Origin of the sequence: Plantactinospora sonchi (genome assembly GCF_036422035.1) — a bacterium.
In the GTDB taxonomy this organism is placed as follows: domain Bacteria; phylum Actinomycetota; class Actinomycetes; order Mycobacteriales; family Micromonosporaceae; genus Plantactinospora; species Plantactinospora sonchi.
In genome coordinates this window covers 1-57671 of the sequence record NZ_JAZGQK010000043.1, presented here as the reverse complement: position 1 = coordinate 57671, position 57671 = coordinate 1, and the positions used below count along the sequence as shown (strand labels likewise).

The window sequence follows — 57671 nt, the reverse complement described above, 5'->3', positions numbered from 1 at the left end:
ACCCCGACGGGCCCCGGCCGCCCCGGATCGACGCCGCGCACTGGCGACGGCGGCTGGCCGTGCTGGCCGAGCGGTACCGGGTGCCCGGCGCCACGCTCGGCATCCTGCGGGTGCGCCCCGGCGGCGACGACGAACTGGTCGAGGTGGCGTACGGGGTGCTGAACCGGGACACCGGCGTACCGGTCACCACCGACTCGGTCTTCCAGATCGGCTCGATCTCCAAGGTCTGGACGGCTGCGGTGATCATGCAGCTCGTCGACGAGGGCCGGCTGGACCTGGACGCCCCGGTGGTCGACGTACTGCCGGAACTGCGGCTCGCCGACCCGGCGGTGACCAAGCAGGTGACGGTACGGCACCTGCTCACCCACACCAGCGGCATCGACGGCGACGTCTTCACCGACACCGGCCGGGGAGACGACTGCCTGGAGCGGTACGTCGCCGGACTGGCCGAGGTGGCGCAGAACCACGGACTGGGTGCGACCTGGTCGTACTGCAACTCCGGCTTCTCGCTCGCCGGTCGGGTCATCGAGAAGCTGACCGGCGGCACCTGGGACGCGGCGGTACGGGAACGGATCTTCACACCACTCGGCCTGGCCCGTACCGGCACGCTGCCGGAGGAGGCGCTGCTGCACCGGGCCGCGGTCGGGCACGTCGGCGAGGGAGAGGACGAGCCCACCCGGGCCCCGGTCTGGGGACTGCCCCGGGCACTGGGGCCGGCCGGCCTGATCCACTCGACCGTCGCGGACGTACTCGGTTTCGCCCGCGCGCACCTGACCGGCGGACTCGCGCCGGACGGCGACCGGTGGCTCAGCGAGGCGAGCGTCGCGGCGATGGCGGACAAACACGCCGACCTGCCGGACCGGCACACCCTGGGCGACTCGTGGGGACTGGGTTGGATCCGGATGTCCTGGGACGGTCACCGGCTGATCGGACACGACGGCAACACCATCGGGCAGGCCGCCTTCCTGCGGATCCTGCCCGGGGCGGGGCTGGCGGTCACCCTGCTGACCAACGGCGGGCACGGCCGGGACCTGTACGACGAGTTGTACCGGGAGATCTTCGCCGAGCTGGCCGGGGTGGCCATGCCCCGGTCGCTGGCTCCGCCGGCCGAGCCGGTGATCGTGGACGTCCGTCCGCACCTCGGCCGGTACGAGCGGGCCGGCGCCCGGCTGGAGGTGCTGACCGGCGACGACGGGCCGGTGCTGCGGACCACGGTGACCGGGCCACTGGCCGAGCTGGTCGACGAGCCGACCCACGACCTCCGGATGGTGCCGGTCAACCCGGACCTGTACGTCGTCCGCCAGCCCGGAACCCGTACCTGGATCCCGGTGACCTTCTACCGGCTCGATTCCGGCGAGCGCTACCTGCACTTCGGCGCGCGGGCGACGCCGAGGGTGGACTGAGGTGCCCGGCGACGACGTCGCTGCCCTTGGTGAGCCCGCTGACGTCGGTGGTGTCCGAAGAGGTGCCGACGCCGGTTCCGGGCCGGGCGGCGACCCGGGCAACGGGCTGGTGGCGCGGATGCGGGCCGCGCTGCCGGCGATGCTGGCCGACATCGGGACGCTGGTCAGCTGCGAGTCGCCGTCGGCCGACCAGGCCGCGGTCGCGGCCAGTGCCGAGGTGGTCGCCCGGGTCGGCACCCGGCTGCTCGGGTCGGCACCGGAGCGGATCGTCCTGGCCGGCTGGACGCACCTGCGCTGGCGGTTCGGCGACCAGCCGTCCCGGGTGCTGCTGCTCGGCCACCACGACACGGTCTGGCCCCTGGGCTCGCTCGACACCCACCCGTACGAGGTGCGTGACGGCGTACTGCGGGGACCCGGCTGCTTCGACATGAAGGCCGGCCTGGTGCTGGCCCTGTACGCGGTGGCGGCGCTGCCCGACCGGTCCGGAGTCACCATCCTGGTCACCGGCGACGAGGAACTCGGTTCGCCGAGTTCCCGGGCACTGGTCGAGGCCGAGGCGGTCGGCCGGGCCGGCGCCCTGGTGCTGGAGGCGTCGGCCGCCGGCGGCGCGCTGAAGACCGCGCGCAAGGGGGTCTCCCGGTACCGGGTCGAGGCCGCCGGCCGGGCCGCGCACGCCGGGCTGGAGCCGGAACGCGGGATCAACACCACGGTGGAGCTGGCGCACCAGGTGCTCGCGGTCGGCGCGCTCGCCGACCCGGGTCGGGGCACCACCGTCACGCCGACCGTGCTGTCGGCGGGGACCACCTCGAACACGGTGCCGGACAGCGGCGGCTTCGCGGTGGACGTACGGGTCTGGGACGTCTCGGAGCAGGAGCGGGTCGACCGGGCGATCCGGGCTCTGGCCCCGGCGCTGCCCGGGGCGCGGCTGACGGTGACCGGTGGACCGAACCGGCCGCCGCTGGCCGCCGCCGCCTCGGCCGAGCTGTTCGGACAGGCGAGTGTCCTCGCCGCGCGGTTGGGACTGCCGCCGCCGGGCGGTGTGGCCGTGGGCGGCGCCTCGGACGGCAACTTCACCGCCGGGGTCGGCACCCCGACGCTGGACGGTCTCGGCGCGGTGGGTGGTGGCGCACACGCCGACGACGAGCACGTGACCGTGGCCGAACTGCCCGGCCGGGCCGCGCTGGTCGCGGCACTCACCGACCGACTGCGCCGGCCCGCCGGCCACGCCGACGGCGGACCGCCGTGACCCGTCCGGATCCGGCCGTCAGCACGGCGCGGGTCCCCGGACCGCCGTCCCGTCGTACCGGCACCTCCTCCCGTGCCGACCTGGTCGACCCGGTCGTCCGGGCGGCCGGCAGCGCGGCCGACGCCGCCGGCCGGGCCGCCGGTGTCGAGGTACGGGAGGTCTCCGACCTCGCCGGGCTGCGCGAGGTGTGCCAGCTCGTCGACGGGATCTGGCGCCCGGACCCGACCGACCCGCCGATCACCGTCAACCTGCTGCGGGCACTGACGAAGGCCGGCAACTACGTCGCCGGAGCGTACGACGGCGGCCGGCTGGTCGGCACGTGTATGGCCTTCTTCGGCCCGCCGGAGCGGCGGACGATGCACAGCCACATCGCCGGCGTCTCCGGGGCGGTGCAGGGGCGCCGCGTCGGCTTCGCGCTGAAGCTGCACCAGCGGGCCTGGGCGCTGCACCGGGGCGTGTCCACGATCGCCTGGACCTTCGATCCGCTGGTCTGCCGTAACGCGTACTTCAACCTGGTGAAACTGGCCGCGGTGCCGGCACAGTACCTGCCGAACGTCTACGGCCCGATGAACGACGGCATCAACGGCGACGACGACACCGACCGGCTGCTGCTCCGCTGGGATCTCGCCGCCCCGGCCGTCGTGGCGGCGTGCGCCGGGTCGGTGGCCGCCGCCGATGCCGAGGCGGAGCGGAACCGGGGCGCCGTCGTCGCGCTGGACCGGTCGCCGCGGGACCAGCCGCTGACCCGAGCGGTCGACGGTGACGTACTGCTGGTGGCCGTTCCGCCGGACATCACGGCACTGCGCCGGGCCGATCCGGCGACCGCGCGGCGGTGGCGGGTGGCACTCCGGGACGTGCTGGCGCCGCTGCTGACCCAGGGTGCGCGGGTGACGGGGTTCGACCGGTCCGGCTGGTACGTGGTGAACCGGACCGCCGCGAGAGAGTCGTGAACCGTGGCCGTTGCGAGGAAGGGAAGTCGATGAAGCTCACCGGAGTGGAACTGCGCCGGATCCGGATGCCGCTGGTGGCGCCGTTCCGGACCTCGTTCGGCACCGAGACCTACCGGGACATCCTGCTGGTGCGGGTGGTGACCGACGCGGCCGAGGGCTGGGGCGAGTGCGTGGCGCTGTCCGGACCGCTGTACTCGTCGGAGTACGTGGCGGCGGCCGGGGAGGTGCTGCGCCGGTTCCTCGTACCGGCGCTCGCGGCGGCGCCCCGGCTCGACGCGTACCAGGTGGGCCCGGCGTTGGCCGCGATCAAGGGCCACCGGATGGCGAAGGCGGCGCTGGAGACCGCGGTGCTCGACGCCGAGTTGCGTGCCGAGGGCCGGACGCTCGCCCGTGAGCTGGGCGCGACCCGGGAAGCCGTCCCCTGTGGAGTCTCGGTTGGCATCATGGACTCCGTCGACGAACTGCTGGACGCGGTCGACGGCTACCTCTCCGCCGGGTACGTCCGGATCAAGTTGAAGATCGAACCGGGCTGGGACGTCGAGCCGGTGCGCGCGGTACGGGAGCGGTTCGGCGGCGAGGTGCTGCTGCAGGTGGACGCGAACACCGCGTACACCCGGGCGGATGCCCGGCACCTGGCCCGGCTGGACCCGTTCGACCTGCTGCTGATCGAGCAGCCGCTGGACGAGGAGGACCTGCTCGGGCACGTCGAACTCGCCCGGGTCATCCGTACGCCGGTCTGCCTGGACGAGTCGATCACCTCGGCCCGGACCGCCGCCGATGCCATCCGGCTGGGGGCGTGCGCGATCGTCAACGTCAAGCCGGGCCGGGTCGGCGGTTACCTCGAGGCACGCCGGATCCACGACCTGTGTGCGGCGCACGGCGTACCGGTCTGGTGCGGCGGCATGCTGGAGAGCGGGATCGGCCGGGCCGCGAACGTGGCACTGGCCGCGCTGCCCGGGTTCACCCTGCCCGGCGACACCTCGGCCTCCGACCGTTACTACCGCACCGACATCACCCCGCCGTTCGTGCTGGCCGACGGGCACCTCGCGGTGCCGACCGGCCCGGGGATCGGCGTCGAACCGGTGCCCGAGCTGCTGGCCGAGGTCACCACCGACACCGAGTGGCTGCCGCGGTGACGTCCGCCGGCGCGGTGCCGCCCGCCCGCTGCCGCGGTGACGCGCCCGTGCTGGTCGCTGTCCGGGTGACGCGGCGTCGTCGCCGGGGACGAGTCCGCCGGGCATTCTTGTACGCCGGAACGAACTAGGCTGAACCCCCGGAACCTAGCTTCGGACGGTGCTCGTTCCCGTGACCCGGCGCCCCCACGCCAGCCTCGGCCGTGTCCTCGACGACCTCGGCACGACACTGCTGGAGGTGGTGCACGGCGTAGCGGACCAGGGAACCGACATCGGCGGCGTCGCCATCCACGACCCGCTCGACGAGCCGGTGCCGCCCCGGCACGCGCTGGTGCTGGGCATCGGCGTACGGGAGCCGGACGAGATCACCCGACTGCTGCGTACGCTGGGCCGCCAACAGGCCGTCGGCCTGGTGCTGCGGGCACCGGTGGTGGTGACCGCCGAGGTGTCGGCCGCTGTCGCGGAGTCCGGGGTGGCGCTGCTGGCGCTGACCCGGGGAGCGTCCTGGACCCAGTTGGCGGCCCTGCTGCGGTCGCTGCTCGCCGAGGGGGACGTCGGCGACGTGGGCCGGCAGACCCTCGGCGGCATACCGTCCGGTGACCTCTTTGCCCTGGCCAACGCGGTCGCCGCACTGTTGGACGCGCCGGTCACCATCGAGGACCGGAACCTGCGGGTGCTGGCGTTCTCCGGCCGGCAGGACGAGGCGGACCGGTCCCGGGTGGAGACGATCCTCGGCCGGCAGGTGCCGGAGCGGTACTCGCGGATGCTCACCGAACGCGGCGTCTTCCGCGAGCTGTACCGCAGCGACCAGCCGGTGTTCGTGGCGCCGCCGCGTACCTGGCCGGACGAGTTCGCCGTACCCCGGGTGGCGGTCGCGGTCCGGGCCGGCGACGAGGTGCTCGGCTCGATCTGGGCGGCGGTCCGCGAACCGCTCAGCGAGGAACGGACCCGGGCGTTCCGCGACGCGGCCCGGCTGGTCGCCCTGCACCTGCTGCGGATCCGTGCCGGTGCGGACGTCGAACGGCGGCTCCGCGCCGACCTGGTCAGTACGGCGTTGGAGGGCGGCACCGGAGCGCGGGAGGCGCTGAACCGGCTGGGCCTGGCCGATCAGCCGGTGGTGCTGCTCGCGCTGGCCGTGCTCGACCCCGGCGACGGCCCGGACACCGCCCCGGCGAGCACCGACCCGGGCATCGCCACAGAACGACAGCGACTCGGCGACGGCCTGGCGATGCATCTCAGCGCGCTGCATCCGCGCTGTGCGGCGGCCCTGGTCGGCGATGTCGCCTACGGCCTGGTACCGGTGGCCGACGGGGTGGACGGTGAGCAGCGGGCGGTGCGGATCGCCACCGACTTTCTCGACCGGGTCGGTGACCGGGTACGCGCCGTGGTCGGCATCGGCCCGGTCGCGCGGGACGTGGTCGGGCTCGCCGCCGCCCGGGACAGCGCCGACCGGGCACTGCGGGTGCTCCGCTCCGGCGGCGCGGAGAGCCGCCGGGTGGTCCGGCTCGCCGACGTGTACGTCGAGGCGTTGCTGCTCGAACTCCGCGACCTGGTCGCGGCGCGCGGCGACCGCCCGACCGGCCCGGTCGCCCGGCTGTACGCCTACGACGCGCAGCACAACACCAGCCTGGTCCGGACCCTGCAGGCCTGGCTGGACGCGTTCGGCGACGTGGTCGCCGCCTCCGCCGCGCTCTACGTGCACCCGAACACCTTCCGCTACCGGTTGCGCCGGCTCACCGAGGTGGGCGGGTTGGACCTGAACGATCCGCAGGCCCGGTTCGCCGCGATGCTGCAACTCCGGGTGGTGCCACCACCGACGGACCCACCCACCGGTCCGACGTGCTGACCACCGCCGACCCTGAGGCGCCGGCCGCTTCCGGCCGTCCTCGTGCGCGGCCTGATCTCCCGGCCGGTGGCCTGGCGAGCGCCCCGGCGTCGTCCGTGTCACACCGCCGGGCGGCGTCGGCCGCGTCACACCGGCATCGCCACAACCCGGGCCCGGCGGTGTTTCCGCTGTTCAGGACGGCTGTGCCGGAGTGTCGGGGTGGTGTTCTGGGCCGCGGGCGTACTCGGGGTCGAGTCGCAGGCGGCCAGCACTGCCGTGCCGACGGCCAGCAGGGCGGCGAGAGGCAGCAAACGCTTGCGCAGCATCGTCTTCTCCATGGTCTACCTGGTTCCAGTACGTCCGGAGCCGTTCGGCATCCACACGGAGGTGATCCGCAAACGGTTCACCGCCTGTCGTCCCGTCGCCGCCGAGGTCATCTCCTCGGTGACCGGACCGCCGGGTCGCCGCCGTCAGCGGGTGACGGAGATCGTCTGCTTCGCCAACTGGTACGCCGGGAGCATCGCCTCGAACTCCTCGGTGTCGAGGCCGGCGAGCGTGAGTAGCATCGTGCCGAACCGGGTCGCCACCACCAGGGCGCGTTCCCGCCTGAACTCCCCGGTCAGCTCGCTCTTCTGCAGGTACGTCGCCTCGGTCGCGCGCAGCGGTCCGGCCAGCGTGTCCCGGTACTGCAGTTCGGTGATCTCGCCGTTGGCGGCGAGGAACTCCTCAAGCCCCTTGCGGGCCCCGATGACGGCGCCGCGGTCGACGACCCAGATCCGCAGGAATCCGATGTTGCCGGTCGGCTTCGCGTCGATCTCACAGGTGGCGGTGGAACCGCCCTGCTGCATCAGTTCGGCGAACTCCGGGTTGAACTCGATGTCCTTCGGCTTCCAACTCGCGGGTACGTCGAAGGTGATCGGCATCTCGCAGTCCGTGCCCTCGGGACCGACCTTGACCGCTGCGGCGGCCGGGGCGACGTCGTCGTACCAGGGTGGTCCGGGTGCCGGCGGTGTCGCGCTCGGGCTCGCCGAGGTCGACCCGCCGCCGTTCGTCGACTCCGGATCGCCGGCGCAGCCCGCCGCCAGCGCGATGGTGAGCGCGGCCAGTACGGCCACACGAAGTTTGCTCGGCACGCTTTTCGCTCCTTGCTGATGTTGGGCCGGGCAAGCAAACCCGAGCGCCCGGCGCCACGTCAATCGGGTTGCCCGTCGGTGTGGGGGCGACCGGGCGGGGCGGCTCGCCGTGGTCGGGCGACCGGTGCCCGACCCAGGCTCCCCGGCGGCGCCTACCGGTCGTCGGCCCGGTGCGACGACGCGGTGGACCGGGGGCCGCCGGGACGGTTGTCGCCGGTCGGCCAGGCGGCCCGGGCCAGCGCCGGCAGTTCCCGGCGGCGGTACGCCAGCATCGCCAGGGCCAGCGCGGCGTACACGATCGCGACCCCGTACCGGACGGTCTGGGTCGGTATCGCGAACTGCACCGCGAAGAGCACGAACAGCAGCGCCGCCTCCAGGCGGGAGATCCGCAGGTTCATCAGGATCGCCACCCCGAGCAGGGTCTGCGCGGTGGTGAGGTACAGCTCCTCGACCTGCCGGGAGTCCAGCGGCAGACCGTCGAACTCGCCGCCGCCGAGGTAGAAGGCGAGCGGCAGGCAGGCGATCAGCAGCGTCCACTGGTTGAGCTTCGCGGCCAGCAGCGCGCCGAGCCCGTCGTCGGCCCGGCCGCGCAGCGCGAACGCCACCGCCACGATCACCTCCGGCGCCTCGGAGGCGACCGGAGCCAACCACTGCACCAGGAGGAACTCGTCGATCCCGAGGGACTTGCCGGCCTCGACGAGGGACTTGCCGAACGGCTCGGCCGCGCTGAGCACCACCACGGCGGCCGCGACGAAGAGTACGGCCACCGTCGTCCGGCGCCGTACGGTCGGCTGGCCGGCCAGGGTGGCGGCCACCCCGACCAGTGCCTCCTCGGTGTGTGCGGTCCGGCCGATCCGGGACAGGTAGAGCGCGAACAGGCCGCCGAGCACGATGCTGTCGTACCACGCCAACCGTCCGGTCAAGGGGATGACCAGGGCGTACACGGTCGCGATCAGCAGGTAGACGGTCTCGGTCCGGCGGTGTGGCGCCAGGCTCACACCGTTGCGGTCGCCCGGCTGCCCCCGCCGCCGTACCGCCCAGATGGCGAAGAAGACCAGCAGCGGCCAGGCCACGCCGATCAGCAGCCGGTTGGCGCCGGTCATGTTCGCCAGGGCGAAGGCGGAGAAACCCGGGTCGGAGCCGGCCACGTAGGCGAAGTAGATGTCGATCGCGTACTCCGGAAGCACCGCCACCAGTGCGAGCAGGGCGAGTGCGAGACTGCCCGGCAGGTCGACCCGGGCGACCTCGGAGGCCCACATCAGCAGCGCCACCGCCGCCAGCACCGCGATTCCGAAGACCGCCATGGCGGCCACCGGCGGGAGGTGCCGGCCGGAGAGCCGGATGGCGACGGCGGGTACGGCCACGACGACCGCGATGCCGACCCGGAGCAACGCCGCCCGGTTCGACATCGTGACATCGAGCCTCACCCGCACCGCCGCCACCCCCGTCACATCGAGCCTGCCGGACCGGGACGCCGGAAGAGGGCGGAATCGGCCAGATCAACGACCGGTGGGACCGGCCGGCGGAGGGAACGCCGACCGGTGGTGCGTGCGGCCGTGCCGTCCGCGCCGGCCGTGCGGTAGGTTGTCCGGGTTCAGTCGCTGCGACCCGAGGAGGTGGGACCGATTTTCGCCATTACCGGCGCGGTGCTCCCACCACGCGGGCCCCTGCCCTCCTCGGGGTGGACCGGGCCTCGGTGACCACAGGAGCGCCGCCAGGCTCTCGAAGGATCACCCATGTTCCCATCCGGTTTCTCCACCACACGCGGTTGTCGTACCACCACGTCCGCCGCTGAGCCGACCGAGTCCGATCCGGCCGCCGCCGTCGGGCAGGCCGCCGATCCCGGCCCCGCCATCGCCGTCGAGGCCGGCGCCGCGACGGCGGCGGACACCGCGGCCATTGTCGAGCGGCTGCGGGCCGCCGGTTGCGTCTTCGCCGAGGACGAGGCCCAGCTCCTGATCGACTCCGCACCGAGCCCGGTGGTGCTCCGGCAGATGGTCGAACGCCGGGTCGCCGGCCTGCCGCTGGAGCACATCGTCGGCTGGGTCGACTTCTGCGGACTGCGGATCGCGGTCGACCCCGGGGTCTTCGTACCGCGTCGCCGTACCGAACTGCTCGCCCGGCAGGCGGCGACGCTGGCCGTGCGGGGTGCCACCGTACTGGATCTGGGCTGCGGGTCGGGGGCGATCGGGGTGGCGGTGGCGAACCTGGTCGCCGGCGTCGAGTTGCACGCGTCGGACGTCGACCCGGCCGCCGTACGCTGCGCGTTGCGCAACCTCGCCCCGCTCGGTGGACAGGTGTACGCCGGCGACCTGTACGACGCGCTGCCCGCCGGGCTCCGGGGCCGGATCGACGTACTCGTGGCGAACGTGCCGTACGTCCCCACCGGTGCCGTCGAGCTGCTTCCGCCGGAGGCACGGCTCCACGAGCCGCTGGTCGCGCTCGACGGTGGGCCGGACGGCCTCGACGTACTGCGTCGGGTGGCCACCGGGGCCCGGGAATGGCTCGCTCCCGGCGGGCATCTGTTGCTGGAGACGAGCCGGGCGCAGGTGGCCGACGCGCTCGACGCGCTGACCGGGGCCGGGCTCACCCCGACCGTGGTCAGCGACGAGGAACTCCTGGGCACCGCTGTCATCGGCCGGCGCTGAGCCGCCCCGGACCTCCGGCCACCGCGGCTGTCCGGGGCGGCTGTTGCCCGCTGCCCTCTGCCGCCGCTGCGGTTGTCCGGGGCGGCTGCCCGCCGCCGTTACTGCGGTTGTCCGGCCGTCGCCGGCTCGGCGTCGCCGGGGGTGGCCAGGATCGCCGAGATCGTCGCCGCGTCGCCGGCGAGGTGCGCGGCCAGCAGTTCGGCGAAGCGTTCCGCCGCCAGCACCGGTACGCCCAGCGTGGTGGCCTTCTCCGCCTTGCTGCCGGCGCCCTCGCCGACCACGACGAGATCGGTCTTCTTCGAGACCGAACCGGAGGACCTGCCGCCGAGCCGTTCGACCGCCTCGTTCCCCTCGTTGCGGGTCAGTCCCGGCACCGAGCCGGTGACCACCACGGTCATCGGGGTGCCGTCGGGCCGTCGCAGCGGCAGCGCGCTCGCGGACGGCGTGCCGGGGTCACCGCCGTGGGTCTCGTCACCGGCGGTGCCGTCCGCGCCGGTCGGCGGCCCGGTGACCCCCGGCTCGGTCATGTTCACGTGGTGCCCGGCCAACTTGTTGATCACCGGGGTCAACTCAACCAATTCGGCCGCGATGGTGACGGCCCGTTCCGGGCCGACCCCCTCGACCTGCTGCAGGTCGGTCACGGACGCGCCGAGCAGCGCCTCCATCGTGCCGAAGTGCCGCGCCAGCCGACGCGACATCGAACGGCCGGTCATCCGGACGCCGAGCCCGGTGAGGACCCGGGACAGTGGCTGCGCCCGGGAGGCGTCGATGTTCGCGACGAGTTTGCGGGCCGACACGTCACCGAGCCGGTCGAGGGTGACCAGCGTCTCCGGGGCGAGGGCGTAGAGGTCACCGGGGTCGGTCACCAGCCGGGCGTCGACCAGCAGATCGATGATCTTGCTGCCGAGCCCCTCGATGTCCATCGAGTCCCGGGCCGCGTAGTAGGCCAGCGACTCACGGGCACCGCAGGCCCGTCCCTGGACACAGCGCCAACGCTTCTGCGAGCGGTCGATCTCGCCGCCGCAGCGTGGGCAGTCGACCGGTGGCTCGTACGGCGCCGAATCCGCCGGCCGTTCGTCGAGCTTGGCGCCGGTCACCTCCGGGATCACGTCGCCGGCCCGCCGGACGAAGACGGTGTCCCCGGCCCGGACGTTGCGGCGTACCAGGTCGTCGAAGTTGTGCAGGGTCGCCGAGGTGACCGTCACCCCGCCGACCTGCACCGGTGCCAGTACGGCGACCGGGGTGATCACACCGGTGCGACCGACCTGCACCTCGATCCGCAGCAGGGTGGTCGTTCGCGTGTCGGCCGGGAACTTGTAGGCGACGCCCCAGCGCGGCGCCCGGGTCCCCGAACCGGCCAGCTCCCGGTCGGCCGGCGAATCCGCCTTGACGACCGCGCCGTCGATCCCGAAGCCGAGTTCACCACGCCGGGCGTAGAGCGCCTCCACCGCGGCGAGCACCTCGTCGAGGGTGCCGCAGAGCGGCATGCCGGCGGCCGACCCGGCGGTGGTGGCGACCCCGAGTCGCTCGACGTACGCCATGATCGCCGAGTGCGGCAGCGGGTCCGTGCCGGCGACACCGTCGGGCAGGCCGTGCACCGAGTAGGCGAGGAAGGACAGCGGCGCGTCGTACGCCCGGTCCTGGGCACGCAGCGTGCCGGCGGCGGCGCTGCGCGGGTGCGCGAACGGCGGCTCGCCGTGCCCGGTCCGCAGCTCGTTGGCCCGGGCGAAGTCCGCGTCGGTCATGAAGACCTCGCCCCGGATCTCCATCGTCACCGGCTCGCCGAGCTGCTCCGGCAGGCCGACCGCCCGACGGGCCTGGGTGGTGACGTCCTCACCGGCCCGGCCGTCGCCCCGGGTGGCCACCTGGGTCAGCCGGCCGTCGACGTACCGGGCGGCGATGGCGAGGCCGTCGATCTTGGGCTCGACCGTGTAGCCGGCGACGGGCCGCCCGAGCAGCTTCTCCAGCCGTACCGCCCACCGGCCCAGCGCGTCGGCGCCGAAGACGTTGTCGAGGCTGAGCATCGGTTCGCTGTGTACGACGTCGCCGACCACCCCGACACCGGCCGCGACCAGCTCGCTGGGCGAGTCGTCCGCCTTCCAGTCCGGGTGGGCGGTCTCGGTGGCGACGACCCGGGCCAGCAGCGCGTCGTACGTCGCGTCGTCCATCGCCAGCTCGGCACCGTTGTAGTACTCCGCCGCGGCCGACCGGATCTCGGCGAGCGCCGTCGCGTAGTCCGACGGGTCGTCGAACGGCGCCGCCACCCCGGCGTCCACCACCGGCTCTGCCGCCACGACCGCCACCCCGGGCTCCACCGGGTCGACCGTCACCGGCTCCCCCGCATCGACCGCCGCCGACCTGATCGGGTCTACCACCAGCTCATTCATCCCCGTACCCCTCTTCCGTCCGGCCGCGCACAGCCTAGAGACCGGGTACGACGGCCCGCTCCGCCGCAGGCAGCGACGGTACGCCCGGGCTCCTGGTCGCGGAAGGGCTGCTTGTTCACCACGTCGACCTGCTGGGCCCGCGGAGAGACCTAGGCTGACCTCATGTCCGAGCCCGCGCAGCGCCCGGAGAGCCTCGGCACGGTGGTGGTGGCGGGGCTGGCCAACCTCGCCGTGGCCGTGGCCAAGGCCGTGGCCGGCGTGGTCTCCGGCTCGGCGGCCGTGCTCGCCGAAGCCGCGCACTCGGTCGCCGACACGACCACCGAGGTGCTGCTCTTCGTGGCGCTGCGCCGGGGCGCCCGGCCAGCCACCGTCCAGTACCCGTTCGGCCACGGCCGGGAGACCTACCTCTGGGCCTTCATCGCGGCCACCGTCACCTTCGTCGTCGGCGCCGGATTCTCGATCTTCCAGGGCATCGACGCGATCCAGTCCCGGGAGGAGCAGATCGACCCTCTGGCGGCGTACCTGGTCCTGGCCGTCTCCTTCGTCGCCGAGGGCGTGTCCCTGCTGCGTTCCGTGCGGCAGGTGCGGCACCGGGCGAGCCGGTGGAGGGTGCCGTGGCTGCGGATCGCCCGCTACACCCCGAACACCACGCTCAAGGCGGTGCTGCTGGAGGACAGCGCGGCCCTGGTCGGCCTGGTCCTGGCCGGCGCCGGGGTGGCACTGTCCGAGCTGACCGGCAGCCCGCTCTGGGACGGCCTCGCCTCCATCGGGATCGGCGCGCTGCTGCTGGTGGTGGCGACCACCCTGGCGTACAGCAACGTGGTGCACCTGGTCGGGCGTTCGGCTCGGGAGGCGGTCCGCGAGGAGATCCACCGGGAGCTCTCCGCCGTACCGAACGTGCGGGGGGTGGACGAGCTGATGACCCTGCAACTCGGGCCGGAGGACATCCTGGTGGCGGCGAAAATCAACTTCGCCGAGGAGGCGGGCCGGGGCGAGATCGAGATCGCGGCGGACGAGGCCGAGCGCCGGCTGATCGCCGGGAACCCCGCGATCCGGTACGTCTTCCTGGACCCCACCCGGCGTACCCGTTGACCCGCCAGGTGGCGAGGTCGGAGCGCTCGGGTGCCTGCTGCGGCACGGGGCTCCGACCTCCCGGTCAGCCGGAGTAGCCCCGGGTGGCGGCCCAGTTCGCCAGGTTCGTCGTGCTCATCCAGTACGAGCTGGCACCGTTCACGTCCGCCGGGTCGGCGATCTTCACGGTACGACCGTCATCGCGGTAGCCGACCACGGTCAGGTAGTGACCCCCGTCGTACGAGTGCGGCGCGCCCGTCGTGTCGGTGGCGGTGCCGATGACGTTGACCACGACCGGGTGGTCGGTGGCGACGGCCCGGGTCACGTCGGACCGCAGCCGGTCCGTCTCGGCCGGGGTGGCGACCTGCTCCGGGATCGACCGGGTGCGGTAGAAGTCGGTGTCCCCGACGCTGTTGAGGACCCGGGTGGTGTCCTCGGCCGAGTCGGTGCCGTTGACGGTGGTGCCGAGCTGGTTCGCGATCTCGTCCTGGCTCGGCGCCGGACCCTGCGCGGTCAGCGCGATCCGGGTGGCGGCCGGGCCGCAGTAGTAGAAGTTCGGCTGGGCCTGGTATTCGACCGTCAGCTCCCTGGCCGGCGGTGCCGCGACTCGGAGGTCCGCCTGGCCGCCGAGGGTCAGTGCCGGACCGGCCACCGAGCCGCCGATGACGGCGAGCCCGGCCACGGCGAGCGCCGCTCTGCGGGTGGTGGGTGGGGTGGTGGCGGTCAGCCACCGGACCCGTTGCACGAGGGTGGTCAGCACAGTGGCCTCCTTCCGGCCGTATGTCGGTGAAGGCCGTCACGTCCGGTGGCGGAGTGGAAGAGGGTGTCACCGGAATCGGCCGGCCCGCCTGATCAGCGGCGTACCTGGGGGCAACGTCGTCGGGATGTCTGACATTCCCAGATTTGTCAGGGCGATTGACCGGGTTCGCCACCCCGATTTGGCGTACGGGTTCCGGGCGTGTAACTTTCTCGCTCGGCAGGGAACCGGGCGAGCCTGGCGGGTCACACCGCGGCGGCCGGCCTGCCAGCCCCGAAAGGACTTCAGCGGCCAGTCCGCTGTGCCCGAGGGGTGCACGGCCCCGCCGGGGAAGCACGACAAACCGGGAGATACCGGTTTGACGAGGCGAAAACGGTCGGGTAAGGTTTACGGAGTGCCCGGGGGAAACGCCGGGGACAACGGAGCAAGAGCCCCGAGTGGTTGGTCTTAGGATCTGCTGGTCGGTGTGTGTTTGTTCTTTGAGAACTCAACAGGGTGCTTGATAAGCCAGTGCCAAATGTTTGTTTGTTTGGCAGCAAGTGTTTAATTTGTTGCTGGGTTGATTTTCCAAGTTTTTGTTGGAGAGTTTGATCCTGGCTCAGGACGAACGCTGGCGGCGTGCTTAACACATGCAAGTCGAGCGGAAAGGCCCTTCGGGGTACTCGAGCGGCGAACGGGTGAGTAACACGTGAGTAACCTGCCTCAGGCTTTGGGATAACCCTCGGAAACGGGGGCTAATACCGGATATGACATGTCACCGCATGGTGGTGTGTGGAAAGTTTTTCGGCCTGGGATGGGCTCGCGGCCTATCAGCTTGTTGGTGGGGTGATGGCCTACCAAGGCGACGACGGGTAGCCGGCCTGAGAGGGCGACCGGCCACACTGGGACTGAGACACGGCCCAGACTCCTACGGGAGGCAGCAGTGGGGAATATTGCACAATGGGCGGAAGCCTGATGCAGCGACGCCGTGTGAGGGATGACGGCCTTCGGGTTGTAAACCTCTTTCAGCAGGGACGAAGCGCAAGTGACGGTACCTGCAGAAGAAGCGCCGGCCAACTACGTGCCAGCAGCCGCGGTAAGACGTAGGGCGCGAGCGTTGTCCGGATTTATTGGGCGTAAAGAGCTCGTAGGCGGCTTGTCGCGTCGACTGTGAAAACCCACAGCTCAACTGTGGGCTTGCAGCCGATACGGGCAGGCTAGAGTTCGGTAGGGGAGACTGGAATTCCTGGTGTAGCGGTGAAATGCGCAGATATCAGGAGGAACACCGGTGGCGAAGGCGGGTCTCTGGGCCGATACTGACGCTGAGGAGCGAAAGCGTGGGGAGCGAACAGGATTAGATACCCTGGTAGTCCACGCTGTAAACGTTGGGCGCTAGGTGTGGGGGGCCTCTCCGGTTCTCTGTGCCGCAGCTAACGCATTAAGCGCCCCGCCTGGGGAGTACGGCCGCAAGGCTAAAACTCAAAGGAATTGACGGGGGCCCGCACAAGCGGCGGAGCATGCGGATTAATTCGATGCAACGCGAAGAACCTTACCTGGGTTTGACATGGCCGCAAAACCTGCAGAGATGTGGGGTCCTTCGGGGGCGGTCACAGGTGGTGCATGGCTGTCGTCAGCTCGTGTCGTGAGATGTTGGGTTAAGTCCCGCAACGAGCGCAACCCTTGTTCGATGTTGCCAGCGCGTTATGGCGGGGACTCATCGAAGACTGCCGGGGTCAACTCGGAGGAAGGTGGGGATGACGTCAAGTCATCATGCCCCTTATGTCCAGGGCTTCACGCATGCTACAATGGCCGGTACAATGGGCTGCGATACCGTGAGGTGGAGCGAATCCCAAAAAGCCGGTCTCAGTTCGGATCGGGGTCTGCAACTCGACCCCGTGAAGTCGGAGTCGCTAGTAATCGCAGATCAGCAACGCTGCGGTGAATACGTTCCCGGGCCTTGTACACACCGCCCGTCACGTCACGAAAGTCGGCAACACCCGAAGCCGGTGGCCTAACCCGTAAGGGGGGGAGCCGTCGAAGGTGGGGCTGGCGATTGGGACGAAGTCGTAACAAGGTAGCCGTACCGGAAGGTGCGGCTGGATCACCTCCTTTCTAAGGAGCACCTCCCTGCGAAAGTGGGGTAGGAGCCCGCGACCTGCGAATGTCGGGTCGGGGTGCTCGTTGGCGGAGACACTGGCGAGTCAGGGCTGGCAGCGGCTTGAGGTTCTTGTACGCATTCCTTTCGGGGGGTGGTGGAAGGTTCTGATGGTGCGGCTGGTTCTGGTGTAGAGCATCCTGTTGGGTCCTGAGGGAACAAGCCACGTGGTGGTTGTTTTCTCTGCCAGGCATGGCCTGGCCCCGCAAACTGGCTGGTTTTTCTGGTTGGGTGTGGGGTTGTGGGTTGTGGGTTGGTCGTTTGTTGAGAATTACACAGTGGACGCGAGCATCTTTGTGGTCAAGTTGTCAAGGGCGAACGGTGGATGCCTTGGCACCAGGAGCCGATGAAGGACGTGGGAGGCCGCGATAGGCCTGGGGGAGCTGTCAACCAAGCTGTGATCCCAGGGTGTCCGAATGGGGGAACCCGGCACCAGTCATGTGGTGTCACCCGCACCTGAATTCATAGGGTGTGTGGAGGGAACGCGGGGAAGTGAAACATCTCAGTACCCGTAGGAAGAGAAAACAATAGTGATTCCGTGAGTAGTGGCGAGCGAAAGCGGATCTAGGCTAAACCGGTTGCGTGTGATACCTGTCAGGGGTTGCGTGGTCGGGGTTGTGGGAGCTCATGGGGTGTGCTGACACGCGCCCGGGGAGTTATAAAACCAGTTGCTAGCCGAATGGTGTGGAAAAGCCAACCGTAGGCGGTGATAGTCCGGTAGGTGAAAGTGGCTGGTCTTCCTTGTGGGTGTTCCCGAGTAGCGGCGGACCCCTGTAATCTGCCGTGAATCTGCCAGGACCACCTGGTAAGCCTAAATACTTCCTGGTGACCGATAGCGGACAAGTACCGTGAGGGAATGGTGAAAAGTACCCCGGGAGGGGAGTGAAATAGTACCTGAAACCGTTCGCCTACAATCCGTCGGAGCCTTTAGGGGTGACGGCGTGCCTTTTGAAGAATGAGCCTGCGAGTTAGTGGCATGTGGCGAGGTTAACCCGTGTGGGGTAGCCGTAGCGAAAGCGAGTCTGAATAGGGCGTTTGAGTCGCATGTTCTAGACCCGAAGCGGAGTGATCTAGCCATGGGCAGGCTGAAGCGTGGGTAAGACCGCGTGGAGGGCCGAACCCACCAACGTTGAAAAGTTGGGGGATGACCTGTGGTTAGGGGTGAAAGGCCAATCAAACTCCGTGATAGCTGGTTCTCCCCGAAATGCATTTAGGTGCAGCGTCGCGTGTTTCTTGCCGGAGGTAGAGCACTGGATGGTCTAGGGGCCCTACAAGGTTACCGAAATCAGCCAAACTCCGAATGCCGGTAAGTGAGAGCGCGGCAGTGAGACTGCGGGGGATAAGCTTCGTAGTCGAGAGGGAAACAGCCCAGATCACCAGCTAAGGCCCCTAAGCGTGTGCTAAGTGGAAAAGGATGTGGGGTCGCATAGACAACCAGGAGGTTGGCTTAGAAGCAGCCACCCTTTAAAGAGTGCGTAATAGCTCACTGGTCAAGTGGTTCCGCGCCGACAATGTAGCGGGGCTCAAGTACACCGCCGAAGCTGTGGCATTCACATTTCAACTCGGCGGCATCTTTTGGGTGTCGTCCAGGTGTGTGGATGGGTAGGGGAGCGTCGTGCCGGGGGTGAAGCAGCGGGGTGACCCAGTTGTGGACGCGGCACGAGTGAGAATGCAGGCATGAGTAGCGAAAGAAGGGTGAGAAACCCTTCCGCCGGATGACCAAGGGTTCCAGGGCCAGGTTAATCCGCCCTGGGTGAGTCGGGGCCTAAGGCGAGGCCGAGAGGCGTAGTCGATGGATAACGGGTTGATATTCCCGTACCCGTGAAGGAGCGCCCGTGATGAACCTCGTTGTGCTAACCATCTGATCTGTCTGAGGCCTTCGGGTTGATGATGGTGAGGTTGGGATCCTGGCGGGTAGTAGTCAAGCGATGGGGTGACGCAGGAAGGTAGCTGAGCCCGGCCGGTGGTTGTGCCGGGGTAAGCGTGTAGGCCGGTGTGTAGGCAAATCCGCACACCTTGTGGCTGAGACGTGATGCCGAGCCGATTCAGGTGAAGTCAGTGATCCTATGCTGCCGAGAAAAGCCTCTAGCGAGTTCCGAGCGGCCCGTACCCTAAACCGACACAGGTGGTCAGGTAGAGAATACCAAGGCGATCGGGTGAACTGTGGTTAAGGAACTCGGCAAATTGCCCCCGTAACTTAGGGAGAAGGGGGGCCGGAGACGTGAAGCCCCTTGCGGGTGGAGCGTTGTATGGCCGCAGAGAGCAGGGGGAAGCGACTGTTTACTAAAAACACAGGTCCATGCGAAGAAGTAATTCGATGTATATGGACTGACGCCTGCCCGGTGCTGGAACGTTAAGGGGACCGGTTAGCTCTTCGGGGCGAAGCTGAGAACTTAAGCGCCAGTAAACGGCGGTGGTAACTATAACCATCCTAAGGTAGCGAAATTCCTTGTCGGGTAAGTTCCGACCTGCACGAATGGCGTAACGACTTCCCCACTGTCTCAACCACAGGCCCGGCGAAATTGCACTACGAGTAAAGATGCTCGTTACGCGCGGCAGGACGGAAAGACCCCGGGACCTTTACTATAGCTTGACATTGGTACTTGAATTAGCTTGTGTAGGATAGGTGGGAGCCGGTGAAGCGGGTACGCCAGTATTCGTGGAGGCAATCTTGAAATACCACTCTGGTTGGTTTGGGTATCTAACTTCGGGCCCTTATCGGGTTCAGGGACAGTGTCTGGTGGGTAGTTTAACTGGGGCGGTTGCCTCCTAAAGGGTAACGGAGGCGCCCAAAGGTTCCCTCAGCCTGGTTGGCAATCAGGTGTTGAGTGTAAGTGTATAAGGGAGCTTGACTGTGAGACTGACGGGTCGAGCAGGGACGAAAGTCGGGACTAGTGATCCGGCACTTGCGAGTGGAAGCGGTGTCGCTCAACGGATAAAAGGTACCCCGGGGATAACAGGCTGATCTTCCCCAAGAGTCCATATCGACGGGATGGTTTGGCACCTCGATGTCGGCTCGTCGCATCCTGGGGCTGTAGCAGGTCCCAAGGGTTGGGCTGTTCGCCCATTAAAGCGGTACGCGAGCTGGGTTTAGAACGTCGTGAGACAGTTCGGTCCCTATCCGCCGTGCGCGTAGGATACTTGAGAAGGGCTGTCCCTAGTACGAGAGGACCGGGACGGACGAACCTCTGGTGTGCCAGTTGTCCCGCCAGGGGCACGGCTGGTTGGCTACGTTCGGAAGGGATAACCGCTGAAAGCATCTAAGCGGGAAGCCTGCTTCAAGATGAGGTATCCCACCCTTTGTGGGGTAAGGCCCCCAGTGAGACGACTGGGTTGATAGGCCGGAGATGTAAGCCAGGTAACTGGTTCAGTTGACCGGTACTAATAGGCCGAGGACTTGACTACAAAGCTGCTACGCGTCCACTGTGTGATTCACAGCAAACGAACAATGTGTGGGTTGTTTGATTTGTTGATAGGGTTACGGCGGTTATGGCGGAAGGGAAACGCCCGGTTACATTCCGAACCCGGTAGCTAAGCCTTCCAGCGCCGATGGTACTGCACTCGTGAGGGTGTGGGAGAGTAGGACACCGCCGGACATCTTCTAATGAAGGGCCACCCATGTCTGGGTGGCCCTTCATTGTATGTTTTGGCGATAGCGCCTTGAGGAAGGATGTACCCGTGAGTTCACAAGCGCACGGCGGAGATCGGCCACGCCGTCAGGACGATCGTCCGGACCGACGGGGCGGTCGCGACGCCTCCGTGCGTGGAGACGGGCGATCGTCCCATCGCGGAGACCGTGATTCGTACGGCGCCTCCCGTGATCGAGGGGGCTCCCCCAGCGGTGGCGGTTACCGCGGCGGTGGGGGATCGGATCCGGACCGTCGGGACCGGTCCGCTCCCCGGGACGGCGGCTTCCGTGGCGGCGCGGGCCGTAGCGGTGGCGACCGTCGGGACGGGCAGTTCCGGGGCGGTCCGCGTCCCAGCGGTGATTTCCGTGCTGACCGGGGCGACCGCGACCAGCGGACTGACCGTGGTGCCGGAGGCCGTGGCGGTGCCGGAGGCCGCGGTTGGGGCGAAGGCGGGGGATTCCGCGGCGGTGAGCGTGGCGGAAGCACCGGTGGCTACCGCTCCGGGTCTCGCGACGGCGGCTCCAGCAGCAGCCCACGTGGCGGCGGCTTCCGCGGCCGGGGTGACGACGACCGAGGCGCCGGCTATCGACGCGACAGCGGAACCGGCGGCGGTGACCGTCGTGAGGGCGGCTACCGGGGCGGCGACCGTCGTGAAGGTGGTTACCGGGGCGACAGCGGGTTCCGTGGCGGCGAGCGTCGGGACGACGCTGGTCGCGGCGGTGACCGTCGTGAGGGCGGTTACCGGGGCGGCGACCGTCGTGAAGGTGGTTACCGGGGCGACAGCGGGTTCCGTGGCGGCGACCGCCGGGACGACTCCGGCCGTGGCGGTGACCGCCGCGAGGGTGGTTACCGTGGCGGCGACCGCCGGGACGATGCCGGTCGTGGTGGTGACCGCCGTGAAGGTGGTTACCGGGGCGACAGCGGGTTCCGTGGTGGCGACCGTCGGGACGATGCTGCTCGTGGCGGTGGTGACCGTCGTGAGGGCGGTTACCGGGGCGGCGACCGCCGTGAAGGTGGTTACCGGGGCGACAGCGGGTTCCGTGGCGGCGAGCGTCGGGACGACGCCGGTCGCGGCGGTGACCGTCGTGAGGGCTTCGGCCGTGACGGTGGCGAGCGTCGTGAGGGCGGTTACCGGGGCGACAGCGGGTTCCGTGGCGGCGAGCGTCGGGACGACGCTGGTCGCGGTGGGGACCGTCGTGAGGGCGGCTACCGAGGTCCCGGCCAGGGCGGCGGGTATCGGAGCGGTGGCTCGGGCGAAGGCGGGCGCGGCTTCCGCGAGCGCGACGGTCGCCCGAGCTTCGAGGACCGCCAGCGGGGTTCGGGCCCTGATCGTGGTCGCCCTGGCGGCGACCGGTCGGGTGCCCGTGAAACCGGTGGTCGCCGTGACGACTTCCGGGGCGAGCGGCCCCGGTACGGCGCCCGGGGCGGCGACGATCGGGGTGGCGCGCGGCCGACAGGCCGGACTGAGGGCGTACGTTCAGGGGCCGACCGGTTCGAGTCGGGCGCCCGGGGCGGCGGCCGTCGGGATGGTGCCGATCGGCGGCCTCGGGAAGAGACCCGCTACGGCGGCGACCAGCGAACCGGGCGGCCAGACGGTCCGGCCAGGGCGGGTGACTCCGCCCGGGAGCCCTCTGGTCCAGCCCTTCCCGACGAGATCGTCGCGACGGATCTGGACAGTTCGGTCCGCGCGGAGCTGCTGTCCCTGGCGAAGCCGGTGGCGGAGCGGGTGGCGCGGCATCTCGTCGCCACCGGACAGCTGATCGACGAGGATGCGGAGCTGGCACTGGAGCACGCACTCGCCGCGCGGCGGCTCGCCGCCAGAATCGCCGTGGTGCGTGAGGCTGTGGGACTGGCCGCGTACCGGGCGGGCGAATGGCAGACCGCTCTCGCCGAACTCCGGACCTACCACCGTATGACGGGCAAGCAGACACATCTGGCCGTACTGGCCGACTGTGAGCGGGCGCTCGGCCGGCCGGAGCGGGCGATCGACCTCTTCCGGGGCGCCGACCGTGAGTCGCTCGACAAGGCGGACGCGATCGAACTGTTGATCGTGGCCGCCGGTGCGCGAGGGGACATGGGCCAGGGCGACGCGGCCGTGGCCATGCTCCAGGTACGCGAACTGACCTCGGCCTCGGCCGAGCCGTGGGCTGCGCGACTCCGGTACGCCTATGCCGACTCCCTGCTGGCGGTGAACCGCCGGGAGGAGGCGCGGGAGTGGTTCGCCCGTGCGGCGGACGCCGACGAGTACGGCGAGACCGACGCGGCGGAACGGCTGCTGGAGCTCGATGGTGTGGTCATCGAGGGAGATGACCTCGACGAAGACGAAGACGACGTCGACCTCGAGAAGACCGAGTCCGAGGCTGATCTCGACGACGAGGCCGACTCCTACGACGCTGGCACGGCCGCCGACACCGACGAGGACCTCGATGACGAGGATCTCGAGGACGACGACGAGGATCTCGACGACGGTGACGAGGACGAGGTCGACCCGGAGGACAACGCGGACGACTTCGACGACGAGGACCTCGACGACGAGGACGACGAGGACGACGAGGACGACGACGAGGCGGTGCTCGGTGGAGACGTGGATGTGCCGGCCGGCGACGGCGTGAGCACGGAGTCGGCCGGTGGCCTCGGGTCGGACAGCCCGGAGCGGAGCAACGCGGGCGAGCCGGCGGCCACGGCCTCCCTCCCCGTCGACGTCTCCACCGACGGGCAGTCGGTGCGGACCGAGGCCGTCAGCGGTGACGACGGGTTGTCACCGGAGTCGACGCCGGTGGGTCCCGAGGGCGACGCGTCCGCAGGCCGTCGGGATGCCGATGGCGACGCGGCGGAGGATTCGCCGGGATCGGCTCGCTCGTGACCGGATCCTCGGCGGACGGTCGGCTGGTCGACGCGTACGACCTGGTGATTCTTGATCTGGACGGTGTGATCTATCTGGTCGACCGGCCGATCGAGACGGGTGTCGCCGCGGTCAGCCGGCTGTACGCCGAGGGCAGGCCGCTGACGTACGCGACGAACAACGCCTCCCGGCGAGCCGTCGAGGTCGCCACGTTGCTCACCAGCATGGGACTCTCCGCCCGGCCCGAAGAGGTACTCACCTCGGCCGGAGCCGCGGCGGAGGTCCTGGCGGAGCGCTTCCCGGCGGACTCGGCCGTACTCGTGGTCGGTGCGGAGGCGTTGCGGGCCGAGGTACGGGCCGCCGGGCTGCGACCGGTCGCCCGGTTGGAGGACGCTCCGGTCGCGGTGGTGCAGGGCTACGGTCCGCAGGTCGGGTGGGCGGATCTCGCCGAGGCCGCGTTGGCGGTACGGGCCGGTGCGGAGTGGATCGCCACCAACACCGACCGCACCCTGCCCACGCTGCGCGGCCCGGTACCGGGAAACGGATCATTGGTGGCGGTGCTGCGTACGGCGCTGGGCCGGGAACCGGACCTGGTGATCGGCAAGCCGGGCCCGGCCCTGTTCACCACCGCGGCCCGGCGGACGGGTGCCGTCCGGCCGCTGGCGGTGGGCGATCGGCTCGACACCGACATCGAGGGTGCCGTCCGGGCCGGCATGGACAGCCTGCTCGTGCTGACCGGTGTGAGTACCCCCACCGAACTGTTGCACGCCCCGGTCCACGCCCGGCCGACCTACGTCGCCGAGACCCTTGACGGGCTCTTCGACCCGGCCGGGGTGGCTCAGCTGCCAGGGCCGACGGCGATGCGCCCGACCGGATCGACCGGCTGGCGGGTGACCAGGGAGAAGGCCATCGGGGTGCTCGCCGGTTCAGGATCACGCGTGGAGGCGTTGCGGGCGTTGTGTGTCGAGTTCTGGTCGGCGGAGGGGCCGCTCGAGGTCGTCCGCCCGGCCGACGACGAGGCCCGGGCGACGCTCGAGGCGCTCGGACTGCTGGCGGCCTCAGCGTCGGAGTGAGTTGCCGGTCACCCGGGCGGCCGGGTGCGGTCAGAGGAGCTTACGGAGCTTCAGCAGGTCGAACGGGTTGGCTTTGATCGCCATCTGCCGCCCGGCGAGCGCCTTGGGGATATCCAGTTCGCCCCGGACCAGACGGATCAGGTCGTCGCTGGTCGTGCTCAACGCGATCTTCGCCTTCGGGTCGTCACCGTCCGCCAGGTCGACCAGCCGTCCACCGGTCAGCCGGCCGTGGAACGCGGTGCCGAGGTCGGTGATCCGGCAGGCGAGCGTACGGTCCAGATCGACCTGGTTACGTACGGTGGCGGCGTTGGCGTCCATCCGAGCCGCCAGATCGTGCAGCGCCTGCCGACATTCCTCAACACTGGCCATTGCCCGCCCCCTCGGCTCGCGCCACGCCCGTTTCCCGGGCACCGTACCGCACTGGCCGGCGGTCGGCGCCCGGTAGCGTGACAACCTGTACAGTCGGCACCCGCGAAAGGACCGGGGTATGCAGGACGCGTGGCGGGCCTATCTCGAGTTGGCCCTCGGCCTGAGTGAGGCGTCGAGGAAGCGGGCCCAGACGGTCGCCAGGAAGCTGGTCGGCTCCAGCGGCGCCACCGCCGCCCAACTGCAGACCATGGCGGAGGAGTTGATTTCCACCGGCATGGCCAACCGGGAGGCACTGACGAAGATCGTCCGGGTGGAGGTCGACCGGGCACTGGGTGTGCTCGGGCTTGCCACGAACGACGAGGTCAACGCCCTGACCCGACGCGTACAGCAGCTGGAACGGGAACTGTCGGCCGCGCGGGCGGCCGGCGGGGCGGACACCACCCCAGCGACCGGCCCGGACGCGGCGTCGGCCGGGAAGGCGCTGGTGCCGAGGCCGGTGGCCAAGAAGGCGGTCGCCAAGAAGGCGGTCGCCACGCGGGCGGAGGCACAGGAGCCCGTCGCCCGGCAGGCCCTCGCCAAGCAGGCGGTGGCGAAGAAGGCCGCCGCGAACAAGGCGGCGAAGAACGCTGCGGCGAAGAAGACGACGGCCAAGAAGACGGTGGCCAAGAAGGCCACGCGTTCGTCGGCCTCCGCTGGTGATGCGGCGTGAACCCGACGCCCGTACCCGGTCCGTTCCGGCCCGGCGGCCCACCGGGATCCGGCGCGTCGACCGGTGCCGTGACGCCCACCGACCGGGACGACGACGCCGGTGGGAGCGGCTCCGGCCACCCGGCCGTGGACGCCGTACTCCAGGCCATGGCCAACGCGGCCAACCTGCCACCGGCCGACCAGATCGCCCAGTACGAGGCCGCGCACCGCACGCTGCGGGAAACCCTCGCCACCATCGACCAGGCGTGAGCCCAGCCACCCTCCGGAGAAACATCGATGGCACGTCGTACCCGACTTGACGCCGAACTCGTCCGCCGCGGCCTGGCCCGGTCGCGGGAGCAGGCCGCCGCGCTGGTGGAGGCCGGCCGGGTCCAGGTCCGTGGTGTGGCGGCCCGCAAGGTCGCGGCCATGGTCGACCCGGCGGACCCGGTCCGGGTGCTCGGTGAGGATCCCGGCACCGAGTACGTCTCCCGTGGCGGCCACAAGCTCGCCGGCGCCCTCGCCGCGTTCACCCCGGACGGCCTGCGGGTGACCGGTCGGCGCTGCCTCGACGCCGGGGCCTCGACCGGCGGCTTCACCGACGTGCTGCTCCGCGGGGGTGCGGCCGAGGTGGTCGCGGTCGACGTCGGATACGGCCAGCTCGCCTGGGCGCTCCGGGAGGATCCCCGGGTCCGGGTCTTCGAACGCACCAACGTCCGCACCCTCACCCCCGACACCGTCGGCGGGACCGTCGCCCTCACCGTCGCCGATCTCTCGTTCATCTCCCTGCGCCTGGTGCTTCCCGCGTTGCGGGCCTGCACGGACCCGGAGGGGGACCTGGTGCTCATGGTCAAGCCGCAGTTCGAGGTCGGCAAGGAGCGGGTCGGCAGCGGCGGGGTGGTCCGGGATCCGGAACTGCGGACCGAGGCCGTCCTCACGGTCGCCGGCACCGCCGCCGACCTTGACCTCGGGCTGGCCGGTGTGGTGGCCAGCCCACTGCCGGGCCCGAGCGGCAATGTGGAATTCTTCGTCTGGCTGCGACAGGGCGCGCCGGCCCCGGACGAGACGCGGGTCCGCGCGGCGGTGGCGGCCGGACCGGCCGGGTCGACCGGCTCGGGCGTGGCACGGGAGGGAGCCCGATGACCCGGACCGCACTTCTGGTGACGCACACCGGCCGTCCCGCGAGCACCGAACACGCCCGTACCGTCGCGGCGGACCTGATCGCGGCCGGTTTCGAGGTACGGGTGGTGGCCGAGGAGGCGGACGACCTCGACCTGCCCGGGGTGCGACCGGTCGGCCTGCTCGGCGCCGCCGAGGGTGCGGAGATCGTCATCGCGCTCGGCGGTGACGGCACCTTCCTCCGCGCTGCGGACCTGGCCCGTCCGGCGAAGGCGCCGCTGCTCGGCATCAATCTCGGCCGGGTCGGTTTCCTCGCCGAGGCGGAGATCGACGACCTGGACCAGGCGGTCCGGGACGTGGTCCAGCGCGACTACACAGTGGACGAGCGGCTCACCCTGGACGTACGGGCCGAGTTCGAGGGCGGCCCGGTGATCGAGTCCTGGGCGCTCAACGAGGTTACCGTGGAGAAGGGCGAACGCGCCCAGATGCTGGAACTCCTGGTCGACGTCGACGGGCGACCGCTGTCCCGGTACGGCTGCGACGGTGTCGTCTGCGCCACCCCCACCGGCTCCACCGCGTACGCCTTCTCCGCCGGGGGACCGGTCGTCTGGCCGGAGGTGGAGGCGCTGCTGCTGGTACCGATCAGTGCGCACGCGCTGTTCAGTCGTCCGATCGTCACCGCCCCGACCTCGACCTTCACCATCACCGTGAACCCGTTCACCACCCTCGCGGTGCTCGCCTGCGACGGCCGTCGGGTGTACGACCTGCCCCCGGGGGCCCGGGTCACCGTCCACCGGGGTGCGCTGCCGGTCCGGGTCGTCCGGCTGCGGGCCCGGCACTTCACCGATCGGCTGGTCGCCAAGTTCGGCCTACCGGTGGAGGGCTGGCGGGACCGCCGGAGTTAGCCCCGTACCGCCCGGCGTGGGTACTCGCTCCGCTGGTGGGGTGCCGATGACGGTGCCTGGACCGGCGGTTCGACGACCGGTGAATTCGGCATCGGGCGGGCCGGTCCGGAACGGTCGTCGACAAACGGGGGCGGGCGCCGGGTGGTCAAGTGTCGGGGGCCGCTACTACTGTCGGTGGCTGTGCTGGAAGAGCTGCGCATCACCGGGTTGGGCGTCATCGAGGACACCACGCTGCCGCTCACCCGCGGTATGAACGTCATCACGGGCGAGACCGGCGCGGGCAAGACCATGGTCGTCACGGGTCTCGGGCTGCTCTTCGGCGGGCGTGCCGACGCCGGTCGGGTGCGGGCCGATCCCGGTCGGGCGGTGGTCGAGGGCCGGCTGCGGCTGGCCGGTGGCGTCGCCAGCGCCGTACACACCCGGATCGCCGACGCGGGGGGTGAGCCGGACGACGACGGTTCGGTGCTGCTGAGCCGTACGGTCACCGTGGAGGGGCGCTCCCGGGCCCATGTCGCCGGCCGGAGCATGCCGGTCGCGATGCTCGGCGAGATCGGTGAGCAGGTGCTGGCCGTACACGGCCAGTCGGACCAGCTGCGGCTGCTCCGTCCGGCCGAGCAGCGGGCCGCCCTGGACCGGTTCGGCGGGCCGGAACACGAGAAGCTGCTGGAGAGCCTGCGGGAGTCGTACGCGCAGTGGCGCCGGGTCTCGGACGACCTGGCCGACCGGCGGCGCAACGCCCGCGAGCGCAACCAGGAGGCGGACCTGCTGCGGCTCGGCCTGGACGAGATCACCCGGGTGGACCCTCAACCGGGGGAGGACGAGGAGCTCAAGGCGGAGGCGCAACGGCTGGAGCACGCGGAGGGTCTGCGGACCGCGGCCCAGACCGCCCAGCACTGCGTGGCGGGCGCGGCCGAGCCGACCGACGAGATGGCCGACGTGACGACGCTGCTCGGGCACGCCCGCCGGACCCTCGAGGCCCAGGCCGGGGTGGACCGGACCCTCGGTGACCTGGCGGGGCGACTCGAAGAGGTGGCCACGCTGGTCGGTGACATCGCGGCGGAACTCTCCGGCTACCTGGCGGCACTCGACGCCGACCCGGCCCGGCTGCAGACCATCTATGAGCGTCGGGCGGCACTGCGCGGGCTGACCCGCAAGTACGCCGACGACGTCGACGGGGTGATCGCCTGGGCGGAGCGGGCCCGGACCCGGCTGTCCGAGCTGGACAGCTCCGACGAACTCCTCGACGAACTGGAGCGGGAGCGGGACCGGTTGGCCGGTGAGGTCGCCGAGTTGGCCGCCCGGCTCTCCGTGGCCCGGCGGGAGGCCGCCGGGCGGTTCGCCGAGCAGGTGACCGTCGAACTCGCCGGGTTGGCGATGCCGCACGCCCGGATCGAGGTGGCGGTGCTGCCCCGCGCCGCCGGTCGGGGTGAGCCGACGCTGACGGTCGACGGTGTGCAGGTCGGGGTCGGCCCGGACGGCGCGGACGAGGTCGAGCTGCGGCTGCTCGCCCACCCGGGCGCACCGTCGCTGCCGCTGCAGCGGGGCGCCTCCGGCGGCGAACTGTCCAGGGTGATGCTCGCCATCGAGGTCGTCTTCGCCGGCTCCGGCGGGCCGCCCACGCTCGTCTTCGACGAGGTCGACGCCGGGGTCGGCGGTCAGGCGGCGGTGGAGATCGGCCGGCGGCTGGCCCGGCTGGCCCGTACCCACCAGGTTCTGGTGGTGACGCACCTGCCGCAGGTCGCCGCGTTCGCCGACCGGCACCTGGTGGTGGCCAAGGACACCGGAGGTGCGGTGACGACCAGCGGGGTGCGGGTCGTCGAGGACACCGAGCGGGCCCGGGAGCTCGCCCGGATGCTCGCTGGTTTGCCCGATTCCGATCTGGGTATCGCGCATGCGGAGGAACTGCTGGCGGTGGCGGCCCGGGAACGCCGGCCCTGAGGCGGGATGACGGTCGATCGCCCTGGTCCGAGGGAAGCGAGAACAGATGGTGTGACGCGGGCCACACCCGGCCGAGCGTCGATGTGGTTCCCTTGGGGGTGGCGGCCCTGCTCAGGCATGTCGCGACAGAAAGCTCTGCCTCACATGCCAGGATGGTCAGGATGCGTTTACCCACGTTGCGCCGGGCCCGGAGCGCTGAACCGGGCAAGATTGTCGGTACCGCGCGCCTCGACCGCCGGACGAAGCGCCTGGTCGGTCGGCTGCGTCCCGGTGACATCGCGGTGATCGACCATGTCGACCTGGACCGGGTGGCGGCCGATTCGCTGGTCGCGGTCGGCGTCGGGGCGGTGCTCAACGCGAAGCCCTCGGTCTCCGGTCGCTACCCCAATCTCGGGCCGGAAGTCCTGATCAAGGCGGGGATCCCCCTCCTCGACGACCTCGGTGAGAGCATTTTCCAGCAGATCCGCGAGGGCGACACGGTCCGGATCGACGGCAACACCGTGCTGGTCGGCGACGAACCGGTCGGGCACGGCAGCCGGCAGGACGCCGAGTCGGTGGCCAAGGCGATGGCCGACGCCCGGGAGGGCCTGTCGGTGCAGTTGGAGGCCTTCGCGGCTAACACCATGGACTACCTCAAGCAGGAGCGCGACCTGCTGCTCGACGGGGTCGGGGTGCCCGACATCGAGACCCCGATCCGGGGGCGGCACTGCCTGATCGTGGTCCGGGGGTACGACTACAAGGCCGACCTCGACGTGCTGCGCCCGTACATCCGGGAGTTCAAACCGGTGCTGATCGGGGTCGACGGCGGGGCGGACGCCCTGGTCGAGGCGGGTTACACGCCTGACCTGATCATCGGTGACATGGACTCGGTCACCGACGACGTGCTGCGCTGCGGCGCCGAGGTGATCGTGCACGCGTACCCGGACGGTCGGGCCCCCGGCCTGGCCCGGGTGAACGGGCTCGGGGTCACCGCCCAGACCTTTCCGGCCGCGGCCACCAGCGAGGACCTGGCGATGCTGCTCGCCGACGGCAAGGGCGCCTCGTTGATCGTGGCGGTCGGCACGCACGCCACGCTCGTCGAGTTCCTGGACAAGGGTCGGGGCGGCATGGCCTCCACCTTCCTCACCCGGCTCAAGGTCGGTGGCAAGCTGGTCGACGCCAAGGGCGTGAGCCGGCTGTACCGGCAGAGCATCTCCGGGTCCTCGCTGCTGCTGCTGGTGCTCTCGGCACTGGCCGCGATGGCGTCGGCCGTCGCGGTCTCCACCGTCGGCAAGGCCTACCTCGGCGTGGCATCGGAGTGGTGGAACAATATGGTGTTCCAACTTGGACAGCTCTTCTAGGCCCTGGCCGACGGACGTCGGGCCCCGATCGATCAAGAGGCGCTGGTCGTGATCAACTTTCGGTACCACGTGGTGTCGCTCACCGCGGTCTTCCTGGCCCTGGCCATCGGCCTGGTGGTCGGCACCGCCGCGCTCAACGGCCCCGCCGCCGACGCGCTGAACAACCGGGTCAACGGGTTGAGCAAGAGCAACGACCAGCTCCGTGACCAGGTCAACAGCATGGAGGCCGAGCTCCAGCGCGAGGAGGACTTCGTCACCGAGGCGGCACCGCACCTGCTGCGGGGCACGCTCACCGGCCGCCGGGTGGTGCTGGTCGCGCTGCCGAGTGGGCAGGACCACGTCGAGAACGTCACCGAGATGATCCGGCAGACCGGGGCCACCATCACCGGGCGGATCGACGTACAGGAGAAGCTCATCGAACCGGCCAACAACGTCGACCTGCTCGGCATGGCGGCCCGGGCGGCTCGCCCGACGATTCCCGACACCGGCCTGCCCGGCAGTGACGGCGTGGAGAAGTCCGGCGCCCTGCTGGCCAGCGCCCTGCTGGACCGTCCCGAGGGCGGCTCCCCGGTGACCGACGCGGACCGGCGGGCGGTGCTGGACGACTACAGCGAGGCGGGCTACCTGACCGTGCAGCAGAAGATCACCGCCTCGGCTGAGGCGGTCGTGGTGGTCAGCGGGCAGCCGTACGTCGACCGGGACGCCGCCAAGAAGGACGCCTCGGTGGTCCGGTTCACCGACCAGTTCGACAAGGCGTCCCTGGCCGTCGTCGCCGGCAACGGCAGCGGCGGCGGCAACCTGGTGGCGGAGGTGCGGCGCGATCCGGCGCTGTCCAAGACCATCTCCACCGTCGACAACGCCAACACCGTGCAGGGGCAACTGGTCACCGCCCTGGCCCTGGTCCAGCAGTTCGGGACCAAGCAGGCCGGGGCGTACGGGGTCGGCGAGGGCGCCCAGTCGCTGCTGCCGGTACTGCCCGAGTGACCGCCCGGAAACGCGGCACCCGCCGGCTGGCCTTCGGTACCGCCGCCGGGTTGGCCGCCGCGGCCCTGCGCGCCGTCTCCGCCGGTCCCTGGGCCCCCTCGCTGGAACGCACCAACTTCCGGGGCCGCACCGTCACCCTGGCCGCCGGGCCGGCGCTCGCCGCCGCCGCGGCCGTGGGCGGGGCGGCCGGCGCGCCGAGCCGCCCCGCCGCCGCCGCGGCCCTGGTCGCCGGTCTCTCCTCCGGAGCCGTCGGCCTCTACGACGACGTGGTCGGGGCCCGCCCCGACCAGAAAGCGGCCAAGGGTTTCGCCGGACACCTCGCCGCGCTGCGGCAGGGCCGGGTCACCAGCGGGCTGGTCAAGATCGCCGGGGTGGGGGCGGCCGGACTCGCCGCCGCCGCGCTGCTCGCCGCCGACCCCAGCGTCCGGTCACATCCGCGCCGCCGCCGGGCCGGCCGTACCGCCGGCCTGGTCGACGTGCTGCTCGGCGCCGGTGTGGTCGCCGGCACGGCCAACCTGGTCAACCTGCTCGACCTGCGGCCGGGCCGGGCACTCAAGGCCGGCGTGCTGCTCGGCACCCCGCTGCTGCCCGGCCCGAACGGCGGGCTCGCCGCCGGACCGGTCGGCGCCGCCGCCGCGCTGCTCCCCGCCGACCTCGACGAGCGGGTCATGCTCGGCGACAGCGGGGCGAACGCGCTCGGCGCGCTGCTCGGAGTGGCACTGGCCGCGCGTACCGGACCGGTGGGGCGGGCCGCCCTGCTGACCGGAATCGCCGCGCTCACCGCCGCCAGCGAGAAGGTCAGCTTCACCCAGGTGATCCAGAACACCCGGGGGTTGCGCGAACTCGACGCGCTGGGTCGGCGACACTCCTGACGTGAAGACGCCGGCACCTCTCGCCGGCGCCGGCCGGGTCGCCGGCGCCGTGGCGCTGATCGCCGTACTGACCGTGGCCAGTCGACTGGCCGGGTTCGGGCGTACCGCCGTCTTCACCTGGGTGATGGGCGACAACAGCGACCTCGGTGGCATGTACGTGGTCGCGAACACCGTCCCGAACATCATCTTCGAGATCGTCGCCGGTGGGGCGCTGGCCAGTCTTGTCGTACCGCTGCTGGCCGGCGCGGTCGCGGCCGGTGACCGGGCCGCGGTGGCCCGGACCACCGGCGCCCTGCTCAGCTGGACGCTCACCCTGCTGATCCCGCTCGCGGTCGCGGTCGCGGTCTTCGCCGAACCGGTCATCGGGCTGATCGCCGACCGGCCCAGCCCGGCCGAGGTCGAGGCCGGAGCGCGGATGCTGCGAGTGTTCGCCCCCCAGTTGCCGCTGTACGGGATCGGCATCGTGCTCACCGGGGTACTCCAGTCGTACCGCCGGTTCGCCTGGCCGGTGATCGCCCCGCTGCTCTCCAGCGTCACGGTGATCGGGGTCTACCTGGCGTTCGCCGCCGTCGACGGGGTGCACCCGAGCATCGCCGAGGTCGGACGCGGCGGAGAGCTGATCCTCTCCGCCGGCACCACCCTCGGCGTGGTGGTGCTCTCACTGTCACTGCTCGTGCCCCTGCGCCGGCTGCGGCTGCCGATCCGACCCGGCTACCGGTTCCCGGCCGACGCCCGGGCCAAGGTCGGCGGCCTCGCCCTGGCCGGGGCCGCCACCGTGACCGCCCAGCAGATCGCCCTGGTGGTCAGCCTGCACCAGGTGACCGGTGGGCCGACCGGCGCGGAGGTGGTCTTCAACCTGGCCCAGACGGTGTACCTGCTGCCCTGGGCCGTGCTCGCCGTCCCGCTGGCAGTCGCGGCGTACCCGACCCTCGCCGCCGCCCACGCCACCGGGGACGTCGCCGGCTACCGGGACACCCTCGCCCCGACCGCGCGTCGGGTGCTGCTGTTCAGCTGCCTCGGCGCGGCGGCGCTGGTCGGCACCGCCGAACCGGTCGCCCGGTTCTTCTGGCCGGACAGCGGCACCGCCTCCGCCGCCGCCATCGCCGGTTTCGCCCCCGGGCTGCTCGGCTACGGCCTGCTGGCGGTCCTCACCCGGGCCCTGTACGCCCGCAACGCGGCCGCCCCGGCCACCGTCGCCACGGTCGTCGGCTGGCTCCTGGTGCCCGTCGCCGCGATCGGGCTGTCCACCGTCTTTCCGGTCGACTACCGGGTGTTCGCGGTGGGCGTGGCGAACTCGCTCGGCATGCTGGTGTTGGGCGTGCTGCTGGTCGTGGTGGTGATCCGGGAAGCCGGCCGCCGGGCGTTGATTGGTTTCCCCCGCGCGGTGCTGGTGGGAGTGCTCGCCGGGGTCGTCGCGGCGGCGGTCGGCGCGGCACTGGCGCACTGGCTGGGCGGCGGCGCCGACGGCACCCCGGCGCGCGGCGCCGCCCTGCTACAGGGCATGCTGTCCGGTGTCGCCGTCGGCGCGGTGTTCGTCGCGATCGTGTACCCGCTGGACCGGCACGACGTACGCCCGCTGCTGGTCGCGGCGCGGAACCGGCTGCGTGGCCTGACGGCCCGGGTGGGTCGACGCAACGTCGACGGCCCGGAGGTGGACGAGGAGAGGGAGCGGGAAACGCGGTGAGTACCGGGACAGCCGGCGACTGGGCCGGCTCGGTCGTCCTCCTCCTCGCCTCCAGCACCGGGGGTGTCGGTCAGCACGTCGCCTCGCTGGCCCGAGGTCTGGTCGCCAACGGCGTCGGGGTCACCGTCTGCGGGCCGGCCGCCACCGAGCAGCAGTTCACCTTCACCGCCAGTGGTGCCCGTTTCGTCCCGGTCGAGATCCCGGCGAACCCGACTCCGGCCGATGCCCGGGCGGTCGCCGCGCTGCGCCGGGTGCTGACCGGACCGGTCGACGTGGTGCACGCGCACGGACTGCGGGCCGGCCTGGTCGCGGTACTCGCCCGGCCGGTCGTACCGGTGGTGGTCACCTGGCACAACGCGGTGCTCGCCACCGGCGTACGGGGACAACTGTCCCGGTTCGTCGAACGGGTCGTCGCCCGCCGGGCCCGGATCACCCTCGGCGCCTCCGCCGACCTGGTCGACCGGGCCCGTGCCCTCGGTGCCCCGGACGCCCGACTCGCCCCGGTCGCCGCGCCCACCCTGCCGCCCCCGCGCCGGACCCGGGGAGCGGTCCGGGCCGAGTTCGGCGTCGCGCCGGACCAGCCGCTGATCCTGTCGGTCGGTCGCCTGCACCCGCAGAAGCGCTACGACGTGCTGGTGGATGCCGCGGCCCGGTGGCGGGGGCTGGAACCGGCCCCGGTGGTGGTGATCGCCGGCAGCGGCCCCAGCTATCTGCAACTGGCCGCCCGGATCTCGGCGGCCCGGGCCCCGGTCACCCTGCTGGGCCACCGCACCGACGTCGCCGACCTGCTCGGCGGGGCCGATCTGGCGGTGGTCACCAGCGACTGGGAGGCCCGCCAACTCTTCGCCCAGGAAACGCTGCGGGCCGGCGTACCACTGGTCGCCACCGCCGTCGGCGGGCTGCCGGAGCTGGTCGGCGACGCGGTCGTGCTGGTCCCGCCGGGCGACGTCGACGCGATCGACGAGGCGGTACGGGCCCTGCTCGCCGACGCCGACCGGCGGGCCGAGTTGTCCCGGGCCGGTGCCGCCCGGGCCGCCGAATGGCCGACCGAGGCCGAGACGGTCGCCACCGTCACCGCGATCTACGCCGAACTCGCCCCGGCCGAGGTGCCCGGTCGCCAACCCGACGACTCCGCCACCGGTCCCGCCGGGGCCACCGGTTCGGCGGCGGGGCAGGTCTGATGCCGCGCTCGCGACCCGCGTGGCGCAGTTGGCTGGTGGCGCTGCCCCGGCGGCTGCGGCCGGACCGCCCGGGCCGGACCGACCAGGCGCCGGACCTGACGGGGCTCACCGTGACAGCGGACCCGGCACGGCCCGCTGCGGCACCGGACCCGGTACGGCGGCTCACGGCGGCACCGTTACTGCGTCGGCTGGTGCCGGTCCTGCTGACCGTGGCGGTGGTGGGCCTCGGCGTCGCCGCGCTGGTCGTCCGGCCGGCCTCCGGCGCACCGGAGAAGACCGCCGACTACGTGGTGCTGGCCGGGGTGCCGGGGCTGCGGTGGGACGACGTGGACCCGGAAACCACCCCGACGCTGTGGCAGATGGCCGAGCGCGGCTCGATCGGTTCCCTGTCGGTCCGGTCGGCGCGGCAGCCGACCTGTCCGGTCGACGGCTGGCAGACCCTCGGTGCCGGCAACTTCGCGGCCTGGGACGGCAGCGTGGTGCCCGCCGGGTGTCCGCCGCTGGACGTCACCGTCGAGCGGCCGGACCGGATCAGCGCCAACCTGCCCGACCAGCGGGCCACGGTCAACTACAACCAGGACAAGCTGCGCTGGGGCACCGTGCCGGGGGCGTTGGCCGAGTCGGTCCGCTGCACCGTCGCGGTCGGCCCCGGTGCCGCCGTCGCCGCCGCCCGGCCCTTCGGGCGGGTGGACCGGTACGCCGAGAAGCTGCCGACCGACCTGCCCGACCTGCTCGACGACTGCGTACTCAGCATCGTCGACCTCGGTACCGTCGCCGGAGACGACCCCGTCGGCCGGGCCGCCGCCGCCCGCCGGGCCGACGCCGCCCTGGCCCGGGTGCTGGCGGCCCGCCCCGCGCGGTCCCTGGTGCTGGTCGCCGGGATCGCCGACACTGACCAGACGTCGCGGCTGCACGTGGCGGTCGCCGACGGCCCCGGCTGGGAACGCGGCTGGCTCACCTCACGCAGCACCGGACGGGACGGTTACCTGCAACTGGTCGACCTGGCGCCGACCACGCTGGCCGCGCTCGGCCGGCCGGCGCCGCAGCGGCTCTTCGTCGGACAGCCGGCGACCGTGGTCGGCGGCCGCCCGGCCGCCCTGCCCGACGCGATCGCCGCACCGGCGGACGCCGACCGGGAGGCCCGGGCCCAGCAACGGGTGGCCCGATGGTTCTTCGTGCTGCTGGCCGGCCTGCAGGTGCTGCTCGCGATCGCGGTCGTACCGCTGTTGCGGCGGGCCCGCCGGCACGCCGGACCCGCCGGGCCGACCCCGGCGCCCCGGCGGGTCGTCGCGACGGTGGAGGTGCTGCTGATCGCGGCCGCGCTCGCGATACCCGCCGCGCTGGTCGCCGACGTGGTCCCGTGGTGGCGCGGCGAACACGCCGGTGTCTACTTCGCCCTGGTCACCGCCGTGCTGCTCGGTGCGGCCACCGCCGGGGTCCGACTGGCCCGGGCGTACGGGCGCACCCTCTGGCCGTTGGGCAGCGTGGCCGCGTTGGCGGCGCTGGTGGTCGCCGCCGACGTGATCACCGGAGCCCGGCTCCAGCTCAACGGGGTGATCGGTTACTCGGCGCTGGAGGGCGGACGCTACTCCGGGCTCGGCGTGGTCGGCCTCGGCGTGTTCGTGGCCGGCAGTCTGCTGACCGCCGGATGGCTCGCCCAACGGGTACGCCGCAGCTGGCGTCCGGCGGTGGTGGTGCTGGTCGGGGTGCTCGGGGTGATCGTGGTCGGCAGCCCGTACCTGGGCGGTGATCCGGTGGGGGCGGTCGCGTTGACCGCCGGGGTGAGCATCGCCGCCGCGATCAGCACCGGCGGCTGGCTGACTCCCGGCCGGCTGGCCTGGGCCACCATGGCGGGTCTCGCGGTCACGATCGGGTTCGCCCTGCTCGACCTGCGTCAGCCGCTCGACCAGCGGGGCAGCCTCGGCCGGTTCCTCGCCGCCTTCGGCGACGGCACCAGCGGACTCACCGTGCACCGGTCCGGGGCGGCGAACATGACGGCGCTGCTCGGTAGCCCGCTGACCGTGCTGGCCCTGGTCGGCGCGGTGCTGGTGTGGTTCGCCCTGCTGCGTCCCTGGGGCGGCCTCAAGCGCCTCTTCGGGATCTATCCGGCGGTCCGGGCCGGGATGGCCGGTATCGCGGTGGCGGCCCTGCTCGGCGGGGTGCTCGGTGGCTCGGCCCTGAACGTCGCCGGGGCGGCGGCCGCCCTGGCGGTGCCGATGGCCGCCCTGGCCGCCCTGCGGGTGCTCGACCACGCCGCCGACCGGACCATACCGGCCGCGATCCCGTGGCCGGAGGAACCGGCCGACGCGCCGACCGGCTGAGCCGCGTCCTGCCTGCTCGCCGGTCCCTGCCGGTCTCCCGGAGCCTGCTGCCGGTCTCCCGGAGCCTGCTGCCGGTTTCCCGGACCCTGCCGGTCTCCCGGAGCCTGCCGCTCGGCCCTGGGGGAGCGGTCGGGGGAGCCGGTGGCGGGAGGTGACCGGCGGGTTGATCAGGTGCGACCACCGGGTCGACGGCACGGAAACGGGTGCGGCCGGCGCCCCGGCCAGGGATGGTGTTACCGTGGAATCCCGTGGATCGCGTGGATCACTTCGCTGATCGGACCCGGTCTGCACGATCGCAACAGACGACCACGGGAGCAGGCCTTGGCCCCTTCAGTACGGACGACCAGGCACATTTTCGTCACCGGGGGCGTCGCCTCCTCACTCGGCAAGGGCCTGACCGCCTCCAGCCTTGGAAATCTCCTCACCGCGCGGGGTCTACGCGTCGTGATGCAGAAACTCGACCCCTACCTCAACGTCGACCCGGGAACGATGAACCCGTTCCAGCACGGTGAGGTCTTCGTCACCGACGACGGCGCCGAGACCGATCTCGACGTCGGGCACTACGAACGGTTCCTCGACCGGGCCCTGTCCGGGAAGGCGAACGTCACCACCGGCCAGATCTACTCCGAGGTGATCGCCAAGGAGCGGCGCGGGGAGTACCTGGGGGACACCGTTCAGGTGATCCCGCACATCACCAACGAGATCAAGGCCAGGATCCTGGCCATGGCCGATCCCGACGAGGACGGCCGGACCCCGGACGTGGTGATCACCGAGGTCGGTGGCACGGTCGGGGACATCGAGTCGCTGCCCTTCCTGGAGGCGATCCGGCAGGTCCGTCACGACCTCGGTCGGGACAACTGCTTCTACCTGCACGTCTCGCTGGTGCCGTACCTGGCGCCGTCGGGGGAGCTGAAGACCAAGCCGACCCAGCACTCGGTGGCCCAGCTGCGCAACATCGGTATCCAGCCGGACGCCATCGTCTGCCGGTCGGACCGGGAGATCCCGGACAAGCTCAAGCACAAACTCTCGCTCTACTGCGACGTCGACCGCGAGGCGGTGATCGCCGCCCCGGACGCGCCGAGCATCTACGACATCCCGAAGGTGCTGCACCAGGAGGGCCTGGACGCGTACGTCGTACGTCGGCTCGGGCTCTCCTTCCGGGACGTCGCCTGGGACCGGTGGGACGACCTGCTCGACCGGGTGCACCACCCGCGGCACACCGTCCGGGTCGCCCTGGTCGGCAAGTACGTCGACCTGCCCGACGCGTACCTGTCGGTGAGCGAGGCGATCCGGGCCGCCGGGTTCGGTCACCGGGCCCGGGTGGAACTGCACTGGGTGCCGAGCGACGACTGTGTGACCGCCGCCGGTGCGGCAGCCGCGCTGGCGGGCGTCGACGGGATCGTCATCCCGGGCGGCTTCGGCGTACGCGGCATCGAGGGCAAGATCGGCGCGGTCCGGTACGCCCGGGAGAACCAGATCCCGATCCTGGGACTCTGCCTCGGGTTGCAGTGCATGACCATCGAGGTGGCCCGCCACCTCGCCGGACTGGACGGCGCCAACTCGCTCGAGTTCGACGAGAAGGCCACCCACCCGGTGATCGCCACCATGGCCGACCAGCAGGACATCGTCGCCGGCAAGGGTGACCTGGGCGGGACGATGCGGCTCGGCGCGTACCCGGCGCGGTTGGCCGAGGGCTCGCTGGTCGCCGAGGCGTACGGCGCCACCGAGGTCAGTGAGCGGCACCGGCACCGGTACGAGGTGAACAACGCCTACCGGGACGCGCTGACCAAGGCCGGCCTGCAGATCTCCGGCACCTCGCCGGACGGTCGGCTGGTCGAGTTCGTGGAGCTGGACCGGTCGCTGCACCCGTTCTTCGTGGCCACCCAGGCACATCCGGAGCTGAAGAGCCGGCCGACCCGGCCGCATCCGCTCTTCGCCGCGTTCGTCGGCGCGGTTGTCGCCTACTCGTCGGCCGACCAGCTGCCGGTGGAGCTCGGTACCTTGACCGGTGCCGCCGCCAGTGCCCCGGTCGGCGCCGAGTCGGCGCTGGGTGTCGACGACACGGAGTCACCGGCCGCCGACGCGGAGTCGGCGAACCCGGCGGAGCGGGGTGGGCGGGGCGGCCGCAACGGCCAGGTCCGGGCGGCCCGCGCGAGTACCCCGTCGTGACCGGCCCCACCCCGGTGAGCTCGGACACGGCCGGCTCCGGGGCGGCCAGCTCCGGGGCGGCCGGGGCCGGGCACCGTTACGAGGTCCGGTCCCGTCAGCTCCGGTTCCAGGGCCGGATCTTCTCGGTCGTCACCGACCAGGTCGAGATGCCGGGCGGCCGGGTCGGGGCCCGGGACTACGTACGGCACGTCGGCGCGGTCGGTGTGGTCGCGCTGGACGACCAGGGGCGGGTGGTGCTGGTACGGCAGTACCGCCACCCGCTCCGCCGGGTGATCTGGGAACTGCCGGCCGGCCTGGCCGACGTGGCCGGCGAGGAACTGCCGGCGGGTGCGTTGCGGGAGCTGGCCGAGGAGGCGGACCTGCGCGCGGCCCGACTCGACCTGCTGGTCGACGTGCACACCTCACCCGGCTACTCCGACGAGATGATCCGGATCTTCCTGGCCCGGGAGCTGTCGGAGGTCCCGCCCGGTGACCGGCACGAGCGCCACGACGAGGAGGCCGAGCTGGAGGTCGTCCGGGTCGACCTGGACGAGGCGGTGTCGATGGTGCTGTCCGGCCAGATCACCAACGTGGCCTGCGTCGCCGGGGTGCTCGCCGCGGCCCGGGCCCGGGACCAGGGCTGGGCACCGCTGCGCCCGGTCGACGCGCCACTGCCCTGACCTCGGCGCCGGGCGGCTGGCTGACATACCGTCAAGCGTGACGGTTACCCGCTGTCACAATGCTGGCTGCCCGGCCCCGGGCGCGGTCCTAGACTTCCGCAGGCGGGACGGTGGACCGCGGCGGCAACGGAGCCGGCGCGCGCCGTACCACCGGAGCCGGCGACCCCGGCAGAGAGGGTGTCTGCATCGTGAAGGTCGGAATTCCGCGCGAGGTCAAGAACCGCGAGTACCGGGTGGCGATCACCCCGGCGGGCGTGCACGAGTTCGTCCGTGCCGGCCACCAGGTGTACGTGGAAACCGGTGCCGGGGCGGGGTCGTCGATCAGCGACGACGAGTTCACCGCCGCGGGCGCCACCATCCTCGGCGACGCCGACGACGTGTGGGGCACCGCCGAACTGGTTCTGAAGGTCAAGGAGCCGGTGGCCGAGGAGTACCACCGGATGCGGGAGGGGCAGCTGCTCTTCACGTACCTGCACCTCGCCGCCTCGAAGTCGTGCACGGACGCGCTGCTGGACCGGAAGGTGACCGGTATCGCGTACGAGACGGTCGAGCTGCCGGACCGCTCGCTGCCGCTGCTCGCCCCGATGTCCGAGGTCGCCGGCCGGCTGGCCCCCCAGGTCGGGGCGTACCACCTGATGCGCAGTGGCGGTGGGCGCGGCGTCCTGATGGGTGGCGTCTCCGGCGTGTACGCGGCCAAGACGGTGGTGATCGGCGCCGGGGTCTCCGGCCGGAACGCGGCGGCGATCGCGCTCGGCCTGCAGGCCGAGGTGTTGCTGCTCGACCGGGCGGTGAACCAGCTGCGCCAGGCCGACGCGATCTACCGGGGGCATCTGCAGACGGTGGCGTCGAACACCTACGAGATCGAGAAGGCGGTGCTCGACGCCGACCTGGTGATCGGCGCGGTGCTGGTGCCCGGGGCGAAGGCGCCGACGCTGATCAGCAACGAACTCGTCTCGCGGATGAAGCCGGGCAGCGTGCTCGTCGACATCTCGATCGACCAGGGCGGCTGCTTCGAGGACTCCCGGCCGACCACCCACGACGACCCGGTCTACCCGGTGCACAACTCGCTGTTCTACTGCGTGGCGAACATGCCCGGCGCGGTGCCGCACACCAGCACGTACGCGCTGACCAACGTCACCCTCCCGTACGCCCTGGAGCTGGCCAACCACGGCTGGCGCGAGGCGCTGCGCCGGGACCCGGCGCTCGCCCTGGGCCTCAACACGCACGCCGGCCAGGTCACCTACGGCCCGGTCGCCGAGGCGCACGGGATGCCGACCCTGCCGTTGGCGGACGTTCTCGGATGAGCGTCGGACCGGGGTCGGGGTCGGGCACGGATGCCCCGGCCCCGGCTCAGGTCGGGCCGCCGCCCACCCCGACCCCGGTCGAACCGTCGCCGGCGCTGCGACGGGCGCTGCGCGGCTATCTCGACCACCTGACGGTCGAGCGGGGGCTGTCGACGAACACGCTGACGTCGTACCGGCGGGACCTGGAACGCTATCTGGCGTCCCTGGCCGCCGACGGGGTCCGGGACCTGGCCACGGTCGGACCGGCGCAGATCACCGGGCACGTGGCCCGGCTGCGGACCGGGGATCCGGACCACCCGCCGCTGTCGGCCGCCTCCGCCGCACGGGCGGCCTCCGCCGTGCGCGGCCTGCACCGGTTCGCGGTCCGGGAGGGTCTGGTCGGCCAGGACGCGAGCCGGGACGTCCGCCCGCCCGTGCCGCCCCGCCGGCTGCCCCGGGCGCTGGACGTCGCCGACGTGCTCCGGCTGCTGGAGACCACCGGTCCGGTCGGAGCGACCGGACCGGAGGCGACACTGCCGCTGCGCGACCGGGCGCTGCTGGAGTTCCTCTACGGCACCGGCGCCCGGATCTCCGAGGCGGTCGGCGCGGCGATCGACGACGTCGACCTGACCGACGGGGTGGTCCTGCTCCGCGGCAAGGGCGGCCGGAGCCGGCTGGTGCCGGTCGGCGGGTACGCCGCCGAGGCGCTGCGGGCCTACCTCGTCCGGGCCCGACCGATCCTCGCCGCCGCCGGTCGCGGCACCCCGGTGATCTTTCTCAACGCCCGGGGTGGCCCGCTGTCCCGGCAGAGTGCCTGGACGATCCTGCGGCGGGCCGCCCGACGCGTCGGACTTCCGGTGGACGGACCGGACGCGGTCTCGCCACACACGCTGCGCCACTCGTACGCCACCCACCTGCTCGACGGCGGGGCTGACGTGCGGGTCGTGCAAGAACTGCTCGGACACGCCTCGGTGACCACCACCCAGGTCTACACGCTGGTGACGGTGGACCGACTCCGAGAGGTGTACGTCACCGCGCATCCCCGGGCCCTCGACTGAACCCTTCCGGGTAATCTCGGCGCGCGGTGCCTGCGACGCGTGGACGCTCCGGCCGTGGTACACGGTTGTTCCCGCCGAGTCGACACGCCGAGACGGTGCCCACTACGGTGCTGCGACGTGGCGTACAGTCGGCATCGGCGCGGCCTCGTGAGGCGGCAATCGAGGTTCGCGGCGGCGCCGCACAGGACACCGTTCGGCTCCGACGCCGGGCAGTCGTCGGGAGGGGGCGTACGAGGACATGGCTGACAACGGTGACCGTGCCGAGGCGTGGACCTCGACCCTGCGCGAACAGCAGTCCGCCCTGGACCTCGGCGCCGAACTCGGCCCGGCCGATCCGGCCGCGTACACGATGCGCAAGCCGATCCCGGAGCCGATGCCGACCGATCAGCACGGCCCGGCGCGGATCATCGCGATGGCCAACCAGAAGGGCGGGGTCGGCAAGACCACCACCACCATCAACCTGGGCGCCGCGCTGGCCGAGTACGGCCGCAAGGTCCTGCTCGTCGACTTCGACCCGCAGGGGGCGCTCTCGGTCGGCCTCGGTGTCAACCCGCACAACCTGGATCTGTCGGTCTACAACCTGCTGATGCAGGACGACGTCACCGCCGAGGACGTGCTGATCAAGACCGACGTGGCCGGGCTGCACCTGCTGCCCGCCAACATCGACCTCTCCGCGGCCGAGATCCAGCTGGTCAACGAGGTCGCCCGGGAGATGGCCCTGGCCCGGGTGCTGCGGTCGATCCGCAAGGAGTACGACTACGTCCTGATCGACTGCCAGCCGTCGCTGGGCCTGCTGGCGATCAACGCACTCACCGTGGCGGACGGCGTACTCATCCCGTTGGAGTGCGAGTTCTTCAGCCTGCGCGGGGTGGCGCTGCTGCTGGACACCATCGACAAGGTGCGGGAGCGGCTCAACTTCGACCTGGAGCTGGAAGGCATCCTGGCCACCATGTACGACAGCCGCACCACCCACTGCCGGCAGGTGCTGCAACGGGTGGTCGAGGCGTTCGGTGACAAGGTCTACCAGACGGTGATCACCAAGACGGTCAAGTTCCCGGAGTCCACGGTCGCCGGCGCGCCGATCACCACCCTGGACCCGGCCTCCTCCGGCGCCCGCAACTACCGCCAGCTGGCCCGAGAGGTGATCGCCGCGCAGGCCGAGCGGTAACCCTGTGCCGAAGCCCCGGCCGGCCGGTGCCGGCCGCTCTCTCGTTCCGTTTCCCGGGCCCGTTCCGGTGCCCGCCGTGTCGAGGATCATCGGGTGAGTGACGGTAGCGTCGCAGGGCTGCCGACGGATGGCGCCGAGCCGGTGGACTACGGTCGTCGGGTGAGTTCCCCCGCCGCTTCCGCCTCGCCGGACCCGACACCGCCGGACCCGGCGTCGTCAGGTTCGACAGCGTCGGATGTGGCACCGGCGGATTCGACGTCCCCGTCCCCGGCCGGGGCTCTGGTTTCTCCAGCGGCCTCTTCATCGTCAACTGCGGCGTCGGCTCCAGCTGCCACGGCGTCAGCTCCAGCTGCCACGGCGTCAGCTCCAGCTGCCACAGCGTCAGCTCCGACGACCACCGTGTCGACGGCCGTGGTACCCGTCCAGGCCCGGACATCGCGGGAATCCGGCCCGGCTGATGACGGGCCGCCCGCTGACGATCCGGCCGAGGGTTCCGGTGGGCCGGACGCCGCCGGGTCGGTCGACGGGAACGCCCCGGCCGGCGACGAGGCCGACTCGGCCGCCGGTTTCACCGTACGGCTGGCGAACTTCACCGGGCCGTTCGACCTGCTGCTGCAGCTCATCGGCAAGCACAAACTCGACGTGACCGAGGTCGCCCTGCACCAGGTGACCGACGAGTTCATCGCCTACATCCGGGCGATGGGTGACGACTGGGACCTCGACGAGGCGAGCGAGTTCCTGGTGATCGCCGCCACCCTGCTCGACCTGAAGGCGGCCCGACTGCTGCCCACCGCTCAGGTGGAGGACGAGGAGGATCTCGCCCTGCTGGAGGCGCGGGACCTGCTCTTCGCCCGGCTGTTGCAGTACAAGGCGTACAAGGAGGCCGCCGCACACATCTCGGAGTTGGAGGCGGTCGGTTCCCGCCGCTATCCGAGGGCGGTCGCCCTGGAACCGAGGTACGCCGAGGCGCTGCCCGAACTTGTCCTGGGCATCGGGCCTGAACGACTGCTCAAACTGGCGATCAAGGCGATGACCCCGAAGACCGCTCCGGTGGTCTCGATCGACCACGTGCACATGGTGCGGGTCAGCGTCCGGGAGCACGCCGCACTGCTCCGGGACCGGCTGCGCCGCGCCGGCACCGCGACGTTCCGGATCCTCTGCGCCGACTGCGAGTCGACGCTCGAGGTGGTGGCCCGGTTCCTGGCACTGCTCGAGCTGTACCGGGAGGGTCTGGTCGGGTTCAGCCAGGTGGAGGCGCTCGGCGAACTGACCGTACGGTGGACCGGTCCCGCCGACGGCGGCGCCGACCTGAACATCGACGAGTACGCCGGAGCGCCGGTCAAGGAGCAACCCACAGCCGGGGAACCGGACGCCGCCGGCGAAACCGGCGGAACCGTTCCCGACCCAGCCGGGGCCGGCGCGTCGGCCACCGACGTCCAGGGGACCGACGCGGGCGGAGACGGCGGATCGGATACCGCCATCGTCGAGCCCGGCCGGGTGCAGGCCGAAGGGATCGGGTCCGGCGGGTCGGAGGCCGAGGTGGTCGGGGCCGGCGGGTCGGAGGCCGAGGTGGTCGGGGCCGGCGGGTCGGAGGTGGTCGGGCCCGGCGGGCCGGAGGCCGATCGGCCAGCGGCGCCGACCGAGGACGGACCGACAGGCGTCGAGGAGATGCGGGAGGAAGCACGGTGACCAGCGACAGTCGGCCGGAGTCCCTGGCCGAACAGGCTGCGGCCTGGGTGCCGCCCTGGGAGCGGTCGCCCGCACCGGCACAGTCCACCGGGCAGGACACAACCGAGACGCCGGCGAGCGACACCCCAGGTGTCGAAGGACCGGCGAGCGACATCGCCGGTGCTGGGGCGCCGCCGATGGACGAGCCCGGTGCCGAGACGTCGGTGACCGAGGAACCGGTCGCGGAGACCACGTCACCGGGGGAGGCGCCCGCCCACGGAGACGAGTCCGCGCCGCAGATGTCCCCGATGACGGAGGAGTCGGCTGCCCACCCGCCACTCACAGTCGACGATCCGGTCGAGCTCGGCGAGGTGCCCAACCCGCCGTCGGCCGACGCCGGCTCGGAGGCTGCGGACGTACCCGGGAGCGACGTGGCCTTCGGGTCGGAGGCTGCGGACGTACCCGGGGTGGAGAGCGTGTCCGGGCCGGAGGGCGCGGACGTAGCCGGGGATGCCGTATCCCGGGCCGACGTGGCCGGGATCGACGTGGCCGGCGGGCCGGAGAGCGCGGACGTGGCCGGAGATGACGTACCCGTGGCCGACGGGCCGGAGGGCGCCGACTCGCCGGCCGGTGCGACCAGACGGGCGGCGCCACTGGCGCTGGTCGACGAGGACGAGTTGCGCGGCGCGCTGGAGGCGATCCTGCTGGTCGTCGACGAGCCGGTCGCCGAGATCGTCCTCGCCCAGGTGTTGGAGCAGCCGACCGCACGGGTCGCCGGCATGCTGGACCGGCTGGCCCGGGACTACGCCGCGGCCGGGCACGGCTTCGAACTGCGCCGGGCGGCGGGTGGCTGGCGTCTCTACACCCGGCCGGAATACGCCGCCTACGTCGAGCGTTTTGTCTTGGACGGCCAGTCTGTCCGGCTCACCCAGGCGGCGTTGGAGACCCTTGCCGTGGTCGCCTACAAGCAGCCGGTGACCCGGTCACGGATCTCCGCCATCCGCGGTGTCAACTGTGACGGGGTGATCCGTACCCTGGTGTCGCGCGGCCTGGTCGAGGAGTGTGGCACCGAGCCGGACAGTGGTGCGTTCCTCTACCGGACGACAACGCTGTTCCTGGAGAAGCTCGGGCTGGACAGGGTCGACCAGTTGCCGCCGCTCGCCCCGTTCCTGCCTGACGATGTGGAAGAGATCGCCGATGCCCCACGATGACAAGCTCGCCCCCGCCGACGGCGTCGAGCGCCTGCAGAAGGTGCTCGCGGCCGCCGGCGTCGGCTCCCGACGTGCCTGCGAGGACCTGATCTTCCGGCGCCGCGTCACCGTGGACGGCCGGGTCGCGCAGCTCGGGGACAAGGTCGATCCGTCGACCGCGGTCATCTACGTCGACGGCGAGCGGGTGGTGACCGACACCCGACTGGTCTACCTCGCGATGAACAAGCCGCGCGGCGTGGTCTCGACGATGGCCGACGAGAAGGGCCGTACCGCGCTGGCGGACTTTCTCGGCCGGGTCGAGGAACGGGTCTACCACGTCGGCCGGCTCGACGCCGACAGCGAGGGACTGCTGCTGCTCACCAACGACGGGACGCTCGCCCACCGGCTGATGCACCCGTCGTACGGGGTGCCGAAGACGTATCTCTGCGAGGTGGCGGGGCCGTTGCGTCGCAACGCGGGCCGGCGACTGCTGGCCGGAGTCGACCTCGAGGACGGTCCGGCCCGGGTCGACGAGTTCCGGCTGGTGGACACCCTGGGACGAACCGCCCAGGTGGAGCTGACCCTGCACGAAGGTCGCAAGCACATCGTCCGGCGGCTGATGGAGGAGGTCGGACATCCGGTCACCCGTCTGGTGCGTACCGCGATCGGCCCGATCCGGCTCGGTGACCTGCGCGCCGGGCGGCACCGGATGCTGACGAACGCGGAGATCGCCGCGCTGTTCAAGGCGGTCGGCGACTGATCCTGCCCCGAGGGCGCCCGACGCCACGGCCGTCGGGCGTGGGCCGGTTCGGGGCGCGGGGCATGATGGACAGCGAAACATGGGTCGTGGCGGTGCGCCGACGCTGCGGTGTGCCCGTGACGGGCCCGGGCATACGTCCGGTTGTCGGGACAGCGGTCCGATGATCGGGGCATACGACCACTGACTGGCTGAAGGAGGAACGGTGGCGGAAGAGGTACCGACCGGGCGATGTGTGGTTGCCGTGGACGGCCCGTCCGGTTCGGGGAAGTCCACCGTCTCCCGCAGGCTGGCAGATGCGCTCGGCGCCCGCTATCTCGACACCGGCGCGATGTACCGGGCGGTGACCTGGGCGGTGTTGCGTTCCGGCGTCGACCTTGACAACGCCGAGTCGGTGACGAAGGTGGCGGGCGAGGTCGACCTGAAGATCGGCGTCGACCCGGCGGCGCCGAGCGTGACCGCGGACGGGATCGCCGTCGATCGGGACATCCGGGGCCCCGAGGTGACAGCCGCCGTTTCCGCGGTGTCGGCCGTGCCCGCCGTACGGGAGATCCTGGTCGCCCTGCAGCGGCAGATCATCGAAGCGGCCGGTCGGATCGTGGTCGAGGGCCGGGACATCGGCTCGGTGGTGGCCCCGGACGCGGACCTCAAGGTCTACCTGACCGCCTCGGCGGAGGCACGGGCCCAGCGACGCAGCACGGAGAACGCCGCCGACCTCGCCGCGACAGCGGCCGACCTGGCCCGGCGCGACCGGCTCGACTCGACCCGCGCCGCCGATCCGCTGCGTCAGGCCCCGGACGCGGTGGTGCTGGACACCACCGAACTCGGCATCGACGAGGTGGTCAGCCGGCTGCGTGAGCTGTTGACCGGACGGCGGCCGGGTCAGTGAGACGACGTACCGGTCGGAAGTTTGCGGTACCGGGACGGGCGCGAGCCCGCCCGGGCGGTGGTCGGACGGTTGTCCGGCCGGTTGAGTGCCGGACAGGTGTCCGGCACGGCGAAGGTCGGACGGTTGTCCGGTCGGGTGAAGGTCGGACTGTTGTCCGGCGGGGTGAGGAGGCGTCGTGAGTACCGGTGACGGTTGGGTTGAGCTGCGGGAGCCGGACGTCGACGAGGAGGAGCCGACCGGTCCGGTGCCGGTGGTGGCGGTCGTCGGCCGCCCCAACGTCGGCAAGTCCACACTCGTCAACCGGATCATCGGTCGTCGGCAGGCCGTGGTCGAGGACACTCCCGGGGTGACCCGGGACCGCATCCCCTATGACGCGCAGTGGTCGGGGCGGCAGTTCACCGTCGTCGACACCGGCGGCTGGGAGCCGGACGCCCGGGACCGGGCGGCGGCTATCGCGGCCCAGGCCGAGAACGCGGTGGCGACCGCGGACGTGGTGCTGTTCGTGGTCGACGCCATGATCGGGTCCACCGACGTCGACGAGGCCGCGGTGCGGATGCTCCGACGCAGCGCCAAGCCGGTCCTGCTGGTCGCCAACAAGGCCGACAACACCACGATCGAGCTGGAGGCGACCTCGCTGTGGTCGCTCGGGCTCGGCGAGCCGCACCCGGTCTCCGCTCTGCACGGCCGGGGCTCCGGCGACCTGCTCGACGCGATCCTGGAGGCGTTGCCGGAGGCGCCGCCGATCCGGGAGTCCGGGCCGCGCGGTCCGCGCCGGGTCGCCCTTGTCGGCCGCCCCAACGTCGGCAAGTCCAGTTTGCTCAACCGGCTGGCGAAGGAGGAGCGGGCGGTGGTGGACGCCGTCGCCGGCACCACCGTCGACCCGGTGGACAGCCTCGTCGAGATCGGCGGGGAGGTCTGGCAGCTGGTGGACACCGCCGGACTGCGCAAGCGGGTCGGCAAAGCCAGCGGTACGGAGTACTACGCGAGCCTGCGGACCGCCGCCGCGATCGAGGCGGCCGAGGTGGCGGTGGTGCTGCTCGACTCCAGTGAGCCGATCAGCGAGCAGGACCAGCGGATCCTGACGATGGTCACCGAGTCCGGTCGGGCGTTGGTCATCGCCTTCAACAAGTGGGACCTGGTCGACGCGGACCGGCGGTACTACCTGGACAAGGAGATCGAGCGGGAGCTGCGGCGGATTCCCTGGGCGATCCGGGTGAACGTCTCGGCGAAGACCGGACGCGCCGTGGACAAGCTCGCCCCGGCCCTGCGTACCGCTCTGGCCAGCTGGGAGACCCGGGTGCCGACCGGGCAGCTGAACCAGTGGCTCACCGCCCTGGTCCAGGCGACGCCGCACCCGGTGCGTGGCGGACGGGCGCCGAAGGTGCTCTTCGCCACCCAGGCGGGTACCTCACCGCCCCGGTTCGTGCTCTTCACCACCGCGCCACTGGACGCCGGCTACCAGCGGTTCGTCGAGCGCAAGCTCCGCGAGGAGTTCGGCTTCGAGGGCAGCCCCGTGGAAGTGTCGGTACGCCCGCGCAAGAAGGTCGGTGCCGGCGGCCGGGGCAAGGCCCACGGCTGACCCGCAGCCCACTGTTTCTGGTGCCGGTACTTTCTGGTGCCGACACGCCCCGACCTCGGCCGGCACCAGAAACAGCCCATCTTCCTAGGACGGCGTAGGGGGTGTGTCAGCGACCATTGGCCGACTCCCCGGTCGAGGGGGCTGCGAGGCGGGGGAGGGCGTGTGCGCGGACCGGATGATCCTGCGCTAAGCTGTACCGGCTGTCGCAGGGGGACCTGAAGAGCAGCAACGGGACGTGGCGCAGTTTGGTAGCGCACTTGACTGGGGGTCAAGGGGTCGTCGGTTCGAATCCGGCCGTCCCGACAGCAGGTCGAAGGCCATCTCAGGGAAGTCTGAGATGGCCTTTTTGGTGCCCGTACAGCAGCGAAGTACAGCAACGGTCATCCGTCGAGGCTGTCGCCCAGGCGCCGCAGCGCGTCCCGGGTCGCCTTCGGCGATGCCTGACTGTAGACCTCCATCGTGATCGAGAAATCGGCGTGCCGAAGGATCGCCATCGCGATCCGGGGGTGCACATCCAGGTCCACGAGCAGGGACGCGCAGGTACGCCGCGCGTCATGCACAGTGATCTTCTTGATCCCGGCCCGGAGACACCCCGCGTCCCAGGAACGCGAGAAGTTGCGCGGCTCGACCGGCAGCCCGTACCGGGTCGTGAAGACCATGTTCGTGTCGTGCCAGCCCTCGCCGGCAGCCGTGGCGGCGGCTTCCTGTCGTAGCCGGCCGTGCCAAAGGACGCTGACGCAGATGCCCGGCAGGGGCAGCGGAGCGTCCGACTCTTCGGTCTTCGTCTCTCGGTGCAGCAGTTGCCCGCGTACCCGTTGAAGCTGCTTGTCGACCAGGAGAGACACCTCGTACCGGTCGCGGCAGGAGTCGCAGAACCGCTCGCCGTCGTGTCGCAGCGCTTGTTCCAGCCGCCCCAGTCGACGTGGTCCCAGGTCAGCCCGAGCACTTCGCTCTTGCGTAGACCGAGGACCAGGACCAGCAGAAGACTTGACGCTAGGCTGCGATCGTGTTCAGGGCTGTCGGCCGCGTACCGAATGCCACCAGGCGGCGTCGATGGCAATCTGTTCTGTGTGGAGGAGATCACGCTCGAACGCTCTCACGTCGACGGGTGCCTGCGACGGATCCATAAACTCGGTGATCTCTCATCGGGTAGTCGCACGTTGTGCACGTCGATGTAATGCGCGAGCCCTTCAGGCCACACGAAGTGTTGGCCGTCGGTCAGTTCCTCGGATCCGTTGCGGATGCCACACAGTCGACACAGTGAGTAGCCGGCGGCAGCCACGAAACATGTGCCACCACGCAGGTAGTCGCTCACCCGTCGCTGGCTCGCCGAATCGGCCTCGTCGTCGACGAACAACGCCGGGTCGGGCCAGTATTCTTCGCCCGGTCCACGCCAATAGCCGATCAGTCGCAAAGTCCGAGTGTTGTCTGCCGGGCTGCTCCACATGGGCGCCATCGTCCCAGGACATGCTTGACGTTCGGTCTAGAACCTTGTCCTGAGGAGGGCGGGCGTTCAGAGATCAATGTGTTGTTCGACGGCGGTCGCGTCGTATGGCTCGCCGAAGCGGAGGGTGGCGTGCGCTGGCTTGGCCGGGAAGGCCCGCAGCTGCGGCTCCATCGCGGTGAAGAGTCGGGTGGCGTCCGGACCGTAGGCGTAGAGGACGGCTTCGCCGCCGCCGAACTCGTGGCCGTCGAAATTACCGGCGTCGGCGGCCTCGATAGCTGTCTCGGACCTGGGCTGGGTTCCTTCGGGACTGGTCCCGGTCGCTGCGCGCCGGGAGCCATCCGGAGACCACTCGCTACAACTACCTCCTAGCTGCCGCGCAGTTGGGTCGGTATCTGGGGGAGTCGTCCCCGGATCCAGACGCCGACGATGCGGCATGCGCGGCGCGGAGCTTCGCGTCGTAGGTGTAGCGCTGGATCTCACAGGTGGCGACCGGCAGGGAGGGGAGCTTGCTGTCGGCGAGTTGGAGGCCGTCCGGTGAGTCGCGCCAGCAGTGGTTGCGCATACCCTCGGGGGAGCGCGTACGCCCCCGCTCGGAACCCGGTTCCGGCCTCTGGGTTGTGGTTTTCTACGGCTTGGGCGCCAGGGCTCCCTGTGGATCAGCATTCGGTCGGTGCACTCGGTGCACTCGCTGCACTGGGCGCGTACGGTGCAGGGAAGCGTTCGGGCAGCGGCTTGGCGGTGGCGTCTGGGACGGACACGACCGATCGCGTGACCACGAGTGGTGGTCACGCGATCCGGGCCGGTGGTACCGGGCGGGTCAGTTGCCCGCGCGCTGCGGCATGAAGCTGGCCAGTGCGGACTTCAGGTGCGGGCGCAGCATTTCGGCCATGCTCGCCTGGACCGCCGGGAACATCGCCGCCGACTCCTGGCTGCAGTCCGTCGACGAGCCCAGGCCGCAGTCGATCGCCCCGTCGATGAAGGCGCCGTAGACGTACTTCCGTTCGGTCTCCACCCCGTTGAAGTTCCGGTACGGCAGCGAGATCATTCCTCCGCCGGTGGAGCGCATGAGCAGCGCGGTGCAGCCGCTCTCGTTGCAGGTCGCGCCGTCGGCGGCGTTGGCGTACCCGCCTGGCTTGAACGCGCCCCACATCTTCGCCGCGAAGGCGTTGCGGTCGGTCACGCTCATGCCGAGCGCATCCGCCTCCTGCTTCATCACGCTGGAGAAGATCCAGGTACCGGGGTCGGCCAGCTCCGTGAACTTGTCGCGGGCGACACCGGTGCCCAGGTACGGGGAGTTCGCCCGGTACACCGCCTCGTAGAGCTTGCCGGCGTCGGCCAGGGTCAGCTCGTTGGACGCCTTGACCTGTCCGGCCGCCTCCCAGGTGCAGCCGATCCGGTGGTTGAGCTGGGTGTCGGCCATGCCGAGCGCGTCCGAGGCGGCGTTCAGCGCGGCCGGGCCGTACCGGTTGTAAATCGCGTCGGTCTTGCGGTTGTCCGACTGCTCCATCATGCCCTTGAGCGTGTTCTCCAGGTTGTCGGCGACCGGCTGGGTGGTGATCGGGGTGCCGTTGTCCTGGTACGCGCAGAGACCGCCGTTGTCCGGGGCGCTCGGGTTCTTGTACCAGGTCACCCCGGCGCCGAGCGTCTCGGTGCCGAGGTATACCCGGCGCATGGCGTGCACGTGGTGCAGGGCCTTGAGCATGCTCGCCGGCTCGAACTTGACGTCCCCGTTGAGCCAGTTCTGCGTGTTGCCGTCGACCGACTTCAGGTAGAAGCCCCGCTTGGGCAGGTTGTTGCCGATGCCGTTCTCCAGCGCGGTACGCGCCTTGATCGAAACCGGGTCCAGGTTGTCCACGAAGATTACCGAGTACCGCGTCTCGCCGTTCTGCACGAACGACTTGAGGTGGATCGGGCGCAGACCCTTGTTCGCCTGCATCTCCAGCACCTGCTGTGCGGAGGCGTTCGGATGCCAGGACCAGTAGGGCAGGTCGGTCTTGACCATCACCGCCGACCACTTGCCGTCGGCGTGGCGCTCCACGTCGACCAGCCGGGCATCGTGCTGGGCCAGCGCGTCGCCGATCTCGGCCATGGTCTTGCCGAACAGGGTCCAGGACTGCTTCTGGTCGACCCCGGTGTTCGGGATCATCACCACGTCGTACTGGTCGCCGGAGACGTGGTCGATGTCGATGATCCGGCCGCCCAGGTCGGCCAGCCGGGCGTTGATGTAGCTCTCCGTGCTGTTGACGTACCACTTGTAGTTGTGCCAGTTGTTCGCCGGGTTGTCCACCCAGGCGGCGGCGAACCGGGTCTGCCCGTTCACCACGTATCGCTCCAGGTCGAGCAGGCGCTTGTCGCCCAGCTTGGCCAGCAGGGTGTCGACCGTCTCGTCCGTGGTCCAGGACGCGCTGCCGGACAGCCCGCGCTGGTAGGCGCCGGAGTTGTGCACCAGGACCGCGGCGTAGTTGTCCGGCCCGTTCACCTCGATGCCGGTGACCCGCATGTCGTACTGGTTGGCCCAGTTGTTGATGGTGGCCTTGTTCGCCGACAGGTACCAGCCGAAGCCGACCGGGGTGTCCGAGTAGCGCTCCGGGTCGGTCACCGGCGCGGCGGCGGCCGGGGTGGCGAGGCCGACCACGAGGCCGGCGGCGGTCAGGGCGGCGGTGAGTGCTGCGGTCAGCAGTTTCGTCGTTCGCATGGGATCAGCTTCCCGACGGACCCTCAAGGTGCCTCAAACTATTCTCAAAGGTCGGTGTTGGGGAGCCGACACAGCGGAAGAGGATGTGGATGGAGCGCAGCGCCGACCGTCGACTGTCCCGGCGGTGCACCCTGGTCACGGCCGCGGCCGGGTTCGGCAAGACCACCGCCGTACGGGACCGGCTACGCGGCATGGCGGTGCGCTGGCACGACGCGTCGCTGCTCACCAGGTCGGACGCTGTGCCGGTGGCCACCACGGAGCCGCTGTGGCTGGTCGCCGACGAGGTGGAGCGGGTCGATCCGGCCGGTGCGGTGGCGTTCGCCGAGCGGTTGCCCGCCCAGTGCCGGCTGGTGGTGGTCGGACGTACTCCGGCGGCCGGCGGACTGGCCAGGTGGCGGGCCCGGGGCCTGTTGGCCGAGCTGGGACCGGAGGAGCTGGCGCTGAGCCGGCCCCAGGTCGAGGCGTTGCTCCAGCACGAGTACGGGGCCCGCGACGGCGATCCGGTCTGGCGCTGGACCGGTGGCTGGCCGGCGCTGGTGCATCTCACCGGCCAGGCGATGACCCGGCCGGACCGGCCCGGGTCGGAACGTGCCCTGCTGAACTGGCTCACCGCGCCGGACACCGCGCTGGCCGACTTCCTCGGGGCGGAGGTGCTGGACAGCCTTTCCCAGGCCGAGATGGCCCTGCTCACCGACGCGGCCGAACTGGACCCGCTCACCGTGGACCTGGCGGTCGAACTTGGCCACGAGGCGACCACGGTGGACGCGCTGCGCCGCGCCGGGCTGCTTCGGGCCGCCGGCGAACCCGGCCACTTCCGGGTGGTGCCGCTGCTTGCCACGTTCCTGCGCCCCCGGCGGCGACGCGACGTGCTCGGCCGGGCCGCCGGCTGGTACGCGGGACACGATCTGCCGCTGGCGGCGGTACGGGCGCTGCGCTCCGTCGGTCGCACCGACGAGGCGGTGGAACTGCTCGCCAGCCGTGGCGAGAGCGTGCTCGCAGTCGGTGGTGCGGCGACGGTGATCCAGACCGCCGAGGAGCTGCCGCCCGCGCGGCGGCCGGAGCCGCTGCGGCTGCTGCACGCCCAGGCGCTCTACACCACCGGCGAGAGCGCGGCGGCGCTGCGCATGCTGACCGAGCAGCGCGCCGAGCGGCCGGGCCCGGTCGACCCGGCGCTCGCCTGGCGGCTGGGCAGCCTGCATTACCTCAGTGGGGACCCGCGTGCCGCGCTGGAGGTGTTCCGCAGCGCGGCGGTGCCCGACCCCGACGATGACCTGGCCGGCGGTGCCGCCACGGACCTGGCCAGGCTGTACTCGTGGACCGCGACTGTGCACTGGCTGCTCGGAGACCTGCCCGCGTGCACGGTCGCGGCCGACGCCGCGATGCGGGCAGCGGCCCGTGCCAACGAGCCGGGGGCGCTGGCCGCCGCGCACGTGGCCCGAGCCCTGCACGCCAAACTGGCCGGCGACCCACAGGGTAACGGCGAGCACTACGAGCGGGCCCTGGCCTACGCGGAGGAAGCTCGCGACGCGGTGCAGGTGACCCGGATCAGGTCCAATCGCGCGTCCCGTCTGATCGACGACGCGCGGTTCGCCGAAGCGCTGGCCGAGGCCCGTCCGGGCGCCCGGTTGGCCGAGGAGATCGGCCACGTACCGATGCATGCGCTGGCCCTGGTGAACGAGGGCGAGGCGCTGGTCGGGCTGGGCCGACTGGACGAGGCGCTGGCCGTGTTCGAACAATCGGTCTGGCTGTATCGGCGTACCGGCTCCCGGATGGTCGCGTACCCGCTGCTCGGCGTGGCCGGGATCCACCGGCGGCGGGGACGCGCCGTGCAGGCGGGCGCGGCGTACGAGGAGACGGTCGAGATCGCCGAGGCGGCGGGCGACCGCCAGGCGCTGGTGCCGGCGCTGGCCGGCCTGGCCCGGCTGGTAGCGGCCCGGGACCCGCAGGCCGCGCTCGGGTACGCGAGCCGCGCCCTGGCGGCCGAGCCCACCTCCACGGTCGCCAACCTCGCCCTGGGCTGGGCCCGGCTGGCCACGGGCGAGGCGGAGCGGGCGGCCGAACTGGCCGGCCTTGCGGCCCAGGCGGCCCGACGCCTACAGGAGCGGGCCCTGCTGCCGGAGGCGCTGGAATTGATGGGCAGCGCCGCGACGAGTCCGGCGCAGGCCCGCCGGGCCTGGCGGGAGGCGCTCACCCTGTGGGAGGCAGCCGAGGCCACCCTCGACGCGGACCGGGTACGCGCCGCGCTCGGCGTCCTGCCGGGCGCCTCGACCGACGACCGGATCGCCGGCAAGCTCGCCGCCGCCCGACTGGCCGTGAGCGGCGTGGAGTGGACGCCCCCCGGCACCCCGCCCTACCGGTTGGGGGTGCGGACGTTCGGGCGGTTCGAGGTGACCAGCGGCGCGGGCGAGGTGGTGACCTGGCAGTCGCGCAAGGCACGCGACCTGCTGCGGATCCTGGTGGCGCGGCGCGGCCGGCCGGTGCCGCGCGAGGAGTTGGGCGAGATGCTGTGGCCGGACGAGAACCCGGCCAAGGTGGGGCACCGGCTGTCCGTGGCGCTGTCCACCGTACGCGGCTCGCTCGACCCCGAGAAGCGGATGCCGGCGGATCACTTCCTGCTCTCCGGACAGGGCAGCGTCGCGCTGGACACGGTCCGGATCGACATCGACCTGGAGGACTTCCTGCTCGCCGTCGAGCACGGCCTGCGGCTGCACCGGGAGGGCCGGACCGGCCAGGCGCGAGCCGTGCTGGACGACGCGCAGCGCCTCTACACCGGCGACTTCCTCGGCGACGAGCCGTACGACGACTGGGCCGTGCCGGTACGGGAGGAGGCGCGCGCCACCTACCTGCGGGTGCTTCGGACCCTGGTGGACCTGGCCCGAGACGGCGGGGACACCGCGGATGCCGTTGGCTTCCTCTACCAGATCCTGCAGTTCGACCCGTACGACGAGAACGCGCACACCACACTGATCGAGCTGCTCACTGGGCACGGCTGGCACGGTGAGGCGCAGCGGGCGCAGACTCGGTACCGGGAGGCGATGGGTGAACTGGCCGCCGCACGCGGCAACTGAGCGGACGAACCCACCACCGGGCTGGACCCGCGCAGCCGAAACGACACCAGGTGCGAGGCGACGAGTTCATCTCCCGTAAGCCCGACCATGACGTCGACCGCCGGCAACCACCAACCGTCGGAAGCCGGACTGCTCACGTAGAGTGCCGGGCCGCAGAAAACCGGCACGCGTTTTATCCGCGGCATGTGCGGATGGCCGATCACGCGGCTTGTCCCGCTTGGCCGGCTGAGCGCCAGGCGCGGTCAGAACGGGGGCGCTGGGTCCCAGTCAACAGATGAGACCCAGGCCGGCTATGCCAGAGTTGCGGTCCGGGCTGTTCCCGGCGGTCAGCGGCGCCGGCGGTTCCTCGCCGCCGACCTTCGTCCGGCACCCGCGTGGAGTTTTCACGTTCGCCATCAGCCGGGCGTCGA

General features: G+C 71.3%; 37 protein-coding genes, 1 tRNA gene, 3 rRNA genes and 4 pseudogenes (1 of these 45 running past the window's edge). 36 read left to right on the top strand and 9 right to left on the bottom strand.

Annotated features, from left to right (window positions below):
* The 5 genes from V1633_RS35655 to V1633_RS35635 all read left to right on the top strand — a co-directional run.
* Positions 1 to 1403 carry the end of a serine hydrolase gene (locus V1633_RS35655; RefSeq protein WP_331218591.1) on the top strand. It extends 2041 nt beyond the left edge of the window, so the window shows 1403 of its 3444 coding nt (coding positions 2042-3444); its start codon lies off the left edge, out of view; the stop codon is at positions 1401 to 1403.
* Position 1404: 1 nt separating this feature from the next.
* Positions 1405 to 2649, top strand: a complete 1245-nt coding sequence (locus tag V1633_RS35650; protein ID WP_331218590.1) for a M20 family metallopeptidase — start codon at positions 1405 to 1407, stop codon at positions 2647 to 2649.
* Complete coding sequence (locus V1633_RS35645) at positions 2646 to 3599, top strand: GNAT family N-acetyltransferase (protein WP_331218589.1); 954 nt, start codon at positions 2646 to 2648, stop codon at positions 3597 to 3599. Before V1633_RS35650 ends, V1633_RS35645 begins: the two co-directional genes overlap by 4 nt.
* 29 nt (positions 3600 to 3628) lie before the next feature.
* Positions 3629 to 4735: an o-succinylbenzoate synthase gene (menC, locus tag V1633_RS35640; protein ID WP_331218588.1), complete on the top strand. Its 1107-nt coding sequence runs from the start codon at positions 3629 to 3631 to the stop codon at positions 4733 to 4735.
* 157 nt (positions 4736 to 4892) lie between these two features.
* A complete protein-coding gene (locus tag V1633_RS35635) occupies positions 4893 to 6578 on the top strand; it encodes a PucR family transcriptional regulator (RefSeq protein ID WP_331218587.1) in 1686 nt (561 codons plus the stop codon).
* 125 nt (positions 6579 to 6703) lie between these two features.
* On the opposite strand, the gene V1633_RS35630 is transcribed toward V1633_RS35635, so the two are convergent.
* From V1633_RS35630 to V1633_RS35620, 3 genes are all read right to left on the bottom strand, one after another.
* A complete protein-coding gene (locus V1633_RS35630; RefSeq protein ID WP_331218586.1) occupies positions 6704 to 6883 on the bottom strand; it encodes a hypothetical protein in 180 nt (59 codons plus the stop codon).
* A gap of 144 nt (positions 6884 to 7027) precedes the next feature.
* Positions 7028 to 7690, bottom strand: coding sequence for a lipoprotein (locus V1633_RS35625; protein WP_331218585.1), 663 nt, complete (start codon positions 7688 to 7690; stop codon positions 7028 to 7030).
* Positions 7691 to 7842: 152 nt separating this feature from the next.
* Positions 7843 to 9099 carry a sodium:proton exchanger gene (locus V1633_RS35620; protein WP_331218584.1) on the bottom strand — a complete coding sequence of 419 codons (1257 nt, stop codon included), beginning with the start codon at positions 9097 to 9099 and terminating at the stop codon, positions 7843 to 7845.
* Between the two features lie 327 nt (positions 9100 to 9426).
* Here V1633_RS35620 and V1633_RS35615 point away from each other — a divergent pair, with 327 nt between their 5' ends.
* Complete coding sequence (locus V1633_RS35615) at positions 9427 to 10338, top strand: putative protein N(5)-glutamine methyltransferase (protein WP_331218583.1); 912 nt, start codon at positions 9427 to 9429, stop codon at positions 10336 to 10338.
* Between the two features lie 98 nt (positions 10339 to 10436).
* On the opposite strand, the gene ligA is transcribed toward V1633_RS35615, so the two are convergent.
* Entirely contained in the window at positions 10437 to 12725 is a 2289-nt protein-coding gene (gene ligA / locus V1633_RS35610) for an NAD-dependent DNA ligase LigA (RefSeq protein ID WP_331218582.1), read from the bottom strand.
* A gap of 162 nt (positions 12726 to 12887) precedes the next feature.
* On the opposite strand from ligA, the gene V1633_RS35605 reads away from it, so the two are divergent.
* On the top strand, positions 12888 to 13817 hold the full coding sequence (locus V1633_RS35605; RefSeq protein ID WP_331218581.1) for a cation diffusion facilitator family transporter: 930 nt from the start codon (positions 12888 to 12890) through the stop codon (positions 13815 to 13817).
* A 64-nt stretch (positions 13818 to 13881) separates the two neighbouring features.
* On the opposite strand, the gene V1633_RS35600 is transcribed toward V1633_RS35605, so the two are convergent.
* On the bottom strand, positions 13882 to 14556 hold the full coding sequence (locus tag V1633_RS35600; RefSeq protein ID WP_407952165.1) for a C39 family peptidase: 675 nt from the start codon (positions 14554 to 14556) through the stop codon (positions 13882 to 13884).
* 572 nt (positions 14557 to 15128) lie between these two features.
* Between V1633_RS35600 and V1633_RS35595 the strand changes: the two genes are divergently transcribed.
* The 6 genes and pseudogenes from V1633_RS35595 to V1633_RS35570 all read left to right on the top strand — a co-directional run bounded on the left by V1633_RS35595 (position 15129) and on the right by V1633_RS35570 (position 24231).
* Positions 15129 to 16644, top strand: a 16S ribosomal RNA gene (locus V1633_RS35595).
* Positions 16645 to 16985: 341 nt separating this feature from the next.
* Positions 16986 to 20092: ribosomal RNA gene (locus V1633_RS35590) — 23S ribosomal RNA — on the top strand.
* 74 nt (positions 20093 to 20166) lie between these two features.
* A 5S ribosomal RNA gene (gene rrf, locus V1633_RS35585) occupies positions 20167 to 20283 on the top strand.
* Together the 16S, 23S and 5S rRNA genes form the textbook arrangement of a ribosomal RNA operon.
* 389 nt (positions 20284 to 20672) lie before the next feature.
* Complete coding sequence (locus V1633_RS35580) at positions 20673 to 22076, top strand: hypothetical protein (RefSeq protein WP_331217653.1); 1404 nt, start codon at positions 20673 to 20675, stop codon at positions 22074 to 22076.
* Positions 22010 to 22652, top strand: a pseudogene (locus tag V1633_RS37120) (Replicase polyprotein 1ab); the annotation flags it as partial. The gene V1633_RS35580 and the pseudogene V1633_RS37120, both read left to right, overlap by 67 nt.
* A gap of 523 nt (positions 22653 to 23175) precedes the next feature.
* Positions 23176 to 24231, top strand: coding sequence for an HAD-IIA family hydrolase (locus tag V1633_RS35570; protein WP_331217570.1), 1056 nt, complete (start codon positions 23176 to 23178; stop codon positions 24229 to 24231).
* Between the two features lie 30 nt (positions 24232 to 24261).
* Here V1633_RS35570 and V1633_RS35565 read toward each other — a convergent pair whose 3' ends face one another.
* Positions 24262 to 24600, bottom strand: coding sequence for an alkyl sulfatase C-terminal domain-containing protein (locus V1633_RS35565; protein WP_331217569.1), 339 nt, complete (start codon positions 24598 to 24600; stop codon positions 24262 to 24264).
* 118 nt (positions 24601 to 24718) lie between these two features.
* Here V1633_RS35565 and V1633_RS35560 point away from each other — a divergent pair, with 118 nt between their 5' ends.
* From V1633_RS35560 to V1633_RS35455, 22 genes and pseudogenes are all read left to right on the top strand, one after another.
* A complete protein-coding gene (locus V1633_RS35560; protein WP_331217568.1) occupies positions 24719 to 25309 on the top strand; it encodes a phasin family protein in 591 nt (196 codons plus the stop codon).
* Positions 25310 to 25377: 68 nt separating this feature from the next.
* A complete protein-coding gene (locus V1633_RS35555; RefSeq protein WP_331217645.1) occupies positions 25378 to 25557 on the top strand; it encodes a hypothetical protein in 180 nt (59 codons plus the stop codon).
* 27 nt (positions 25558 to 25584) lie between these two features.
* Positions 25585 to 26430, top strand: coding sequence for a TlyA family RNA methyltransferase (locus V1633_RS35550; protein WP_331217567.1), 846 nt, complete (start codon positions 25585 to 25587; stop codon positions 26428 to 26430).
* The gene (locus tag V1633_RS35545; RefSeq protein WP_331217566.1) at positions 26427 to 27311 is read left to right on the top strand and encodes an NAD kinase; all 885 of its coding nucleotides are present in this window, start codon (positions 26427 to 26429) and stop codon (positions 27309 to 27311) included. The genes V1633_RS35550 and V1633_RS35545 overlap by 4 nt, the downstream gene beginning before the upstream one ends.
* A gap of 180 nt (positions 27312 to 27491) precedes the next feature.
* Positions 27492 to 29249 carry a DNA repair protein RecN gene (gene recN, locus V1633_RS35540; RefSeq protein WP_331217644.1) on the top strand — a complete coding sequence of 586 codons (1758 nt, stop codon included), beginning with the start codon at positions 27492 to 27494 and terminating at the stop codon, positions 29247 to 29249.
* Positions 29250 to 29410: 161 nt separating this feature from the next.
* Positions 29411 to 30589 (top strand): putative cytokinetic ring protein SteA, encoded by a 1179-nt coding sequence (gene steA, locus V1633_RS35535; protein WP_331217565.1) that lies wholly within the window; start codon positions 29411 to 29413, stop codon positions 30587 to 30589.
* Between the two features lie 48 nt (positions 30590 to 30637).
* Positions 30638 to 31573, top strand: a complete 936-nt coding sequence (locus V1633_RS35530) for a copper transporter (protein ID WP_331217564.1) — start codon at positions 30638 to 30640, stop codon at positions 31571 to 31573.
* On the top strand, positions 31570 to 32445 hold the full coding sequence (locus V1633_RS35525) for a hypothetical protein (RefSeq protein ID WP_407952128.1): 876 nt from the start codon (positions 31570 to 31572) through the stop codon (positions 32443 to 32445). Before V1633_RS35530 ends, V1633_RS35525 begins: the two co-directional genes overlap by 4 nt.
* A 1-nt stretch (position 32446) precedes the next feature.
* Entirely contained in the window at positions 32447 to 34129 is a 1683-nt protein-coding gene (gene murJ, locus V1633_RS35520) for a murein biosynthesis integral membrane protein MurJ (protein ID WP_331217563.1), read from the top strand.
* Positions 34126 to 35310, top strand: coding sequence for a glycosyltransferase family 4 protein (locus V1633_RS35515; RefSeq protein WP_331217562.1), 1185 nt, complete (start codon positions 34126 to 34128; stop codon positions 35308 to 35310). The genes murJ and V1633_RS35515 overlap by 4 nt, the downstream gene beginning before the upstream one ends.
* Positions 35310 to 37592, top strand: a pseudogene (locus V1633_RS35510) (hypothetical protein); the annotation flags it as partial. The gene V1633_RS35515 and the pseudogene V1633_RS35510, both read left to right, overlap by 1 nt.
* A gap of 360 nt (positions 37593 to 37952) precedes the next feature.
* Positions 37953 to 39656: pseudogene (locus V1633_RS35505) on the top strand (CTP synthase); the annotation flags it as partial.
* A 158-nt stretch (positions 39657 to 39814) separates the two neighbouring features.
* A complete protein-coding gene (locus V1633_RS35500) occupies positions 39815 to 40459 on the top strand; it encodes an NUDIX hydrolase (RefSeq protein ID WP_331217642.1) in 645 nt (214 codons plus the stop codon).
* A gap of 188 nt (positions 40460 to 40647) precedes the next feature.
* On the top strand, positions 40648 to 41763 hold the full coding sequence (ald, locus tag V1633_RS35495; RefSeq protein WP_331217561.1) for an alanine dehydrogenase: 1116 nt from the start codon (positions 40648 to 40650) through the stop codon (positions 41761 to 41763).
* Complete coding sequence (locus V1633_RS35490) at positions 41760 to 42800, top strand: site-specific tyrosine recombinase XerD (RefSeq protein WP_331217560.1); 1041 nt, start codon at positions 41760 to 41762, stop codon at positions 42798 to 42800. Before ald ends, V1633_RS35490 begins: the two co-directional genes overlap by 4 nt.
* Before the next feature lie 238 nt (positions 42801 to 43038).
* Complete coding sequence (locus tag V1633_RS35485) at positions 43039 to 43968, top strand: ParA family protein (protein WP_331217559.1); 930 nt, start codon at positions 43039 to 43041, stop codon at positions 43966 to 43968.
* A 411-nt stretch (positions 43969 to 44379) separates the two neighbouring features.
* Entirely contained in the window at positions 44380 to 45657 is a 1278-nt protein-coding gene (locus tag V1633_RS35480; protein WP_331217558.1) for a segregation/condensation protein A, read from the top strand.
* A 287-nt stretch (positions 45658 to 45944) separates the two neighbouring features.
* Positions 45945 to 46847 carry an SMC-Scp complex subunit ScpB gene (gene scpB / locus V1633_RS35475; protein WP_407952130.1) on the top strand — a complete coding sequence of 301 codons (903 nt, stop codon included), beginning with the start codon at positions 45945 to 45947 and terminating at the stop codon, positions 46845 to 46847.
* Positions 46834 to 47586, top strand: a complete 753-nt coding sequence (locus V1633_RS35470) for a pseudouridine synthase (RefSeq protein WP_331217557.1) — start codon at positions 46834 to 46836, stop codon at positions 47584 to 47586. The genes scpB and V1633_RS35470 overlap by 14 nt, the downstream gene beginning before the upstream one ends.
* 202 nt (positions 47587 to 47788) lie before the next feature.
* Positions 47789 to 48472, top strand: a complete 684-nt coding sequence (gene cmk, locus V1633_RS35465; RefSeq protein WP_331217556.1) for a (d)CMP kinase — start codon at positions 47789 to 47791, stop codon at positions 48470 to 48472.
* A gap of 175 nt (positions 48473 to 48647) precedes the next feature.
* Entirely contained in the window at positions 48648 to 50051 is a 1404-nt protein-coding gene (der, locus tag V1633_RS35460) for a ribosome biogenesis GTPase Der (RefSeq protein ID WP_331217555.1), read from the top strand.
* Between the two features lie 229 nt (positions 50052 to 50280).
* A tRNA-Pro gene (locus V1633_RS35455) sits at positions 50281 to 50354 on the top strand.
* 77 nt (positions 50355 to 50431) lie between these two features.
* On the opposite strand, the pseudogene V1633_RS35450 reads toward V1633_RS35455, so the two are convergent.
* The 3 genes and pseudogenes from V1633_RS35450 to V1633_RS35440 all read right to left on the bottom strand — a co-directional run.
* Positions 50432 to 51033: pseudogene (locus tag V1633_RS35450) on the bottom strand (tyrosine-type recombinase/integrase); the annotation flags it as partial.
* Positions 51034 to 51147: 114 nt separating this feature from the next.
* Positions 51148 to 51465 (bottom strand): hypothetical protein, encoded by a 318-nt coding sequence (locus tag V1633_RS35445; RefSeq protein WP_331217554.1) that lies wholly within the window; start codon positions 51463 to 51465, stop codon positions 51148 to 51150.
* An 850-nt stretch (positions 51466 to 52315) separates the two neighbouring features.
* Positions 52316 to 54193: a serine hydrolase gene (locus V1633_RS35440; RefSeq protein WP_331217553.1), complete on the bottom strand. Its 1878-nt coding sequence runs from the start codon at positions 54191 to 54193 to the stop codon at positions 52316 to 52318.
* An 89-nt stretch (positions 54194 to 54282) separates the two neighbouring features.
* On the opposite strand from V1633_RS35440, the gene V1633_RS35435 reads away from it, so the two are divergent.
* Entirely contained in the window at positions 54283 to 57261 is a 2979-nt protein-coding gene (locus tag V1633_RS35435; RefSeq protein ID WP_331217552.1) for a BTAD domain-containing putative transcriptional regulator, read from the top strand.
* The last annotated feature ends 410 nt before the right edge of the window (positions 57262 to 57671 follow it).

Coding starts and splice junctions, on each gene's coding strand:
- V1633_RS35630 (WP_331218586.1), bottom strand. CDS start 6,883: ATGCTGCGCAAGCGTTTGCTGCCTCTCGCCGCCCTGCTGGCCGTCGGC.
- ligA (WP_331218582.1), bottom strand. CDS start 12,725: ATGAATGAGCTGGTGGTAGACCCGATCAGGTCGGCGGCGGTCGATGCG.
- scpB (WP_407952130.1), top strand. CDS start 45,945: ATGACGGAGGAGTCGGCTGCCCACCCGCCACTCACAGTCGACGATCCG.
- V1633_RS35545 (WP_331217566.1), top strand. CDS start 26,427: ATGACCCGGACCGCACTTCTGGTGACGCACACCGGCCGTCCCGCGAGC.
- V1633_RS35470 (WP_331217557.1), top strand. CDS start 46,834: ATGCCCCACGATGACAAGCTCGCCCCCGCCGACGGCGTCGAGCGCCTG.
- V1633_RS35565 (WP_331217569.1), bottom strand. CDS start 24,600: ATGGCCAGTGTTGAGGAATGTCGGCAGGCGCTGCACGATCTGGCGGCT.
- V1633_RS35560 (WP_331217568.1), top strand. CDS start 24,719: ATGCAGGACGCGTGGCGGGCCTATCTCGAGTTGGCCCTCGGCCTGAGT.
- steA (WP_331217565.1), top strand. CDS start 29,411: ATGCGTTTACCCACGTTGCGCCGGGCCCGGAGCGCTGAACCGGGCAAG.
- V1633_RS35485 (WP_331217559.1), top strand. CDS start 43,039: ATGGCTGACAACGGTGACCGTGCCGAGGCGTGGACCTCGACCCTGCGC.
- V1633_RS35490 (WP_331217560.1), top strand. CDS start 41,760: ATGAGCGTCGGACCGGGGTCGGGGTCGGGCACGGATGCCCCGGCCCCG.
- V1633_RS35620 (WP_331218584.1), bottom strand. CDS start 9,099: ATGTCGAACCGGGCGGCGTTGCTCCGGGTCGGCATCGCGGTCGTCGTG.
- V1633_RS35615 (WP_331218583.1), top strand. CDS start 9,427: ATGTTCCCATCCGGTTTCTCCACCACACGCGGTTGTCGTACCACCACG.
- menC (WP_331218588.1), top strand. CDS start 3,629: ATGAAGCTCACCGGAGTGGAACTGCGCCGGATCCGGATGCCGCTGGTG.
- V1633_RS35605 (WP_331218581.1), top strand. CDS start 12,888: ATGTCCGAGCCCGCGCAGCGCCCGGAGAGCCTCGGCACGGTGGTGGTG.
- V1633_RS35435 (WP_331217552.1), top strand. CDS start 54,283: ATGGAGCGCAGCGCCGACCGTCGACTGTCCCGGCGGTGCACCCTGGTC.
- V1633_RS35550 (WP_331217567.1), top strand. CDS start 25,585: ATGGCACGTCGTACCCGACTTGACGCCGAACTCGTCCGCCGCGGCCTG.
- V1633_RS35440 (WP_331217553.1), bottom strand. CDS start 54,193: ATGCGAACGACGAAACTGCTGACCGCAGCACTCACCGCCGCCCTGACC.